The organism is Arcticibacter sp., from assembly GCF_053551015.1.
The window spans coordinates 173,014-230,415 of the sequence record NZ_JBMQOB010000015.1 but is presented as its reverse complement, the minus strand read 5'-3'; the positions used below and the strand labels follow the sequence as shown (position 1 = coordinate 230,415).

Annotated in this window: 50 protein-coding genes (2 of these 50 cut by a window edge); 26 read left to right on the top strand and 24 right to left on the bottom strand. The window is 47.5% G+C overall.

The features are described 5' to 3' along the window. A protein-coding gene (locus ACO1NU_RS09370) for a RagB/SusD family nutrient uptake outer membrane protein (RefSeq protein WP_448818213.1) crosses the window boundary here: on the bottom strand, window positions 1-1,483 show its 5' portion. Its footprint begins 92 nt before the window's first position; the window shows 1,483 of its 1,575 coding nt (coding positions 1-1,483); the start codon lies at window positions 1,481-1,483; its stop codon lies off the left edge, out of view. Window positions 1,484-1,493: 10 nt separating this feature from the next. Next, window positions 1,494-4,595, bottom strand: coding sequence for a SusC/RagA family TonB-linked outer membrane protein (locus ACO1NU_RS09365; protein ID WP_448818212.1), 3,102 nt, complete (start codon window positions 4,593-4,595; stop codon window positions 1,494-1,496). Window positions 4,596-4,873: 278 nt separating this feature from the next. Between ACO1NU_RS09365 and ACO1NU_RS09360 the strand changes: the two genes are divergently transcribed. Then, entirely contained in the window at window positions 4,874-7,765 is a 2,892-nt protein-coding gene (locus ACO1NU_RS09360; RefSeq protein WP_448818211.1) for a triple tyrosine motif-containing protein, read from the top strand. 47 nt (window positions 7,766-7,812) lie between these two features. After that, on the top strand, window positions 7,813-9,339 hold the full coding sequence (locus tag ACO1NU_RS09355) for a glycosyltransferase family 39 protein (RefSeq protein WP_448818210.1): 1,527 nt from the start codon (window positions 7,813-7,815) through the stop codon (window positions 9,337-9,339). On the opposite strand, the gene ACO1NU_RS09350 is transcribed toward ACO1NU_RS09355, so the two are convergent. Further along, window positions 9,336-10,661, bottom strand: a complete 1,326-nt coding sequence (locus tag ACO1NU_RS09350; protein ID WP_448818209.1) for a D-alanyl-D-alanine carboxypeptidase/D-alanyl-D-alanine-endopeptidase — start codon at window positions 10,659-10,661, stop codon at window positions 9,336-9,338. The genes ACO1NU_RS09355 and ACO1NU_RS09350 overlap by 4 nt on opposite strands. 102 nt (window positions 10,662-10,763) lie before the next feature. On the opposite strand from ACO1NU_RS09350, the gene ACO1NU_RS09345 reads away from it, so the two are divergent. The 6 genes from ACO1NU_RS09345 (at window position 10,764) to ACO1NU_RS09320 (ending at window position 18,431) form a co-directional block, all read left to right on the top strand. Next, window positions 10,764-11,948 carry a M14 family zinc carboxypeptidase gene (locus tag ACO1NU_RS09345; protein WP_448818208.1) on the top strand — a complete coding sequence of 395 codons (1,185 nt, stop codon included), beginning with the start codon at window positions 10,764-10,766 and terminating at the stop codon, window positions 11,946-11,948. Next, entirely contained in the window at window positions 11,945-12,220 is a 276-nt protein-coding gene (locus ACO1NU_RS09340; protein ID WP_448818207.1) for a hypothetical protein, read from the top strand. Before ACO1NU_RS09345 ends, ACO1NU_RS09340 begins: the two co-directional genes overlap by 4 nt. Window positions 12,221-12,256: 36 nt before the next feature. Continuing rightward, the gene (locus ACO1NU_RS09335) at window positions 12,257-14,218 is read left to right on the top strand and encodes a TonB-dependent receptor plug domain-containing protein (RefSeq protein WP_448818206.1); all 1,962 of its coding nucleotides are present in this window, start codon (window positions 12,257-12,259) and stop codon (window positions 14,216-14,218) included. A 239-nt stretch (window positions 14,219-14,457) separates the two neighbouring features. After that, window positions 14,458-15,939, top strand: a complete 1,482-nt coding sequence (locus tag ACO1NU_RS09330; RefSeq protein ID WP_448818205.1) for an acyl-CoA dehydrogenase family protein — start codon at window positions 14,458-14,460, stop codon at window positions 15,937-15,939. A gap of 252 nt (window positions 15,940-16,191) precedes the next feature. Then, window positions 16,192-17,238 (top strand): glycosyltransferase family 4 protein, encoded by a 1,047-nt coding sequence (locus ACO1NU_RS09325; RefSeq protein WP_448818204.1) that lies wholly within the window; start codon window positions 16,192-16,194, stop codon window positions 17,236-17,238. Beyond that, window positions 17,235-18,431, top strand: coding sequence for a glycosyltransferase (locus tag ACO1NU_RS09320; protein ID WP_448818203.1), 1,197 nt, complete (start codon window positions 17,235-17,237; stop codon window positions 18,429-18,431). The genes ACO1NU_RS09325 and ACO1NU_RS09320 overlap by 4 nt, the downstream gene beginning before the upstream one ends. A gap of 4 nt (window positions 18,432-18,435) precedes the next feature. On the opposite strand, the gene ACO1NU_RS09315 is transcribed toward ACO1NU_RS09320, so the two are convergent. Genes ACO1NU_RS09315 through ACO1NU_RS09305 form a run of 3 tightly spaced genes read right to left on the bottom strand, consistent with a single transcriptional unit; the run spans window position 18,436 to window position 19,794 of the window. Then, on the bottom strand, window positions 18,436-18,696 hold the full coding sequence (locus ACO1NU_RS09315) for a SemiSWEET family sugar transporter (protein ID WP_448818202.1): 261 nt from the start codon (window positions 18,694-18,696) through the stop codon (window positions 18,436-18,438). 19 nt (window positions 18,697-18,715) lie between these two features. After that, window positions 18,716-18,934, bottom strand: a complete 219-nt coding sequence (locus tag ACO1NU_RS09310) for a hypothetical protein (RefSeq protein ID WP_448818201.1) — start codon at window positions 18,932-18,934, stop codon at window positions 18,716-18,718. Window positions 18,935-18,945: 11 nt separating this feature from the next. Beyond that, the gene (locus ACO1NU_RS09305) at window positions 18,946-19,794 is read right to left on the bottom strand and encodes an MBL fold metallo-hydrolase (protein ID WP_448818200.1); all 849 of its coding nucleotides are present in this window, start codon (window positions 19,792-19,794) and stop codon (window positions 18,946-18,948) included. Window positions 19,795-19,959: 165 nt separating this feature from the next. Between ACO1NU_RS09305 and ACO1NU_RS09300 the strand changes: the two genes are divergently transcribed. The 5 genes from ACO1NU_RS09300 (at window position 19,960) to ACO1NU_RS09280 (ending at window position 23,722) form a co-directional block, all read left to right on the top strand. After that, window positions 19,960-20,448: a DUF4142 domain-containing protein gene (locus ACO1NU_RS09300; protein WP_448818199.1), complete on the top strand. Its 489-nt coding sequence runs from the start codon at window positions 19,960-19,962 to the stop codon at window positions 20,446-20,448. A gap of 152 nt (window positions 20,449-20,600) precedes the next feature. Further along, entirely contained in the window at window positions 20,601-21,200 is a 600-nt protein-coding gene (locus ACO1NU_RS09295) for a superoxide dismutase family protein (protein ID WP_448818198.1), read from the top strand. A gap of 67 nt (window positions 21,201-21,267) precedes the next feature. Next, window positions 21,268-21,732, top strand: a complete 465-nt coding sequence (locus tag ACO1NU_RS09290; RefSeq protein ID WP_448818197.1) for a DoxX family protein — start codon at window positions 21,268-21,270, stop codon at window positions 21,730-21,732. A gap of 70 nt (window positions 21,733-21,802) precedes the next feature. Continuing rightward, window positions 21,803-22,126, top strand: a complete 324-nt coding sequence (locus ACO1NU_RS09285; protein WP_448818196.1) for a hypothetical protein — start codon at window positions 21,803-21,805, stop codon at window positions 22,124-22,126. Between the two features lie 99 nt (window positions 22,127-22,225). Then, window positions 22,226-23,722 carry a M14 family zinc carboxypeptidase gene (locus ACO1NU_RS09280; RefSeq protein ID WP_448818195.1) on the top strand — a complete coding sequence of 499 codons (1,497 nt, stop codon included), beginning with the start codon at window positions 22,226-22,228 and terminating at the stop codon, window positions 23,720-23,722. Here the strand turns inward: ACO1NU_RS09280 and ACO1NU_RS09275 are convergent. Beyond that, window positions 23,719-26,208 carry a hypothetical protein gene (locus tag ACO1NU_RS09275; RefSeq protein WP_448818194.1) on the bottom strand — a complete coding sequence of 830 codons (2,490 nt, stop codon included), beginning with the start codon at window positions 26,206-26,208 and terminating at the stop codon, window positions 23,719-23,721. The genes ACO1NU_RS09280 and ACO1NU_RS09275 overlap by 4 nt on opposite strands. A gap of 218 nt (window positions 26,209-26,426) precedes the next feature. On the opposite strand from ACO1NU_RS09275, the gene ACO1NU_RS09270 reads away from it, so the two are divergent. From ACO1NU_RS09270 to ACO1NU_RS09240, 7 genes are all read left to right on the top strand, one after another. Continuing rightward, window positions 26,427-26,693 carry a hypothetical protein gene (locus ACO1NU_RS09270; protein ID WP_448818193.1) on the top strand — a complete coding sequence of 89 codons (267 nt, stop codon included), beginning with the start codon at window positions 26,427-26,429 and terminating at the stop codon, window positions 26,691-26,693. 157 nt (window positions 26,694-26,850) lie between these two features. Then, complete coding sequence (locus ACO1NU_RS09265; RefSeq protein ID WP_448818192.1) at window positions 26,851-27,465, top strand: alpha/beta hydrolase; 615 nt, start codon at window positions 26,851-26,853, stop codon at window positions 27,463-27,465. Continuing rightward, window positions 27,459-27,650 (top strand): alpha/beta fold hydrolase, encoded by a 192-nt coding sequence (locus ACO1NU_RS09260; protein WP_448818191.1) that lies wholly within the window; start codon window positions 27,459-27,461, stop codon window positions 27,648-27,650. The genes ACO1NU_RS09265 and ACO1NU_RS09260 overlap by 7 nt, the downstream gene beginning before the upstream one ends. Continuing rightward, the gene (locus ACO1NU_RS09255) at window positions 27,643-28,296 is read left to right on the top strand and encodes a hypothetical protein (protein ID WP_448818190.1); all 654 of its coding nucleotides are present in this window, start codon (window positions 27,643-27,645) and stop codon (window positions 28,294-28,296) included. Before ACO1NU_RS09260 ends, ACO1NU_RS09255 begins: the two co-directional genes overlap by 8 nt. A gap of 73 nt (window positions 28,297-28,369) precedes the next feature. Further along, the gene (locus ACO1NU_RS09250; protein ID WP_448818189.1) at window positions 28,370-29,194 is read left to right on the top strand and encodes a DNA/RNA non-specific endonuclease; all 825 of its coding nucleotides are present in this window, start codon (window positions 28,370-28,372) and stop codon (window positions 29,192-29,194) included. 110 nt (window positions 29,195-29,304) lie between these two features. Next, the gene (locus ACO1NU_RS09245; RefSeq protein WP_448818188.1) at window positions 29,305-29,832 is read left to right on the top strand and encodes an acyltransferase; all 528 of its coding nucleotides are present in this window, start codon (window positions 29,305-29,307) and stop codon (window positions 29,830-29,832) included. Then, window positions 29,801-30,610, top strand: coding sequence for a glycosyltransferase family 2 protein (locus ACO1NU_RS09240; protein ID WP_448818187.1), 810 nt, complete (start codon window positions 29,801-29,803; stop codon window positions 30,608-30,610). The genes ACO1NU_RS09245 and ACO1NU_RS09240 overlap by 32 nt, the downstream gene beginning before the upstream one ends. Window positions 30,611-30,620: 10 nt before the next feature. Here ACO1NU_RS09240 and ACO1NU_RS09235 read toward each other — a convergent pair whose 3' ends face one another. Further along, window positions 30,621-31,124 carry a DUF421 domain-containing protein gene (locus tag ACO1NU_RS09235; protein WP_448818186.1) on the bottom strand — a complete coding sequence of 168 codons (504 nt, stop codon included), beginning with the start codon at window positions 31,122-31,124 and terminating at the stop codon, window positions 30,621-30,623. A gap of 104 nt (window positions 31,125-31,228) precedes the next feature. Here ACO1NU_RS09235 and ACO1NU_RS09230 point away from each other — a divergent pair, with 104 nt between their 5' ends. Then, window positions 31,229-31,840, top strand: coding sequence for a uracil-DNA glycosylase family protein (locus ACO1NU_RS09230; protein WP_448818185.1), 612 nt, complete (start codon window positions 31,229-31,231; stop codon window positions 31,838-31,840). A 128-nt stretch (window positions 31,841-31,968) separates the two neighbouring features. Here the strand turns inward: ACO1NU_RS09230 and ACO1NU_RS09225 are convergent, their stop codons facing one another. The 5 genes from ACO1NU_RS09225 to ACO1NU_RS09205 form a co-directional block, all read right to left on the bottom strand. Next, window positions 31,969-34,587, bottom strand: coding sequence for an outer membrane beta-barrel protein (locus ACO1NU_RS09225; protein ID WP_448818184.1), 2,619 nt, complete (start codon window positions 34,585-34,587; stop codon window positions 31,969-31,971). 75 nt (window positions 34,588-34,662) lie between these two features. Continuing rightward, a complete protein-coding gene (locus ACO1NU_RS09220; protein ID WP_448818311.1) occupies window positions 34,663-36,276 on the bottom strand; it encodes a pectate lyase family protein in 1,614 nt (537 codons plus the stop codon). 183 nt (window positions 36,277-36,459) lie between these two features. Then, window positions 36,460-37,230, bottom strand: a complete 771-nt coding sequence (locus tag ACO1NU_RS09215; protein ID WP_448818183.1) for a LytR/AlgR family response regulator transcription factor — start codon at window positions 37,228-37,230, stop codon at window positions 36,460-36,462. Between the two features lie 6 nt (window positions 37,231-37,236). Further along, window positions 37,237-38,274, bottom strand: coding sequence for a sensor histidine kinase (locus ACO1NU_RS09210; protein ID WP_448818182.1), 1,038 nt, complete (start codon window positions 38,272-38,274; stop codon window positions 37,237-37,239). Then, a complete protein-coding gene (locus ACO1NU_RS09205) occupies window positions 38,274-39,503 on the bottom strand; it encodes a hypothetical protein (RefSeq protein ID WP_448818181.1) in 1,230 nt (409 codons plus the stop codon). The genes ACO1NU_RS09210 and ACO1NU_RS09205 overlap by 1 nt, the downstream gene beginning before the upstream one ends. 245 nt (window positions 39,504-39,748) lie before the next feature. On the opposite strand from ACO1NU_RS09205, the gene ACO1NU_RS09200 reads away from it, so the two are divergent. Beyond that, window positions 39,749-40,273 (top strand): C40 family peptidase, encoded by a 525-nt coding sequence (locus ACO1NU_RS09200; protein ID WP_448818180.1) that lies wholly within the window; start codon window positions 39,749-39,751, stop codon window positions 40,271-40,273. Between the two features lie 219 nt (window positions 40,274-40,492). Next, entirely contained in the window at window positions 40,493-41,653 is a 1,161-nt protein-coding gene (locus tag ACO1NU_RS09195; RefSeq protein WP_448818179.1) for an MFS transporter, read from the top strand. A gap of 15 nt (window positions 41,654-41,668) precedes the next feature. Here the strand turns inward: ACO1NU_RS09195 and ACO1NU_RS09190 are convergent, their stop codons facing one another. From ACO1NU_RS09190 to ACO1NU_RS09150, 9 genes are all read right to left on the bottom strand, one after another. Next, entirely contained in the window at window positions 41,669-42,520 is an 852-nt protein-coding gene (locus ACO1NU_RS09190) for a FimB/Mfa2 family fimbrial subunit (RefSeq protein WP_448818178.1), read from the bottom strand. Between the two features lie 25 nt (window positions 42,521-42,545). Next, window positions 42,546-42,749, bottom strand: coding sequence for a hypothetical protein (locus tag ACO1NU_RS09185; protein WP_448818177.1), 204 nt, complete (start codon window positions 42,747-42,749; stop codon window positions 42,546-42,548). A 264-nt stretch (window positions 42,750-43,013) separates the two neighbouring features. Further along, window positions 43,014-43,454 carry an Hsp20/alpha crystallin family protein gene (locus ACO1NU_RS09180; protein WP_448818176.1) on the bottom strand — a complete coding sequence of 147 codons (441 nt, stop codon included), beginning with the start codon at window positions 43,452-43,454 and terminating at the stop codon, window positions 43,014-43,016. A gap of 194 nt (window positions 43,455-43,648) precedes the next feature. Then, window positions 43,649-45,031: a hypothetical protein gene (locus ACO1NU_RS09175; RefSeq protein WP_448818175.1), complete on the bottom strand. Its 1,383-nt coding sequence runs from the start codon at window positions 45,029-45,031 to the stop codon at window positions 43,649-43,651. A gap of 35 nt (window positions 45,032-45,066) precedes the next feature. Then, entirely contained in the window at window positions 45,067-46,044 is a 978-nt protein-coding gene (locus tag ACO1NU_RS09170; protein ID WP_448818174.1) for a hypothetical protein, read from the bottom strand. Between the two features lie 10 nt (window positions 46,045-46,054). Then, complete coding sequence (locus ACO1NU_RS09165; RefSeq protein WP_448818173.1) at window positions 46,055-47,398, bottom strand: RagB/SusD family nutrient uptake outer membrane protein; 1,344 nt, start codon at window positions 47,396-47,398, stop codon at window positions 46,055-46,057. Window positions 47,399-47,409: 11 nt separating this feature from the next. After that, window positions 47,410-50,520 carry a SusC/RagA family TonB-linked outer membrane protein gene (locus tag ACO1NU_RS09160; protein ID WP_448818172.1) on the bottom strand — a complete coding sequence of 1,037 codons (3,111 nt, stop codon included), beginning with the start codon at window positions 50,518-50,520 and terminating at the stop codon, window positions 47,410-47,412. 440 nt (window positions 50,521-50,960) lie between these two features. After that, on the bottom strand, window positions 50,961-52,205 hold the full coding sequence (fabF, locus tag ACO1NU_RS09155; RefSeq protein ID WP_448818171.1) for a beta-ketoacyl-ACP synthase II: 1,245 nt from the start codon (window positions 52,203-52,205) through the stop codon (window positions 50,961-50,963). A gap of 108 nt (window positions 52,206-52,313) precedes the next feature. Then, window positions 52,314-53,423: an acyltransferase family protein gene (locus ACO1NU_RS09150; RefSeq protein ID WP_448818170.1), complete on the bottom strand. Its 1,110-nt coding sequence runs from the start codon at window positions 53,421-53,423 to the stop codon at window positions 52,314-52,316. Between the two features lie 202 nt (window positions 53,424-53,625). On the opposite strand from ACO1NU_RS09150, the gene ACO1NU_RS09145 reads away from it, so the two are divergent. The 3 genes from ACO1NU_RS09145 to ACO1NU_RS09135 all read left to right on the top strand — a co-directional run bounded on the left by ACO1NU_RS09145 (window position 53,626) and on the right by ACO1NU_RS09135 (window position 56,467). Beyond that, window positions 53,626-55,248 carry an NADP-dependent glyceraldehyde-3-phosphate dehydrogenase gene (locus ACO1NU_RS09145; protein ID WP_448818169.1) on the top strand — a complete coding sequence of 541 codons (1,623 nt, stop codon included), beginning with the start codon at window positions 53,626-53,628 and terminating at the stop codon, window positions 55,246-55,248. Between the two features lie 158 nt (window positions 55,249-55,406). Next, window positions 55,407-55,907 carry a PAS domain S-box protein gene (locus ACO1NU_RS09140; protein ID WP_448818168.1) on the top strand — a complete coding sequence of 167 codons (501 nt, stop codon included), beginning with the start codon at window positions 55,407-55,409 and terminating at the stop codon, window positions 55,905-55,907. Window positions 55,908-55,921: 14 nt separating this feature from the next. After that, complete coding sequence (locus ACO1NU_RS09135) at window positions 55,922-56,467, top strand: sensor histidine kinase (RefSeq protein WP_448818167.1); 546 nt, start codon at window positions 55,922-55,924, stop codon at window positions 56,465-56,467. Between the two features lie 69 nt (window positions 56,468-56,536). On the opposite strand, the gene ACO1NU_RS09130 is transcribed toward ACO1NU_RS09135, so the two are convergent. Continuing rightward, complete coding sequence (locus ACO1NU_RS09130) at window positions 56,537-56,902, bottom strand: response regulator (protein ID WP_448818166.1); 366 nt, start codon at window positions 56,900-56,902, stop codon at window positions 56,537-56,539. 72 nt (window positions 56,903-56,974) lie between these two features. Further along, window positions 56,975-57,402, bottom strand: partial view of an ATP-binding protein gene (locus ACO1NU_RS09125; RefSeq protein ID WP_448818165.1) — the 3' end only. 1,330 nt of this gene lie beyond the right edge of the window; only the last 428 of its 1,758 coding nucleotides appear in the window; its start codon lies beyond the right edge, outside the window; it ends in the stop codon at window positions 56,975-56,977.

Sequence of the window (57,402 nt, the reverse complement as noted above, 5' to 3'; positions counted from 1 at the left end):
TGAAGTCAACCTGATCGCCCACATAGCCGGGCCCGCGTTTGTTCTGAATGCTGATGTTCTGGCTCGCTACATTCAGGCCCTGGCGTAAGAGGTCCCAGTAGCGGTGTCCCTCGAGGGCAAGCTCCACTCTTCGTTCCTGGTAGATGTTGGCAAGGGAAGCAGGTTTTTCGGGCAGGTCGACGCGGTTTCTGACGCGATTGAAGTAGGCTTGCGCCTGACTGCCTCCTGTTGCCAGTTCCAGCTCTGCAGCCATCAGCAGGACATCTGAAAAACGGATAGATCTGTAGTTATTACCCCAGTTGAGTTCATACTGCCCGTTTACTGGTCTGTATTCATTTGTGGTTGAGTACTTTTTGCTGAATAAACCAGTATGCTGATATCCGGTGGAGACTGTTCCTGTCAGGTTATCGGCCTGGGAGAGGATGGTCACCGCTTTTCGTGGATCATTGGGTTCGAAGGCATTGCTGAGTTCCTGGGTAACGGGAGCAAAGCTCCATCCGGAGTTGTAGTTGGGATCTCCGTTGATACGGGGGCCCTGCATCAAGGGCTGCATATTGCCTTCGCCTCCCTGAATATAATTCCAGTCAAACCAGGGGTTGTCGCTGGAGTAGGAGATCTCCCATACGGATTCCTTGCTGAACTCATTCGCCTTGGTAAAGTTGTCGGCATAGTTATCAAGCAGGGTATGGCCGCTGTTATTGATCAGGTCTCTGAGCTGCTCGAGTGCGTAGGTGGCATTCACTGCGGTGGTGCCTGCCTGGAGATCGGCTTTGTAGACTCCTTTGTAGAACAGGTACACTCTGGCGAGCAGCGCCTGCGCAGACCAGCGTGTCGCATGAGCTTTGCTGGTACGGAGGTCGGCTTTTTCCAGTGCAGGGAAGGCTTCCACGAGGTCGAGAGCGATTTGTCCGAACGTTTGTGCGGGCTCTGCCTGCGGGCTGCAGTATTCGCCCGGTGACTGAGGTGTCAGTATCAGCGGAATGTTGCCGAACCATTTCGCCAGGTCGAAGTAGAAGTGCGCTCTAAGGAACTTACATTCGGCAGTGATGCGGTTCCGTGTTTCTTCACTCATGGGGATGTCGGGCAGCTTCTGCAGAAGCAGGTTAGCGCGATAGATGCCGGTATAGTGGTTCGCCCAGTATACCCTGATGAGGGAATTGGTAGTCAGGATATTCTGCTGATCGACCTGGATCATATCCGGAGAGTCGGAGCGGCTGGCTCCGCCGGCATAGCTATCGTCTGAAGCAATGTCTGCCAGCATCGGATCGGGACTGAATCCCCCTCCTCCGGCATTGGTATGCCACTGAAGTGCGTCATATACACTGTTCAGTGCTTCCTGGGCATCTTTTTCGGTCTTGTAAAAATTCTGTTCCACGCGGTTATCGAGAGGTGCCAGATCCAGGAACTTTTTGCAGGATGAACTGCTGCCAAGCAAGAGCCCTGCTGTCAGTATGATGGTGAGTTGTCTAGTTGTTGCTTTCATCGTTTCTCATTTAAAAGGTAGCACTTAAACCGAAGCGGAAGGTCCGCGCCTGTGGGTAGATACCGCGGTCGATACCAATATCGAGGCTGCTCCGTGCACCTATTTCCGGATCGAAGCCGGTGTAATCGGTCAGTGTGATAAGGTTATCAGCAGAAGTGTAGATGCGCAACCGCTGAAGTCTGATTTTCTTGGTCAGCGCAGCTCCAAAGGTATAGCCGAGTTGCAGGGTTTTCAGGCGTACATAGTCTCCATCTTCGAGGTAGAGGTCTGAAATGCGGGTATAGTTTCCGTTGGCATCGTTCCACGTAAAACGTGGGCGCTCATTGGTGCTGCCTTCGCCCGTCCAGCGTTCCAAATACAAGGTTTGCATGTTGGAGGCCGAAAAGTCGTGCCGGCGGGTTCCGTTGAAGATCTGGTTTCCGAATGCGCCTGTGAAAAAGCCATTCAGGTCAAATCCCTTTACCGCCACACCGAAAGTGAAGCCTGCGGTGACTTTAGGAGTAGGGTTGCCGATCATAGTACGGTCTGCCTGATCGATCACGCCATCGCCGTTCATGTCTTTGAAGCGGACGTCGCCGGGCTGAGCATCTGGTTGGATGCGTTTCCCGTTCATGCTATAGGCATCTATTTCGGCAGGGTTCTGGAAGATGCCGTTGGTTTCATATCCGTAGAAATAGGAGAACGGCCTTCCGATAGTGCTGCGTTGCACCTGCCCGTAGGTGGAGATACCGGCGCCACCGAGAATACGTTCGGCATTATTGATTTCGGTTACCTCATTCTTGTTGAAACTTCCATTGATGCCGGCAGTGACCTTCACTTGTCCGAGGTTTTGCCGGTAGTTCAGTGCCAGTTCTATCCCGGAGTTTCTTACCGATCCGCCATTCGCTGTTCCTGCTGCTACGCCGACGCTGAGCGGGATGGGAACCTGCAGCAGCCAGCCTTTAGTCGTTTTGATATAGTAGTCAGCGGAGAAGGATAGTTTGTTTCTCATGAAGGACAGGTCAAGACCGATATCGGTCTGCTCTGAGGATTCCCACTTGATGTCGGGATTGGCAATATAGGAGGGCGAAGCGCCATTGATATACCCGTTGCCTGTACCGTTGTAATAGGTATATCCACGACCTACACCGATTACCGCAGCCCAGGGATAGTCGCCGATCCGGTCATTTCCATTCTGCCCCCATGAGGCACGTAGCTTTCCGAAGCTCAGGAAGTTGCTTTCGCTGAGGAAGCTCTCTTCGCTGAAGATCCATCCGGCTGAGACTGCAGGGAAATAGCCGTAGGGATTGTTTTTACCAAATTTGGAAGAACCGTCTCTGCGCAGGGACGCAGACAGGAGGTACTTATTATTGTAGCTGTAGTTGATACGTGAAAACAGGGAGAACAGTGCGCTTTCGGCTGCTCCACCAGTAGCTTTCGCTGTCCCGGCATCTACTGCCAGGTTCAGATAAGCCATGTTCGGGTCGCTTACGACCAGTCCGGTATTCGAGCCAAACAGGGTTTCGCTGTTTTCTTTCCGGCTGGTGGTTCCAAGGGTGAGGCCCAGAGAGTGCTTGTCCCACTCCTGTTTGTAGTTCAGCACGTTCTCAGCCTGCCAGGTATAGTAGCGGTCTACATTCTTGTTGACACTCGAATTGGCATTCTGCTGCGCAGAATTGAGGTAGAAGATTGGGGTATAGTTGTTGCCATTCACATAACCCAGGTCAATGCTGAAGGCAGAGCGGAAGGTAAGGCCCTCGATGATCTTCAGTTCAGCATAAGTGTTGCCCACTACCTTGTCTACCCGGGTGAGACCATTTAGAACGGCGAGCCGGGCAAGCGGGTTCACCACTTCCTGTGCGACGTATGGCGAAATGCCGTAGAAGTTACCCTCAGGATCACGGACGGCATTGACGTTGTAGCCGCCGGTGATAGCCGGGTCTGTTTCCACTACCGGAGTGATGGGGTCGAGATTGATCGCATTGTTAAGCAGACCGCCGAACTCCTGATTAGGGTCTATCGCCGAGCGGCGAATATGTGAGTAGGCGACGTTTGCGCCAACCTTCAAAAAGTCTTTTACCTGATTGTCTGAATTCGCACGGAAGGTATAGCGTTTGAATTTTGATTTATCTCCTCCAACAAGCCCTTCCTGATCGAAAAGGGAGAAATTCGCGGCGAAGCTGTTTTTAGCTGTTCCGCCGGTTACTGCCACCTGATGATTGTTAATAGGGGCATCGGTTTGAAACAGTGCTTTCTGCCAGTCAGTGCCGGTCCCTGAAGGGTATTTGCTGACGTCGGCGAATGGAATAGAGAGGCCGGCATTAGCAGCTCCTTCGTTCATCATGACTGCATACTGGCGGGCATCCAGCAGTCGCATTTGTCGCCATGCATTCTGCAGCCCCGTATAGCCGTCATACGAAATGTGCATCTGACCACCTTTGGCGCCGCCGCCTTTGGTGGTGATGAGTACCACCCCGTTTCCACCGCGGGCACCGTAGATCGCTGCAGAAGCGGCATCTTTCAGTACGTCCATTGATTCAATATCGGCAGGGTTGAGATAGTCAATGCCCCCCACCTGAAATCCGTCGACGATATAGATGGGAGAGGCGTCACCGTTAGTCCCAATTCCGCGGATGCGGACGGTAGGGGCATCACCTGGCTGACCGGAGATATTGGTTACCTGCACACCGGCTACCCGGCCCTGGAGAGCCTGCTCAATCCGTTGCACGGGTGTTTGGGTGATCTCCTCCGGTTTGACAGAAGAGATAGCGGCTGAGATCTCCCGCCGCAACTGGGTGCCATAACCGATTACAACGACTTCGCTCAGGTTGGTAGCAGTCTCTGTCATGATAATAGTAAGGGGACTTGCATCATTAACCGTCTCGCGATGAGTTAACAGACCAATCTGCGTAAAGACCAATACAGATCCGGCCCGGGGAACGCGAATGCTGAACCTGCCATCCGGTCCCGTTGAAGTAGCTAAAGAAGTCCCCTGAATGGTAACGGTTACAGCAGGGAGTGGGGAGTTGTCATCTTTCAAAATGACTTTACCTGTTATTTGCAAGCCCTGAGCACTGAGATTGGCTGCATAGAATAACAAGATGCATAGAAAAGAGGTAATTCTTTTTTTCATAGCACTTAGATTTTGGTTAGTTAGTTTCAGGATGGGATCCTGTGTTGCAACAAATATAGATAGCTTTCGGTAGCAATGGCAGAGAGGATATCCTAAATCAACTATACAGTTCGCTGGAACCCCTCATAATACCCCTACATCACCACTACACAGGCCAATTATTATATACGGTCTGGTGCAATAGCAGTGTATAAATGAGGATCTGAGGGCCTACAACCAGTTCTTTTTAATGTCTCGTTTGATTGATTGAAAGAAATACTATTGGTAGATTTACTTTGATGAAGCTTCTTTATCTAACCATTATAATCTGCTTTATTTACCTCGACTCGGTAGCTCAAAATCCGATAGGACTGCCACAAGTTGTTAATTATAACAATCTGGAATATAAAGCAGGGATCCAAAACTGGGCCGTGGATCAGGACCGTGAGGGAAGGGTGTACTTTGCCAACAATGAAGGCTTGCTTTCCTTTGATGGCAAACACTGGAGGCTATACGCATTACCTAATAAAACGGTTGTTCATGCTGTGAAAGCGGCGGAAGGTACTCGCATTTACGTTGGGGCCCAGGATGAGATCGGCTTTTTTGAGCCAGATAGCCGTGGGATGCTGGTCTTCAGATCGCTGAAAGCCCTAATTCCTGTTTCAAACCGTCAATTCGCGGATGTATGGAATATCTGTCGGGCTGATAAGGCCACATTTTTCAGAACAACAGACAAAATCTTTTATCTGAAAGACGATGCCATCAAGGTGTATCGGACGGGTACAGAGTGGACATTTCTCGGAGAGACGGGGGACGCGGTATATGCTCAGGAGCGGAATAAGGGGCTAATGGTTTTCAGGGATGGAACCTGGCTGATTGCTTCGGACGACAAGGTCTTCAAAGAAGGGATTGTGACCGCCGTGCTCGATTATGCTCCGGGAGTAAAGCTGATTGCCACGCTTAAACAAGGCTTGTTCCTGCTATCGGACGGCAAACTCAGCAAGAAGCAGACAGCCCTCGACGGTACTTTTGAGACAAGCTATATCTATTGTGCCACCGCAATTAACAAAGATTGGTTCGCTTTAGGTACCACCTCTTCAGGCTGTTATATTATGGATCGCAGTGGGCACGTAGTGCAGCAGTTTTCAGGGACCGAGGGCCTACAGACGAACTATGTGCGCAACCTCTTTGTCGATAAAGGGAAAAACCTGTGGATTGCGCTCGACGACGGACTTAGCCTGGTGGCTATTAACAGTGCCGTGAAGCAGATCTTCCCTGATGCGAAGAAGCAAATCAGCAGCTATTCTGTGCGGATCTTCGATAAGCATCTGTATGTGGGGGCATCCAACGGCTTGTTTTATCTCCCCTTGAACATGGAAATCAAGGATCTCAGCTATTCGAAGGGGCAGTTCCGTGAAGTTAGTGTGCTAAAGGGACAGGTTTGGGGATTGGCTGAGATTAACAGGCAGCTTTTACTTGCGCATGAGGACGGTGTGTTTACCGTGCACGAAAATCTGCTGAACAGGGTGCCGGCGACTCAGGGGACCTGGCTTTTTGAAGCTCTTTCTGCCGTAGAGCCTTCTCCTTATACCATTGCGGGTACTTACGAAGGCCTGCAGTTGTTGCGCTACGAGCAAGGTGCGTTTAACGGAGCCCACACGATCGGGCCGCTGGAGAGGACCTCCTTACGGTTCATGGCTTACGATGGAGGTACCAATGTTGTCTGGGCTTCACACCCGTACCGTGGGGTATTCAGAATTCAGCTTTCCGCAGACTACCGCCGCATCCTGAACAAGAACATCCTGACGAAAGATGACGGGCTTCCGTCGACGCTGGGTAATTACATCTATCACATCAAAAACAGGATTGTTGCTGCCACGCAGGACGGCATCTATGAATACAACGAGGGAAAGAAGCGGTTCGAGCGGTCTGCATTCTTCTATCCCTATCTGAAGAATACTCGCGTACACTATCTTAAGGAAGACCAGTCGGGCAATGTTTGGTTTGTGAACGAAAAGAAGCTTGGGGTAATTGATTTCAATACCGGGTCGAAAGCCAATGCGGTTGTGTATATACCGGAACTTACCTCCCGCATTGTTTCGGGGTTCGAGCATATCTATCCTTACGACCAACAGAATGTGTTTGTAGGTTCCAATAAGGGTATTTATCATATCAACTTTCAGAAGTACAGGGAGATGCGAAATGAACTTCATGTGCTGCTTGCGCAGGTAAAGGTTTTCGGGGAGAAAGACAGCCTTGTCTTTGGCGGATATGGGCGGCAGCTTGCCGGCGAGTCCATGAAGCTGCCGTATGACCGGAACTCTATTCAGTTTGAGTTTGCTTCAACCCTGTTTGAGCAGCAGAATAATATAGAGTTTAGTTATCAGTTGAGTGGTTTTGACAGCCAATGGTCTGCCTGGGGTACCAAAGCAGAAAAGGAGTACACCAACCTTCCTTCAGGCTCTTATGTATTTCGGGTTAAGGCGCGAAATAATTTAGGAAACCAGTCGGCAGCCCTTGAATACCGGCTGACGATCAGTCCCGCCTGGTATGAAACCTGGTGGTTCTACCTGCTTTGTTTCATGGTTGCTGCAGGTGCGGTTTTCCTGGTCATCAGACGGCAGAAGGGGAAGCACCTGAAAGAACAGGAGCGGCTAAAATACCTGCATCAACTCGAGATGGAGCATAATGAGCGGGAGATCATCAAGCTGCACAATGAAAAGCTGACTGCGGATGTGGATTACAAGAACAAGGAGCTGGCATCAATCACGATGCACCTTGTGCAGCGAGGGAAGTTGCTGGCCAGGATTAGGGAGGAGCTCCTGCAGGAGACCAAAGACAGCAACAACAGCACCGAGCTGCGGCGTGTGATCCGGCTGCTGACGGAAGCGGAGAATAATGATGCCGACTGGGGCCAGTTTGCCCGGCATTTCGATCAGATCCATTCCAATTTTCTGAGCCGCCTGAAAGAGCGCTTCCCTGATCTGAGTTCAAATGATCTGAAGCTTTGTGCATATCTGAAGATGAACATGACATCAAAAGAGATTGCCCAGTTGATGAGCATTACGATCAAGGCGGTAGAGGTAAGCCGCTACAGGCTGAGGAAGAAGCTTCAGATCCCTTCGGATGTACCGCTGTTTGATTATTTGCTTAAAGCCATCGATTCCAGGGAACAGATGCAGGGTCCTTGATGACGTTTAGCTCTGTGAACATTTTAAGCCTGATTTGTTTAGGATAGATGCACTACAGATCTGCGACGACATCAGAAAAACAGGCGATCCCGATTATTGTGGCCTTTATGCTGCTGAAGCTGCTTGTACACCTTCCTTTCAATGGGCGTTATGGCTATCATGCAGATGAGCTTCTCTACATGGCCATGGCAGATCAGCCCGCCTGGGGATATAAAGAAGGTCCCCCTCTGATCTCCTTCATTACCTGGGCCGTATTGCAGGTTTCAGAAAATTCACTTTGGTTGCTTCGTTTGCTGCCGACGCTCAGCGGTGCTGCACTGATAGGTCTGACCGGATGGATCACGGTATTACTTGGAGGGGGACCGCGGGCGGTTCTCATAACGTGTACAGCGATCCTTATGGATCCGTCTTTTCTGGCGACGGGCTATATGATGCAGCCGGTCATATTCGATCAACTGAGTTGGGCCCTTTCCTGCCTGTTCCTGATCCGCTTCATCAAAAGCGCTGAGCAGAGCAATCTGCTATACCTGGGCATCACAGCGGGGTTGGGTATGATGAACAAGTTTTCTATTGCCGTGTACCTGTTCAGTTTGCTGGCTGCAGTAATGATGCAGAACCGGAGAGCATTATCCTGGAAGGACCTGTTGTTTGTTTTTCTTCCGGCATTGGTAATCGTGTTTCCGCATGTTCTGTGGCAGTTTCATCATGGTTTTCCGTTTGTAGATCAGATGGGTGAGCTGGAGAAATATTATTGGTCCAAGACAGACTATCCTACACTGTTTAAGCAGCTGGTGCTTGCTCATGGAATGTCGAGCCTCGTTTGGATAACGGGTCTGGTATGCCTTTTGGCTGGTTCAGCGCGCTTGCGGGCGTACCGCTTTGTTGGTTTGAGCTTCATACTTCTGCAACTCGTGTTTCTATACCTTCAAGCGAAGACCTATTATTCCTTTGGCGCTTTTCCTGCACTCTATGCTGCCGGTGCAATCTTGATTTCCGATCAGCTGGAGGTATGGAAAAAGAACTTTGTTAAGGTTGCCTTTTTCGTTACGATTATCATTTCAGGCTTAATGGCTTTACCTGCTGTAGTTCCCGTGCTGCCACTCCATCATACCGTTGCCTGGCTTGACGCCATGAAACGGTATACGGCTATCACCGGTCCTCTTCAATGGGATGATGGTAAGGTACACAGGCTTCCACAATATTTTGCGCAAATGCTGGGTTGGGAAGAGCTGGCGGCTCGGACTGTTGGAGTGCTCCGTTCAGTTCCCGAATCGGAAAGGACAAGAGCCCTGATCCTGACAGATAATTATCAACAGGCAGGAGCAATAGCATTCTACGCGAAAAAAGAAGTCCCCGGGATGGCTTCTATCCGGCCGAGTTTTTTCTCGCAGAGCAGCGCTCAGCACTCTGCTGCGGAATACACCATCCGGGTGACTTCGGGAAGGGATCAGAGTAGTGGGGTACCGGCAGGCCTGGTAAGCAGTCATCGCGTAGAATATCCAAACGCAGAAGTGAACGGCTCCGTAATTTACCTGATCAGACGTCCCGATGTACTGGCCTACCGCTCTCTTTAATAGCGGTTGTGGATCTCGGTCATGACCCTGACCATTTCTGCCCTGATCTCCGCTGTTGGGCGAGTATAGTTGTTGTTCATATACGAGTATATGAGGCGTTTGCCTTTCCGGGTAATGAGATAGCCGCTTTGGTTATGCACATTGGATAAGGAGCCGGTCTTAGCCCATACAAAAGCTTTTCCGTTGTCGGTTTTATATGCAGTGCGCAGGGTACCTGTAAGACCTCCGGCAGGCATCATATTGAACAGACGCTGTTCGTCGCCTGCCTTCTCCCTGAGCTTGCGAAGCAGGGCGATCATGGTTGCAGGAGTGAAGAGATTTTGCCGCGATAAGCCGGAGCCGTCGGCCCACTGTGGCTCATCAGGCAGGTCCTTCATGAATTTCTCCTTGCTATAGCGGATGGCTTGTTGTGTGCTGAGCGGTCCGGGCAGGGTAGAGGAGCAGACCAGAAGAAGCTGCTCGGCTACGAAGTTGTCGCTCGGAAGCATCAGTCGCCTGTAGACTGAGTCGGAGCTGGCCGAGTAAAGGGTTCGCGCACTATCCGGCATAGTCATCTTCAGCATTCCCAAAGGTCGCTTCAGCGTATCTGCCAGTAGGGCAAGTGTGAGTTCATCGCTTGTCTTCCAGGGAATTTCCTGCTTGAATCCTTTAGGAGCCTTTCCTGCGGGATATCTGAATACGTTACTGCTCAGGTCTCTGCTGACGGTATATTCATCCGGATGGAAAGAGGGATCCTGCTTCAGATAGATCTTCAAATAGGAGGGAGAAATGTGGAGTTCACCCTGGTCATCTGCGGAGATGATTGCGACATTATCCTGGAGGGGAAGTGCTGATATTTCAGCCTGGTAATAGGAGTCGTAGTCGCCATAGGGCCATCCCCTTCCATAGAAGTTCCCTGAGTAGTTTCCGGCAGCATAAAACAATTTCTTCCTGCTGTTCTTCAGGAGTTCATAGGCTTTAAGTGACTTCAGGGTGGTATGAAGAAAGGCGGGATCGCCGGTACCCCAGAATATCAGTGAGTCCTTTCTTTCGATATAGCGGAGGCCGGGGATAGAATCGCCCAGCATATTCAGGCAAGTGTAGAGGGTTAGAATCTTAGTATTGGAAGCAGGGGTGAAATACTTGTGAGCGTCTTGTTCGAAGATCATCTTGTTTTTGCCGAGGTCATAAAGAGCAAAGCCGGTAAAGTGATCGGCATTGACTGCTGAGCCGGTGATGATTTTTTTAATCTGACGCTTCTTGATTTTCTGACCGAAGCTCGCGGTGGCGGATAAAAGACAAAGTAGCAGCAGGAGGCAGGGGGAGGATGCTCGGAGGATCATGATGTGTGTGATGAGGAGATAAAATAATGTGTCTGAAATTTAAGAACTCTTTCGCATAAATTAAGCGTGCAGGAACAAACAAAATTTGCATTTTTGAAAAATATGCATGTAAAAAGATACGATTTCGACAGATATAAGGATCAATCATTTGAGAATCGCTTTGTACGCCATGCGGATGTGCGAAAACTCGTGCAGCAATCGGAAGAAAAAGGTATTTCTGTGTCAGTTCTGGGTGCCTCTGCTGAGAAAAGAGAAATATTCCGGCTGAGCCTGGGGTCGGGGAAGATTGTGGTGCTGCTCTGGAGTCAGATGCACGGCGACGAATCTACCGCTACGATGGCGATATTCGATGTGCTGAGCTTCCTGACGAGCGATGATGAGGAGAATAGGTTCCGGTCGATGCTGCTGCAGGCATGTACGTTTTACTTTATACCGATGCTGAACCCAGACGGCGCGGAACGCTGGCAGCGGAGAAATGCACAAGGAATTGATATTAACCGTGATTCCCTGGCTCTGCAGAGTCCGGAAGCACGTATCCTGAAAACACAACGGGATTTACTGCAACCTGCCTTTGCTTTCAATCTGCATGATCAGGATAGCGTTTGGTCGGTAACCGGAAGCCTGAAACCTGCACTGATATCCTTGTTAGCTCCTCCGGCCAAGCGCTCGCTGGAATTTACACCATCTATGCGCAGGGCAGTGCAAATCATTGCCGGCCTGTATGAACAACTGGAATTGGAAATACCTGGGAATACGGGACGCTGGAAAGATGAATATGAACCACGCGCCGCTGGGGAAACCTTTCAGGAAGCAGGGGTGTCGACCATCTTAGTAGAGTCGGGTGGGTATAGCGACGAAGCAACAAAGCAATACGTGAGGAAGCTTAATTTTGATGTTTTGATCGATGCCTTTGGGCAGATTGCTTCAGGTGAGACCCTGGATGAAGGTGCCGCTATGGAGGTCTACAGGAACGTACCGCTGAATACCAAGGAGATCTTTCATATAATACTTCGCAATTGCCGCTTGAGTACTGCCGCGGGTTTGATTTCGGTCGATATCGCGCTGAATCATGAGGCTATAGACGAGCAGGAGCAACGGACGTATCTGATCTCCGATCTTGGAGATTTGTCGACCTTCTCTGCATATAAGGAAATAGATGCTGAAGGTGCGGAGCTCTGCGGCGGATCGACAGAGCTGAATGTCAGAGCTAATTTCAGGTTGAGTAGAGAGGAAAAAATTATAATTTTTGAAGAAGGAACGCTTAAAGAGTATAACTTTGAGGGATGAAGCTACTGGCTCTCTTTATAGCTTTTATACTTCTTGCCGGAAGTCTCGACTTCTGTCAGGAAAGCCAGGACTGTAGCGCCGCCGCAAAGCAGGAGGTATGCAGCCCGCTTTGTCATTGCTCAGGCTGCGTTTTTTCTATCGTGCTGCCTGCGTCGGTTCAGGCTCCCGAAGCCCGTATCATTGCCCTTTCTGAATTTATCGATTTTCATCATTCACCCGTATTGCAGATGAGTTATTCCATCTGGCAGCCACCGCGGCTTGCAGCAGTTTAAGGATAATTTATTTTTTGTAAACGCTTAACAATACGAATGAAACGATATTTTATACATGCGTGTGTTTGGGCTTTCTGTGGCTCAGCATTTTCGCAAACAGAAGCTGTACAAGATACTCTGGGGAAAAAAGGAGATCTTGATGAGGTGGTCATTTCCACCACGCGAAGCAGCCGCACAATCTCGAATACACCTACACGATTAGAAGTAATATCCGGCGAGGAGCTGGATGAAAAAGGAAATATGAAGCCCGGAGATATCCGGCTGATCTTGAGTGAAAGTACGGGAATCCAGACACAACAAACATCTGCGACAAGTGCAAATTCGTCCATCAGGATACAGGGCCTGGATGGAAGGTATACACAAATTCTGAAAGATGGTTTTCCGCTATACTCAGGTGCGGCGAGCGGCCTGGGTTTACTGCAGATCCCGCCTTTAGATTTAAAGCAGGTGGAGGTGGTAAAAGGATCGGCATCTACCCTATATGGAGGAGGTGCGATTGCGGGACTGGTCAATCTGATCAGCAAGACACCCAGGAATGAGCGGGAGTTCAACCTTCTTCTGAATGGAACATCCGCGGGAGGGCTGGATGCCAGTGGTTTTTTCAGTGAGCGGTTCGGGAAGGCAGGCATAACTATTTTTGCTGCTCGGAACGCAAATAGCCCTTATGCCCCCGGAAAAAGTATTTTTACGGCCATACCGGAGTTCGAGCGCTTTACCTTCAATCCGAAGTTGTTCCTGTATTTCAAGGAGGGGGCGATGCTCAGCTTTGGGCTAAACAGCAGCTTTGAAGATCGCCTGGGAGGAGATATGCAGTACGTGGACGGCGAGCGTGGCAACACAGACCGTTATTTCGAACGAAACAAGACCGAACGTATGTCTACGCAGCTCTCTTTCAGCTACCCGGTGAGTGAAAAAGCGGAGTTCAACGTAAAGAACAGCTTGAGCTACTTCAACCGCCGCATTGGAATTCCCACCTATTCCTTCAAAGGCAAGCAGTATGGCAGCTTTACAGAAGCCAATTATGTGCATACAGGCGAGAAGCTGGAGTGGATCGGAGGTCTGAACTTGTGGACCGATGAATTCAAAGAGGACATGCAGCTGGGATTTCCGGCGCGAGACTATACGCAGACAACCGCGGGTGCATTTGTTCAGCTGAACTTTAAAGCAGCAGAATGGATTGAACTGGAGAGTGGTTTTCGAAGTGATTATGTTGTTGATTACGGTATAGCATTGCTGCCTCGCATCTCCGCGCTGTTCAAGCTGAATCATCAGCTGACCTCCAGGCTGGGTATGGGTATGGGTTATAAGGCTCCTACCATCTTCACGGAAGAAAGTGAACGTATTCAATACCGGGGAGTGTTGCCCGTATCGTCAGATGCAAACCGTCTGGAGAAAAGCTATGGGGCAAACTGGGATGTGAACTATAATACAACGGCATTTGATGATGAGGTGACAATCAGTATCAACCAGATGTTTTTCTATACCTATCTCAATCATCCGCTGACGCTTGAACCTATGGGGGATGGGAACTACCGGTTTGAGAATATTGGTGGTCATATCGACAGCAGGGGAATGGAGACCAACCTGAAGATCACCTATGCGGATCTGAAGTTATTTCTGGGATATAGCCTTACGGACGCAAAGATCCATTCGGGAGACCTGAAAATACAAAATCCGTTGACCGCGAAGCATCGCCTGAACAATGTGTTGATGTATGAGTTGGATGAGAAGTGGAAGTTGGGACTGGAAGGATATTATTTCAGCAAACAGAAACTAGGCGATGGCCTAACCGGAAAGCAATACTGGATGTTCGGTCTTATGGCAGAAAAATTGTGGGAGCGATTTTCTCTCTATATCAACTTTGAAAACTTCACGGACAGGCGACAAACCCGTTTTGACAGTATCTACACTGGACCGTCAACACAGCCTGTTTTCAGGGATATTTACGCACCTCTGGATGGATTTGTGGTGAATGGCGGAATTAAATTCAGGCTTTGATAATATTTAAAAAAAATAATTACAACTACTTATTTTCTAGTTTGTTGTTAATCAGTATATTAAAATGTTACTTGATTTTTGCGGGAATAATTCATATGAGGAAAATTCTTAATTTCGTGCTGAAATAATCGTTTTGGACTTTACCCATGTGAAGAAATCGATCAGGGGTCTGATCGCAATGCGTATCTCGTTGGATCCGTATCGGACAGAGAAACCTGAATAGTATTTAAAATTTAACTATGATATTGACAAATATCCCTTTTCCCGAATTTATTAAAGACTTCGAGGAAACACTCGATCACCTCTTTCATGAGAAAGAAGATATTAACCAGCTGAGCCTGGAAAGAGGTTTGCCCCCTGAAATCATCAATGGTATTATGGCGAAGCGGCCACTATCTGTGGCTATCCCAGAGCAATACGGTGGGCGGGGTTCAAAGGTGAAAGAGTGCCTGGGACTACTTGCAGCTGCGTCGTATGAGTCGCTGCCTCTTTCTCTTACATTTGGGATCAACATTGCTTTATTTCTTGAGCCCATTTCAAAATATGCGAATGAAGAGGTGAAGCAGGGAATCTTCAACCGTTTCCTGGAAAATCAGAATATGGGTGGGTTGATGATCACGGAGCCGGGATATGGCAGTGATGCACTGAACATGAAGACTGCTTATACGCAGACCGAGAACGGTTATAAAATCAAAGGAAGTAAACATTGGCAAGGGCTGACCGGACTTGCGGACTATTGGCTGATTGCGTCCCGCAAAGAGACCAATGGGGAGCTTGGCCGTGATATCGATTTCTTTATCTGCGAAGGTGAGAAAATTGTGGTGGAAGAGATCTTCGACAACGCGGGTTTGTACATGATTCCTTACGGACTGAACAAGCTGGATCTTGAAGTGCCTGCTAACTATAAACTGCAGCCGGAATCTACCGGGATTAAAATGATGCTGGATATTCTGCACAGAAGCAGAATGCAGTTTCCTGGAATGGGGATGGGCTTTATTAAGCGCATGCTGGACGAAGCAATAGGACATTGTAAAAACAGGATTGTTGGAGCAGGAAATCTGCTGTCTATTGATCAGGTTCAGTTTCAGCTTGCACGTATTCAGTCGGCCTTTACTATTTGCTCTGGAATGTGTTCAAGAAGCAGTGACATCAGCAGCATCGATAACAATCTGGCAGCAGAAGGGCTTGAGGCAAACAGTATGAAAGCTGTTGTGACTGACCTGATGCAGGAATCGGCGCAGTTGCTGGTTCAGGTGTCGGGAGCGAATGGCTACCGGATCAGCCACATTGGGGGTCGCGGAATTATGGACAGCAGGCCGTTCCAGATCTTTGAAGGTTCGAACGAAATGCTGTATACCCAGATTGCTGAGATGATGACGCGGGCGATGAGAAAAGGGAAACAGTCTAATGTATATGCGTATCTTAAGGAACTGAAGCTTACAGCGCAGGCTTGTGAATATTACAAGAAGGATCTGAGCTTTGAGTTAAGTGCGACACTTACTCAGCGTAAGATGGTGGATCTGGGTAAGGTATTTGCGCGTGTGATCTGCACAGAATATGTTCTGCAACTGCAACAAAAAGGGTTCAGGAAAGACCTTATTGAAAACAGTATCCGAATGATCCAGCAGGAGATATCAGGACTCATCTGCGCTTACCACTTTGACAACACCGTTCAGGTAGTAGATGATTATGCTGAAAACAGCTCATGGCTGAATCTTTAATATTCCTTTTAGATCTATCTAAAAGGAATATTAAAGAATTGATAAACGCCAAAAGGCCCCTACAAGGGGCCTTTTGGCGTTTATGCACCGGGCGCGGTCATACCTACCTGCAGTTTTTCGCGGATTTTCTCTAAGTGTGATACAAAGCAATAGGCCAGGTTCATTAACGTGTGCCATCCCCGTACTTTTATGTGCAAATACATGGATATGTGCATGTCTATGTAGCTGTATCGTAATAAACAAGCTTTGAATATGTCGTTAAAGATCCTGCTCCTGTCGAATAACTTTTATCCGGACATCGGAGGTATTGAAATAAACTCAGAAATCCTGGCGACTGAGTTTGTAAAGGCCGGGCATCAGGTTCGGATCATCACCTGGACAGCGGATGGTCAGGAAAACAGGTTTCCTTTCCGTGTCGTCAGAAAACCGGGAAAGATGGATCTCATCAGGGAGCATAGCTGGGCAGACGTGGTCTTTGAAAACAATCCTTGTCTGCGGTTGACATGGCCCAATGTCTTCTTCGGGAAACCCAGCGTCATCGCGCTGAATACCTGGGTTTCGCGTGTCGATGGGCGGACGGGCTGGCAGGATGTGCTGAAAACGCTATGGTTCAGGCGCGCAAAAGATATTATAGCCGTGAGTGATGCCTTGAGGAAGAAGAACTGGGAGAAAGCGATTGTGATATCCAATCCTTACAGGGCCGACCTTTTTAAGGAAAATAAGCAAATCAAGAGGGATATAGACCTCGTGTTTCTGGGGCGGCTAGTCTCTGATAAAGGAGCGGATCTGGCAATAGAAGCACTTCATCAGCTCGCGAAGGGAGGAGCCAAAGCGGGGGAACCGGGAATAGGGTACCGGCTGACTATCATCGGAGATGGCCCGGAAGCACCAGCTTTGAAGGCGCTTGCAGCGAAGTATGGATTGGAGCGGAAGATTAATTTCAAAGGAGCTTTGCGCGGAAAAGAACTTGTTGATTGCCTGAATCAGCACAAGCTGATACTGGTTCCGTCGCGATGGGAGGAGCCATTTGGGAATGTTGCTCTGGAGGGAATGGCCTGTGGATGTATTCCAGTAGTATCAGATGGGGGAGGCCTGCCTGACGCAATCGGACGTGCTGGAATGATCTTTAAACGGGGCGATGCCGAGGATCTCGTCAGGTGTATCCGTGAGGTATTTCAGTCATCAGAGCTGGAAGGGAGGCTCAGGACGGAGGCCCGGGAACATCTTTTGGAACATCATCCTAAGAAGGTGGCAAGTCGTTACTTAAAGGTTATCAGAGGAGCCGTATCACAAATATGAAAATCGTTTTTTTTGCTCACCCAGAGTTTTTGGGACATCAAAGCATGCCACGGTATGCTGGCTGGTTAGCTAAGGGAATGAGGGAAAGGGGGCATGAGGTCGATGTATGGTCGCCCAAGGCCTTCTTTTCTCGCCTCGGTGTTAAGAACCTATCATTGAAAAAGTGGCTTGGGTATCTGGATCAATACCTTGTATTTCCTCTTCAGGTGAACAGGAGACTGAAGAGGTTTACACCGGATACTTTGTTTGTGTTCACCGATCACGCGCTCGGTCCCTGGGTGCCACTTGTTCAGAACAGGCCGCACGTCGTGCATTGTCATGATTTTCTGGCACAAAGAAGTGCCCTTGGAGAAATACCCGAGAACGTGACGGGCAGAACGGGTAAGCTCTATCAGTCGTACATCCGGAAAGGCTATTCCTCCGGAAGTAATTTCATCTCGATATCTTTCCAGACGCAGCGCGATTTGCATCGGATGCTAAAGCGGAAGCCGCTTGTTTCAGAAGTTGTATATAATGGTCTTACCAGGCATTTCTCGCCAGCAGCGGATCTGTCGGGTTTAAGAAAAGAACTTAGTCATGATGTCGGAATAGATCTTCGTGCCGGGTTTATCCTGCATGTTGGAGGGAATCTTTGGTATAAGAATAGGTTCGGCGTGATTGCAGCGTATGAAGAGTGGCGCAGGAAAGGGACTCAACAGTTGCCTTTGATCCTGATCGGGGAGGAGCCCAATAGCCTTATATTGGAGCAGATCGAGCGTTCTGCTTACCGGAGCGACATTCACCCTCTGGTGGGAATGCCCGACAGTTTTGCCAATAAGGCTTATAGTGCGGCATCCTTATTCTTTTTTCCCTCGCTCGCCGAAGGTTTCGGTTGGCCGATTGCGGAAGCAATGGCTTCAGGTTGTCCGGTCATTACAACCAATGAAGCGCCGATGAATGAAGTGGGCGGGAAAGCTGCATTCTATCTCAGGAAGATGCAGATCGGAGAAGAACCCGCCTGGCTGGAGGAATCTTCCTCAATGATCAGCCATGTACTCAGCTTGACACAAGTTCAGACGAATGAGGTAGTGAAGGGCGGACTGGAAAATAAATTAAGGTTTGATTCCGGAATGGCTCTTGACCGGATAGAAAGGATTTACAAGAATATTCTGCACGAGCGCGAAATCGCACTTGTGTTGGCGATGAATTGTTAACGATTTATCGGGAGAACTTAAACTTCATCACCAGCATGGTGATTGTTACCAACGAGGAAAAGACGTTGGTAACAATAATTGGAAGATCATCTTTGAGAAAACCGTAGTAGGTCCAGATACTAGTACCCGTCAGCAGGATAATGAACATAAGAGGCGATACATCTTCAGCCTTCCGTTCTTTTATCGTCTTAACCAGCTGGGGGATCACCGACGTGCTGGTGCATATGCCTGCGACTATGCCAATCACGGTTTCGTTTATATTCATTTAGCCGTTATTTGTCGGTTTATACTCTGCCATAAGTATCCAGCTCCCTTTGGGAGTCAAACTCCAGTTTGTCCTGAAGGGTAATCTTACAGTTCTTTAGGTTCGGGTTATTTGTCTTGATGATTTTAACGATCGCCTCCGTTGGAGGTAGTCCTTGTTCAAATGTCATGGTGGCGTTGCCTGAGAAACTCCTTCCGTCAGGATAGTTGGCCGTCCACGATACTAAGCAATATTTCATTTTCTATCTTGTTAAGGGTTGTTGTTTTTGCCCAGGTATTTTCCGTAATCTGGAATAGCGAGCGTACTGAAATCCTGGGACAGTTGTTTTAATCCGCTTTTCAATTCGGCACCTTCCATGAACTGGCCATGACCTGATATAACCAGTTCAGGCTGCAGTAGCTCGAGCCGTCTTACCGTATCCCATGCGGCCTGCCAGTCTGTGGTAAGGTATCGTGGGGGACCGTTTATTTCCTCCTTCTGCAGGAGTACTTTGTAAAGAGAGTCTTGTCTGACGGTGACAAATGCGTCTGCCGACAAAAGTGTACGATCGCTTTCTCTGAAGAAGACCACCTGACCAGGAGAATGCCCCGGAGCGGGAATCCAAGTCCAATCAGGGAGCCCCGGTACGGTCCCGTTCTCGGGTAGCGGAAGCAGCCTTTCCTGAATGTTGACAGGTTCATTGGGGTATATAGAGGAGATCTTTGCCAGCAAGCCACCTTCAACCGATGGGTCGGGATCAGGGTAGCTCTGCTGTCCTGTCAGGAAGGGGAACTCCAGCGGATGTGCATATACGGGAACGTCCCAATGTTCCAACAAATGCACAATGCTTCCTACATGATCGAAATGCCCATGGGTGAGCAGAATGGCTGTTGGCTTGGTTCCTTTGCCGAATCTTTTTTCTGCGGCATCTATAAGCTTCTTTCCGCTATGTGGCATGCCTGCGTCTACCAGTACCCATTCGCTGCTCTGAGGATCTCCGATCATGATCACATTAACGATTTGGTTGGTATAATAGTAGACGTCTTTGCGAACCTCCTTCCCATGTCCGCTTTCAACGGACGTCATGGGGATAAACTTGTTGTCCTCGCTTTGATTCATAGGTCTTGACTTAGATGTTGACCCTGATAACAATTTTAGGTAGTAACTGTTGGGCAAAACCTCAGATCTTATCCAATCACGTATTTCAATCCTGAGAAAACCGTATTTCTCGAACCAACATCCGAGTGAAAATGGTGTTGATTCTATATCTATCAAAATGAAAAAATGAAAAAGTTAGCCATTTTATGTGCAATTGCATTTAGCAGCGTATGTCTGCTACCGTCTTGTAGTGATGATGAGGATGATGATGTGATGATGACCAACCAGGAGTTTGTGACAAAGGCATCAAGCAGTAACAGCTTTGAAGTGATGTCTGGAGGCTTGGCAACGCAGAAAGGGATGAATCCATTAGTAACCGCTTTTGGGGCCCACATGGTGGCCGATCACACTACTGCCAGCCAGGAACTAGCCACTCTCTCCCAGAAAAAGGGTTGGACGATAAGTCCGAATCTGTTGAAACCCCATCAGGACAACTACAACATGTTAACGCCACTCACAGGTGCTGCGTTTGACAAAAAGTTTGCAGAACTGATGGTTTTGTCGCACGAGGAAGCCGTATCGCTTTTCCGTTCTGCATCTGCCTCTAATGGTGTTCCTGACGCTGATTTGCGTTCATGGGCGCCGGTAAGCTCCCTAAACTTGAACAACATTTAAAAGAAGCAAAAGATCTTAATGCCGCCGTTAAGTAGTTTTTAAATCATGATGAGTGAAAGGACCTGAATAAGGTCCTTTTTTTTATACCCAATTAGAAGCTTTAGCACACAAATAAGCTTTCCAGGTGTTTACAACTATTAAAACCAGTTGTTATGTTAAAAAAAGCATTAAGTTTCGCCGGAGCACTGAGTTTGTTTCTGGCCGTTGCCTGTACCAATTCAAAAAATAGTACTACTTCAGCAGACTCTACCAGTACCGTGGAAGGCGCGGGAGCTGCTGATACTGCAGGTGCTGTTCAGGCCCATGCCGACATCTCAGCTACAAAAGCTGATACATCGGGAAGTGGTATGGCTCATTTTACAGCCCTAAAAGATGGTAAAGTGGAGATGAAACTCACGCTTGAGTTTCCTGCTAAAGCTAACCAATCTGTAGCTGTACACTTTCACGAGCATGGAGATTGCAGTGACAGCGGGAAGGGTGCGCATGGCCACTGGAACCTTACCGGTGAGAAGCATGGTAAATGGGACTCCAAAGAGCATCATTCAGGCGATATAGGTAATATCGATCTGGATGGATCTGGTAAAGGTGAGGTGACCATCCAGTCTGACAGGTGGACTATAGGTGGTGACGATAAGACAAATATCCTTAACAGATCGATTATCGTTCACTCTGGTGTTGATGATTATACTACACAGCCTACAGGAAACTCAGGAAGCCGTATTGGATGTGGTGTGATCATGCAGCTTAAGTAGAGTTTAATAATTGGTTGTATGAATGTTGCAGTTATTGCTTAAATTCATATAACCAATTATTACTCAAATGAAAGCATTAACTAAGATACAGGACTGGGGTGATCGTCATCATCCCAGATGGTTAGACTTTTTCCGAATTATGTTGGGCCTCGTGTTGATCTGGAAGGGGGTGCAATTTGCCGGGAATCTCCGTGCGTTTGATGCGCTTATCGAGAACGCAGGATTTGGGATGATTCTATCCGTGAGTATGCTCGCTCATATCATTGTTGTTCTTCACATCATTGGCGGCTTACTAATTGTACTGGGATCAAGCACCCGCTTTTGTTGTCTCCTCAATTTGCCGGTGTTGATTGTGGCCGTGTTCTACAACATCAATCAACATCAGGATATCTTCAGGCCATACGCAGAAATATGGCTCTCCACTTTTGTATTGGTTGGACTAATTGTCTTCCTCATAGAGGGAGATGGTGTTATTTCAATAGAAAGGGACGGAGCTATAGAGACGTCTACTCCAGTGCATGAAGGTAATTAGGTGCATGGTATTCTCCGGTAATTGTTGAAACAAATAGATCAGTCGGAGGTTCTCTGATAAAACCACAGCCATGTTTGATAAAGTATTAGAGCTCGTAAAGCAACATATCGCCAATAATCCTGAGATAGCAGATTTGGTTCCTCCGGGACAACAGGAAGATGTAAATAAAGAAGTCGCTTCAGGTGTAAACGACGGTTTGAAAAACAGCCTCTCATCCGGAGGACTAGGAGGGATGCTATCGTCTCTGACAGGTGGTTCTGGGGGTGGAGATATTTCTTCGACGATTAGCAAAGCCGTGGCAGAGCGTTTACAAGGGAAGTTCGGACTTTCTCCTGAGGTTATTCAGAAAATAGCTACCGCTGTACCGGGCATCATACAGAAACTGAGGGGATAGAACCCTGTCTTCATCACAAAAGTGTGCAAGATGATCATCTTGCACATTTATTGATCATTTTTCCGGAGGTTGCCTAAATTGCAGTACGAAACCATTACAATGATGCGTATCAAGCTGTTGGCAACTCCTGCGATAATCATATTACTGTTCTCCCTGGGCTTCAGCCTCCGGAGGCACCCTGCACACCCTCCCATTGAGAATACTTCCATATGGCAGAACTATGAGCAGTACAAGGAACCCGCCATTCAGCATCGCATGGTCAAACATGCCGATATGCAGCCCCTTATCACCAAACACGTTTCATCAGGGCTTTTACGTTCTTCTGTCATCGGATCCTCTGTTCAGGGGAGAGATATCCACCATCTGATTGCAGGGAAAGGGAAAATCAAAGTTCTTCTCTGGTCACAGATGCATGGCGACGAGTCGACTGCAACAATGGCGATATTTGATATCTTCAATTTTCTTGCAGCAAAGGACGATAATGATCGCTTTAGGCAGCTGCTGAAAGAAAAGCTGGAACTTCACTTTATTCCAATGGTCAACCCCGATGGTGCAGAAGTATGGAAGCGCAGAAATGCCATGGATATCGATATCAACCGGGACGCCCGATCACTTACTACTCCAGAAGCCCGGCTACTGATGAAGGTTGCTGACGATATTAAACCCCGGTTCGGATTCAATTTACATGATCAGAATATTCTGTATTCCGTCGGCTCGTCTGCGAAGCCGGCAACAATCTCATTTTTAGCGCCGGCATATAACCATACCCGGGAAATGAACGAAGTGCGTCAGGATGCCGCACGTTTAATCGTGTTGATGAACCACACTTTACAAAAGTTTATTCCAGATCAGGTAGCGAAATATAGTGACGCTCATGAGCCCAGGGGATTTGGCGACACCTTTCAGAAGAAGGGTATATCAACTGTACTGATTGAATCAGGCGGTTATCGGGGGGACACGCAGAAGCAATATATCCGCAAGCTCAACTTTTACGCCCTCCTGAGCGCACTATACGCGATTGCCAGCAATGCCTATGAAAATGAGAAGGTGGAAGAATACTTTGCGATCCCCGACAATGGCAGATCTTTGTTTAACCTGGTGATAAGGAACGCCGAGATTAGCAATGAAAATCTGCGGTATCGTACCAGTCTTGGGATAAATTATTCTACTTCGGTCAATATTTCTGAAAGAAGATTAAACTATCGCGGTGTTATAGAAGAGCTTGGCGACATGCAGAATAATTATGGTTATGATGAGGTCGAGGCCAGTTCACTGGTATCCCTCCCGGGGAAGATCATCACCATGACAAAAGCGGAATGGGAGAAGCTGAGTCTCGAAAGCGAAGCTCAGCTCCTGAAACAAGGATATCTGTACATACGGTTTTCAGACCAACGTTCACCAACCGGGCCCCTTCAAAACCGTTTACTGAACCTGATCAACGGCGCCTCCACGGGCGCGCGGCCTCCTGGCTTATACCAGTATCCTAACTTTATCCTTGCACCTCCCGAGGGAAGACCAAAGTATGCGGTCGTAAATGGATTCCTTGTGGATCTCAGTAAGGAGATCAGGCCTCTTCCAAATACTTATGGGTACTAGTCATAGCTAACCCGGAGGCTTTCCAGCATCAGACGGTTACCACCCGTACTGCCTGTATGCTGAACCCCAAATCCCCCGGAGGTATCAGGGTTTATTTCTGCCGACAAGCTGACCTCGTGTAACAGCCCGCTATCCTTTTGTCCTTGCTGTTGCTCGCTGCTTGTAGTTACTCTTGCGTTCAGGATCCTACCTTTAACAGACAGTGTTATTTGACATCCAGGGAGGAATGCCGAGGTATATTGATGAGGCCCAAGCGGAGTTCCGATACCGTTTTCATACTTATACAGACTGACCAATACTCCATTCCCAAAGGCAGGAGTACGTTCAATCCTGAGACCATATCCACTCAGGCTCTTCGTATCATACTTCGTATAGACGTCGAGATATTGACCTGTGGGACTACCAAATCCCTGTCCGGCCGCCTTCTGCGGACTCAGTTCGAGTTCAATGTTCATGTTTCTATATTGCCGCGTTTGTGTATAGAGCAGTCTTGCACCGCGTCCGAGAGTAAACAGGCCCTGCCTGCCTGCAGTTTCTACTTCACCATCTCCATACGCCCACCCGTCTCCCGGAGCGGGTTGCCACTCATAATCTGGATTTAAATCCTTGGGTCGATAGGTGTCAATCGTCCAGAAACCATCCCTGATGATCTCATTTCGTCCGGCTGGAATATTCTTGAAATCAGTAGAAAGGTTTTCGCTTCCGATATCAGTTGCCTTAATTTTGCGGCTTCTGGCGAACACCCCGTTTCCAGTGTCACTTGTTTCGTGACGGGGTTCCAATCTTGCAATCAGGTAATAGCCAATATCTCCGCTATTTAGTTTATAATCCTTGTAAGGTTGGTTCATGCGACTCACCGCAACCTTGAGCGTGTCACTTCCATCTTTCCGCGTGGCTCTATACCAGGTGATTAGCGAGCAGTCGCGCTTGTGCTGCAGATCCAACTTATAGTCCGCTGAGACTTTTCCGCTGGAGGGCTCGCTTAAACGTAAGGCCCTGCTGATGCGCAGTGCCGGAGCAGAAATACCGCTCACGTCGAAGTATAGCACTGCTTCGATTCCTGAGACTGTTTCGCCCTTGATAGAGCCGCGCCTCATCTCCTCCGAAGTATTCGTACCCTTTACAAGGAGTGCTCCGTCGTCGGTAGAGACAAAGGAGAGGAGCTCAGGGTCACTTACCGTCCATTTTATCGGCGTCTCCTGTCGTGTTCGGGTAGGATAGATCGTATATAAAACCTTAACTTCAGCACCTGTGGCGCCATCCAGAAGGGTTTTAGAAGCATTGAGTTGCAAGCGGAAAGGCAGATGCCCGTACCGTTTTAAAAGTACCTTCTGTCGGGCCGGGTCCCAGTCATCATCTCCCCGCAACAGATTGTATATATTATACTGATCTCCGATCTTGAACGCTTTCAAGGTCTCCTCGTTTAACTCCACGGACAGTTCCGGATGACCTGCGCTGATCATAGCCGGCTTCCCGTTCAGGGTATTATGGTAAACGTAGTGTCTGGCCTGATCAGAAAGGATGTCTGTCCATTCAAGTTGCCGCGCGTTTCCATCGAAGTGGCAATCCACCACAGCAAATATGGCGTTGTTTTTTGCAAAGAAGATGCTTGAATTTGCTTTGGGATCTCTCAGAACAGTCTCAAAACTGCAGCCCAGATAAGCCTGGAGGATTCTTGAGCCTCCCCAGGAAGGATGATTTGCATAGAACCTGAAACGGCATCGCTCAAAAATGCTCATTCCGCCCGAGCCTATCGCATCGTCGGTGCATTGAAAAAAGCAGTTTTTGAAGTATGCCCGCTCTGGCTCTCGACCGGCAGCGAATACGTTCAGAAAACTGATGAACCTACAGTTCTCAAAGACCCACTTGTCCATTCTTCCGCCATGTGCGGTGGTCAGAACCTGTGCCTGAGTGATCGTCTCCTGACGCTTGCGGTGATTCTTAGTCGGGTCAGGAGGATAAATAAGATCCAAGTTGCAATAGTTGCCAAAGGTAATGTTATACGCCCTGAACCCGTCTCCTACGCCAATCGTATTCCAGTTTCCTATTGCTCCCGCCATCTGCCCCCGGTCGCCCGCAATAATGGTATGCTCCGGGTTATCAGCCAAACCAATCAGCGTGATATTGCCTTGGGGAAGGCGCAATCCTATCAATTCATTTTCCTTGTTTTCGTCCGATGGCTTATTCGTCCAGTAAACATCCGGTTCCAGGTAGATTATCGTCGGGTCATTACTTGTTCCGTCCTTCGCGAAGGCAGCCGCATCCTGCAGGGTAAGGAAAGCATAGTTGCCCAAGTTCTTCTGCTTCAGGCGGGCATTGATGTACAAGGACCTTTCATTCAGTTTAATATCACGTCCCCGGTATTGGATCGAGGTGATGACCTTGGTCTGTGCCTTGCTGCTCTCTTGAGAGCTTGCAAACAAGCTTATGCAGCAGAAACACAGCAATGTCAATAAAAACAAAATAGTAGGCTTATTAAATCTCATGGATAAGGTTTATGACGACTAAGGTAGCGAATTCAGGATTAGGGGGAATGGATTTGATAAGCTATACCGGCCCGAGAAGTCATCATCTTGGAACGACCTCTGGTAAAAGCCTGGGATGGCCTTATATTACCCTTTAAAAATATGGAAAAAGCTTGGGTCACAAGATATTTTTTGGCTGACAAATAAAACATTGTCGTCTATTAAACAGTTCATTACATATGGAAAAGGATGTATTAAAAACAAAGGAGTTTGGAATATCCATCGAATTATCCTGCGATCCTGATCCTGATTCGAGGATCCAGGGTTATGATGTTGCGCCGCTGCTTGGGCAGACTTACCAGATCAGACGTGCAGGCAAGCAGGTTGGCAAGCTTCTTCTGTCAGGGCAGGAGAAATGGGAGTGGATAGAGGGAGACTTGTCCCAGGATTGTGCCGATGCAATCGGTAAGGCAATCAATGCACACAATAGACGATATTCGGAGTGATTGTCTGATGGTTAGCGGCTTGGGAGGTTTAACATATAGAAGGTTTCTCCAGGTTGTGTAAAAAATAAGATATGAAACAGGAGGAAACAGCTCTTCGCCGGTCAAACCCGCTTAAGTGTCGTACCTTTACAGGGATTGGCGTTGAAAAATCTATCAAATGAGTGAAGTCCTATTGAGGAACAATGTCCAAATAACAGGTGCTGGTGAACAAACTATTATGTTTGCACATGGCTTTGGCTGTGACCAGAACGTCTGGAGGTATTTGATAAAAGAATTCGAGAGTAGTTATCGTCTTGTCGTATTTGACTTTGTTGGCTCGGGACAATCAGACCTGACAGCTTATAATTCCATCAGGTACGGTAGTCTGGATGGTTACGCTCTGGATGTGATTGAAATTCTCGAAGAGCTTAACTTTCGCGATGTTATTTTCATCGGTCACTCAGTAGCTGCCATGATAGGTGTAAAAGCCGCTATCAAGCACCCGGAATACTTTCGTAGTCTTGTCTTTGTCGGTCCTTCCCCGTGTTATATAAATGATGCTCCGTATTTTGGAGGGATGGAGAGAGAACAGCTTCAGTCGCTCTTCGAGGTCATGGACAATAATTATCTGGGTTGGTCCAGCACAATAGCTCCTTTAATCATGGGAAATCCCGAGCGCCCTGAACTTGCAGAGGAACTCACGGGTAATTTCTGCGCCACTGATCCGGATATCGCGCGTGAATTTGCCCGCGTTACATTTTATCTGACAACCGTTCTGACCTCAAAATGCTGAAGGTGCCAAGCCTGTCATTACAGTGTTCATCCGATATTCTTGCGCCGCTTGAAGTCGGTCAGTACATTCACGAAAATACAGCCGACAATACCCTTGCCGTACTCAAGGCAACAGGGCATTGCCCGCATCTAAGTCATCCTGAGGAAATCATTCCTATTATCCGGGCATACATTGAATATGATTAGTTTTGCCGAGGGGGACGAGACTTTTCCTGAGTTTGCTCCCGACTTTATATCTCTTTATCAGCATGCTGCTTGCGGTCTGCTTTCTTTCGATGGGAGAGGAAAGATCCGCTCCATGAATCAAACCCTGCAGAACTGGATCGGACTGGAGCATTCAGGTAGCACAGATCTGTCCTTTTCTGACCTGCTCGAAAAAGGGAGTCAACTTTACTTTCAGCTCTTCGTACATCCCTTGCTACGTATGCATAAGGAAGTGCGGGAGATCAGCCTGCGAATGAACTCATCAAGCGGAAGCTTTCAGTGTTTGTTTAGTGCAACAGCAGTGGGCGATGACCTGGAGAGCAGTGATTTGCTCGTCCATGCTGCAATATTCAAACTTGTTGATCGCAAGAAGTTTGAAGATGAACTGCGTTTGAGAAAGGAAAAGGCAGAGTTGGAAACAGAGGAGAAGATTCAAACGCTGAAAAAAGTAGCTTCTGATCAGTCTCACCTCGTGCGCGCGCCCCTGGCAAATATACTCGGTCTGATTGCCCTGCTTGAACAGACCAATACAGATGGTACCTCAACAGAATTGCTGGCCATGCTGAAAGAATCTGCCAGGCAGTTAGATAGCGTGATCAAGAATATAGTCACCACAGCCAACGGCTGATCTGAGTTCCTTCTGTGGCCATTGAGCATTTTAAAGAGCAGTCTGGAATGTGCTATCTTCGCCATCTGAAATCATGAAAAGAATTACCCTGCTTATTACTTCCTATTGTCTGTCCCTGACCTGCTTCGCACAGATAGGGGACTTGGCCAAAATCGGTCTGTTTACGCACGGCGGATTGCCAGTTAGAACAACCCTCGATACGGAGAATCAGACCAAGGTGCTCATTAACAGTACCTATATCTCTTGCTATGACGAGAAGCTGAAGAATCCGCTTTGGGTGGCATACAGGTTGGGTAATATTAAGGGTGAATTCAAATACACCAATTGGGAACGACCCTTTCGCTTCCTTGCAGACTACCGCACTGACAGCAAAGTTGATCATGATGCATTTAAAGGGTCGGGGTTTGACCGTGGGCATATGGCTCCCAATGCCACGATCTTGTCGCAGTACGGACAAGCAGCCCAGCTTGAAACCTATCTGATGACCAATATATCTCCACAAAGTCCGGCGCTTAATCAGGGGCTATGGGCGGAGCTGGAGAAACTCGAAAGAGAGAGCCTGTCGCAGGATGATACGCCGAACAAGGAGGTTCATGATCTTTTCGTTATTACAGGTCCGGTCTTCAATGATAAGCCCCGCAAACTATCATCCGGCGTTGCCGTGCCTACCGGCTTTTACCGGATCCTGGCTTTTCGCAAGGGCTATACAGGCACGCTAAAAGCCGTCGCATTCTTATTTCCTCAGAATCCACAATCAAAAAAACTGAGTGATTATCTCACTACTGTGGATCAGATCGAGTCTCTGACTCAACTTGATTTCTTTCCAGAGCTCTCCAAATCGGTTCAACTTAATCTGGAAAGCAAGAAGCGCGATCTGCGGCTAGGCGAACTTAAATAGCCTGGAAGGTCGGTCCACTATGACAAAATGTGCTCATAATGTGAAGTAAATGTGATTCTCCTCGGGCGCGTTTTTTCCTAATATTGATCAGTTTTTAACTGATACAACATATGGAACTCTTTGATCGCTTTTTGTTGAAGGCCGACAAGCTGGTGAATAATGCCCGGATCCGTCGCACCAAGTCACTTCTACGGCACTGTGGAACAAATGTCAGGCTTGAGCCGAGCACCTTCATCATCGTGCCTGGGAACATGACAATTGGAGAGAATACATCGATTTCCTCCTATACCACTATTTATGCCACCTACGGCGTAAGTATCGGCAAGAACTGCCTTATCTCCAGCAACTGTGGTATATCATCATACAACCACATCAGCAATTCGGAAAATCGCATCCGCGATGTGGAAGAAGATAGAAAATATTCTAAGGCAGTGATCATCGGAGACAATGTCTGGATCGGGATGAACGCCTGTATTCTGCCCGGTGTTAAGATCGGTAGTAATGCGATCATCGGGTCGGGGAGCGTTGTCACGAAAGATGTGCCTGACAACGAAATCTGGGCGGGTAACCCCGCTCGCTTTTTGAAGAAGCTAAACCTTATCGAAAATGAAAATAGCCGTAATTATACCCACCTGTAATAGAAATGACCTGTTGGCTAAATGCCTCGACAGGATTGATAGTCAAAGGAAAATAAGCTCATGCGGACCGCTTGAGGTAATTATTTCTGACGACAGTAAAAGCCATGCGGCGAAAGAACTGATCGAAACCCGGTATAGTTGGGTTCGCTGGGTTGCTGGTCCTCAAAAAGGCCCTGCAGCTAACCGCAATAATGCAGTGAGCATCTCCACGGGAGACTGGCTGGTTTTCACGGATGATGACTGCCTTCCCCAGCAGGACTGGCTGCTCTCTTATGTAAACGCGATCCGTAACCATCCTGAGATTAGCATATTTGAAGGTAGGACTATTGCTGAGCGCGAGAAGCAGAGATTTGACGAAGAATCTCCTCTTAATGAGACCGGAAACAATCTATGGTCATGTAATTTCGCCATAAAGTCATCGCTGTTTAAAAGCCTGGGAGGTTTTGATGAAACATTTCCCTTCCCTGCCATGGAAGATGTTGACTTTCATGTCCGGGCCAGAAACGCGGCTTCAATTCAATTTGTTGAAGATGCGCTCATCGTTCACCCCTGGAGAATAGTTAAGCCGTTTAAAAAGCTGGGCATGCACCTGAAATCGCATAAACATTTTGCAGGAAAATATCAGTTAACACAATCACCTGATTTTAGAAAGCAACGAATCAAGATCTTTTTAGGCAGTATTCTTTCCGACCTGAGAGAGCTTTTGAGTTTTTCATTCAGGGGCTCACTCGTTTATGTTGACCGCTGTTTATTTAATTTCTTTATGATATTCATCTAAGGCCGTTTCATTATCGGTCATTTTGTTTCCTGCTGATCACCGTAATCTGACCGTCTGCTTCAATATAGGCAGCTTTCACTTCATCGATGCTCTCGACACCTCTTTTGTGGAGGTTTTCCATGAGCTCTTCCATCGTCAGATATTCACGCCGCATGTTGCGCCTTAACAGTTTTCCCTCCCTGACTACCCGAAGGGGAGGGGCTGAAACCAGTTTCTCAAAAAACGGAAAGTAAAAGCTTAGCATATTGATCATGTAGTTCCAGAACATCAGCGTCATAATGATGATCAACGCATCCGTAACCGAGCTGTATTCACCCAATGCGTGCGTCGCTGCCTCTGCAATCAGCAGAATGAACACCAGGTCCATTGTGGCCAGTTCACCCCCGGCTCGCCTTGGGAGAATTCGCATCAGAAAGAGTATTCCCAGGTATAGGATCGATCCTCTGATCAGCAATTCATATAAGGATAACTCCAGCTGAAAAAGCCCGGAGATTGTAGTTTCGACTTGTTCCATTGTTGTTCCTGCTTTGAACAGACTATAACCCTGTTTGCCCGGAAGTGTTTAAAACCAGCGGCTCAAAGAAATTTCTTAAATTTGATTTACCAAAGAAAAGAGGGATGGATCTGCTGCTGAACGATATACGGACTTGTACATTTTGCGAAGAACACTTAGAGGCTGGCGCCAGACCAGTAGTACAGATCGGACCCTCTTCCAGGGTTCTCATTATCGGCCAGGCTCCGGGAAGACGCGTGCACGAAACAGGAATCCCCTGGAATGATGCAAGCGGTAAAACACTCAGAAAATGGTTGAACATCGGCCCTGAAGAATTCTACGATCCGCAGTTATTTTCGATCATGGGGATGGGCTTTTGCTACCCCGGAAAAGGAAAATCCGGCGACCTTCCCCCAATGCGGCCCTGCGCAGGCTTGTGGCACGGCAGGATTCTCGAAACTTTCCGGCACCAACCCCTTGTACTGCTCATCGGACAGTACGCCCAGCGATACTATCTGCGCAATAGCTGTAAAGGCAGTTTGACCGATACCGTAAGGGCTTTCCGTGAATACGCACCCAGCTTCTTCCCTCTGCCTCATCCGTCACCACGCAATCAGAATTGGTTAAAGGTCAATCCCTGGTTCATGGAGGATGTTATTCCCGACTTAAGGGCACGGCTTGAGCTACTCGGCATCGGGCCGAAAGGAACCGGCGACACTCTGACTGACGATCGTTAATAGGACTGACTCTGATCAAACTGCCCTCATATCGTTTATTCTGTCCCAGCTGTTGTCGTACAGTTTGCATGTGCCGCCCCCGGGCATCCCGCCTGTATAGGAGCTCTTCAGCTTTCTGATCAGCGATCCTAACTGCCAAAATGTTCCAGTCGATATTGAAATGTCAGCATGAAATAGCGTGTAAGCCGGTTGGTTTGTGAGTCCATAATGACGTTGTCAAACACATCTCTTGAGATAGCCGTGTTCTGATTGAGCAAATCGTACCCATGCAGTCGGATGTTTCCACGATTCTTTTTCAGAAAGCGGTAGTCCACAAACAGGTTCAACAGCGTCGGATTGGTATTGGTTGCATTGAAACCAGTGTTCACAGTCTTCGAGAAGTCGTAGCCCAGCGTAAGGGCTTTTTGGAAATAGGTACGTCCGGAAAGGCCTATACGGTAGCTTTTAGTATATCGGTCAGACAATGAGCCGGCATTGTATTGCGTCTGGTTATATGAAAAGGAGGTGTTCAGCTCGGCATTTGTTCGGTCTTTGATATCCAGCCTGAACTTGAGTCCCTGCCTGATGTTCAGGTTCTTGCCCGCGATCCGGTTATTATTGGTGAACGCAATATTGTTGCTGAAGTTAGATCCTCCGGAGTAAGTGATGGTGTACTGCCTTTCTGAAAAAGGTACCGAGAACGAATAATTTGCCCGTGCTGTATAGAAGCCGTCTGTGTTGATATAAGATGATATCTGTTTGATGCTGTCTGGAATGATGACTTTGGTCGTCACGATCTTGTCGTTGGTTTGATTCATGTCGATTCTCGCTTCCATGACATACCCGTTTTTCCAGTCGTTTTGCTTGTACTCCATTCCCAGATTGTTGGTAAACTCCGGCTTCAGGTCAGGGTTTCCGGTTACCACGTTCTGAACGTTGGAATTGTCGGTAATAGGCTGCAGCTGACTGAAACCCGGCTGATTGCTTCTCCCAAAGTACCGAAAAGTAAAGGATTGCTCTTTCGAGAACTTATATACCATCCTGGCGCTTGGAACCCAGTTAAGTGTCTCTTTCCGCGTTTGCAGATCCCGGCTGATATCGCGGCCCTTTAAAACCGAAGGCATCACCGCGATGCCCACAAAGTAGTTTAGTTTAGGGGCGATGTAACGATAGTTCAACCCAGCCCGGTTCGTGATGAACTGATAGGTGTAGTTGTTGCTGAGGTTGGCATTCAACGTTTCTGCGCCGCTCTGCGGATCCAGGTCACGTGTATCCCGCAAGGTGCTCGTCGAGCTCCTGTTCCATTGGTAGTTTAATTCGAGCATCGATCTCTCGCTGAGTGGTTCAATATAGGCCAGCCTGAAGCGTGTACTGGTATTGCGATTATCGTTTTCCCGAAGTTGATATTGCTGTTCAACGGATTTGTTATCCAATGAATCGGTATTGGTGTAGTCATTGCGGATGTCGGCATGATTATCGCCGACAGAGGTATTCACCACCACGCTTCCGCTCAGGTTCCGCCCTCTTCCCCGGAACTTATAATTATAGTACAGCTCGTTCTCTGAGCGGAAAGAGGATGAGGAGTTTACAGATAAGCGTTCACGTGCAGAAGAGGCTGCCAGTAGCTGCGTCAATGTGGATCCCGTACTCTGATTATCTTCCAAGCCATAGGATATCCTTGGCTTCAGCTTAAAATAGTTCGTGCTGTCGGGCCTGAACTCAAGGTTCCACGACAGGTCATGGTCTGAACTCCGGTTGTTATTGTCGCTATGCTCATTTTCATAGCGTGTATAGCTTTCGAAGGCGCTTTCCGTGGTGGTCCGCTCCAGCGAGTGGCTGTCGTCCTTCCTGAACCTGTAGCTTCCGTAGCTTTCTAGCTTTTTACCCCAGTTGTCCCGGTAATGAATTCGTGCGGAAGTCCGGTCCGTTGTTCCTTTCGAACGGTTGGAAACATTGTTGACCGTGGCGTCAACGGATATCTGCTGGTCCCCGTTAAACCGGTTTGCCCTCACTCGGCTTGTGTGCCGATCCGTAGATCCCAATCCTCCTTCAGCACGCGCAAAATAGCCTACCTTTTTGTCCTCCCGGGTATTGATGTTCAGGATCTTCTGCGGCTCGCCGCTCTTGATGCCGGTGATGTTTGCTTCTTCGCCGTAATCGTCTACCAACTGAATGTTCCTGACAATATCAGCGGGCAGGTTCTGCAGTGCGGCAGCGGCCTCATCGCCAAAGAAGTCCTTACCGTTGAGCCTGATTTTTGTAACCGGCTCTCCCTGAGCTGTCACCTTACCTTCGTTATCTACTTCCATTCCGGGCAGGCGCTTGACCATTTCATCCACAGCATCTCCTTCTCTTACCGGGTAGGCCCTTGCATCGTATTGTACAGTATCTTCTTTAACGACCACTGGAGTAATGATGTTGATCACCACCTCGTTCAATTGATTGTGTGCGTCCCTGAGCCGGACAGGAGCGAGAATAACCGCACTTTTTTTTGGATCTACGATGATTCCTTTGTTGAAGGGTTCAAAGCTGATCGAAGTGACAATTAGCTGGAAGTTTGGTGATTTGACTGCAGGAAAGCGGAACTCTCCATCCAGGTTGGTAGCTGTTGATAAGGTGTCCCACTTTGAAAGCAGCCTTACCGATGAGCCCGGTAAAGTGATCCCTGCCGAGTCTTGCACAACACCTCGTATACTGCGGCTGCTTTGCGAAAGAACGTCCGACCGGTTTAATAGAACGATAATAAGGAATAGGAGCGCTTTCTTCATGAATTGGTTAGTTCAAAAAGCAAATAACCAGACGCTTTCGCGGCTGGTTATTCTATTATAATTAAAACTAAAACTTTAGGCTTTTACCGGCTTAACTTTAGCAAGCTCTACCAGGCTGTTCAGATAGGCCTCAATGTTAGTGTAACCGTCGCTACGGTATTTTGCAGCGTCACTGGCATCTTTTGGATTCAGGCCGTTCTGCTTTTCCCATGCATCAGGGATACCGTCTTTGTCTGAATCCACGTAAGGCTTACCCTTGTATTCCGGGTATCCGCCTACCTGACTGATGTCGGTGATGATACCTCCTTTATACGAGTCTTTTGGTAGCCTGCGATGTTTGAAATCTGTTTCCGGCAGTTTTACATTCTTCAGGTAGTTGATCTTTCCGGTTCTGACCTGCTCTACAACCCGTACATCTACCGGATCTCTCTTTGGTAAGGTAGCACCGGCATTATCCAGCACATAGCTGTATGCTTCCTGCGTCGGGATGATGGTGATCGGCGCCATCGGGAAAGGCTTATCCACCTTCATTGCAGCAAAGTAAGGCTGTGACTGAGCGTAAGGCATCAGTTCACCTTTCTTGTCTTCCAGCTGTATACCGCCGTCCCAGTTGTTGTCCGTTACCTTCTTATTCCCCTCAATGATGTTACCTGTTACGTGTGCTCTTCCGAAAACTACGTACGGCAGCTTGCTGCGGCCCGACTCAGGTTTCAGTATCCGGTAGCTAATCGGTTGATCCAGCGGGGTAAGCGGTCCCGGTTTGTAGTAGTTGTTGATGATGTTATATAAGGCAGTATAATCTCCACCGTCTGTTGACCGGTGTACCCAGTTGAACACGACGTTATTGGCGAAATTGAAGATACCGTTCCAGCCAATAGATGGGTTACGTGCAGCGTTGTCTGCCCAGAGGTTCCGCATAAATGTACAGTTCTCTCCACCCAGCGTGCTGCCGAAGGCATGGTTCCAGGTGTCTAATGCTTCCGAGAAGATCGAGTTCTGAATGGTGATATTAACCGTTCCCAGCTTCACTTCCTGCTTTCCGGTGCTGTCATTATACATATGGCGGTACATCGACATATTTTCATCCAGTCCCCAGCTGGCCGACACGTGATCGATCATGATGTTACCAATCGGATTACCACCGATTGCATCATCTCTGCGGCCTACATAGGTCTCACCACGGCGGAAACGCATGAAACGGATCACCACATCATGGGTGTTGATCCACACGGATTCTCCTGCCACACAAACGCCGTCTCCCGGAGCAGACTGGCCAGCAATAGTAATATAAGGAGCACGGATGATCAGGGGAGTCTTCAGACGGATAATGCCTGATACGTTGAATACAATAGTACGTGCACCGCCTGTTTCGCAGGCCTCACGAAGGGTGCCCGGTCCGTTGTCAGCGAGGCTGGTCACCACGATGACTTTGCCGCCACGTCCACCGAAGGAGTAGGCACCACCGCCCTCTGCACCTGGAAATGCGGGGATCTCTGCTTGTGGAAGATCGGTAGGTCTGCCAGCCCATGGCACGAATGGTTTGCCTTCTTTAGCTTCCTTCTCCATGATGGGAAGTGCCTTTTGCCAGGCCGCATCCGACTGTTTGCGCGCAGCTTCCATCATCTCGTTGGTAGCTTTCTGTACGTCTTCAGGTATTTGCGGATACTGCGCAAATCCGCTTGAATTCATGCTGAAAACGGCTGCAATGGTCAATGCCAATGCCGTCGTCAATCTCGTGTGTTGTTTGATCCTTTTCATTCAATAACAAGGTAATTTCCATAAAAAGACGATTCAGAAACCACAATACAAACAGATTGCCGACATACACGGATATTTTCATACCCGAACTGGAAAATAGGCGGATGAAAAAGATTACTGGTCCAGCCAGATTTTAAACAAGGGAGTACGCTGACTGCTTACGATCACCTCATCTTCGAGTGGTGGGTCCAGGATGAGCTTCATTCTTCCTTTGAAATAAGGGTGAATCTCCCGCGCGGCATCGATATGTATGATCAACTTTCGGTTTACATGGAAAAATATGCTTGGGTCCAGAAAGTTGATCAGTTCGTCGAGCGCATAATCAATGGGGTAACTGCTCCCTTCTTTGTTTACAAGGAGTGTGAGCTTGTTATGCGAATGAAAGTAGGCAATGTCTTCAGTTTTTACTGCTTTGATCCGGTTACCGATCTTGACCATAAACCTAGACTTGTAAGAGGTCTCCCTGCTCTTGATCAAACCCATCAGGTCAGTTACCTGCGTGCTGATTTCTATGCCCGTCGACTTTGCCTGCCTTATATCTTTCATCTTCTCGAGGCTCTTTTCCAGCTTTGCCTGTTGCACAGGCTTCAGCAGGTAGTCAATGCTGTTCAGTTCAAAAGCTTTCAAGGCGTACTCATCGTATGCCGTGCAGAAGATAACGGGGCATTTTACCGGCACCTGCTCGAAGATCTCGAAGCAGAGGCCGTCGGAAAGATGTATGTCGAGCATGATCAGGTCGGGCAGCTTATTCGCTTTCAACCACACCACGGTGTCTTCAACAGATCCCATGATATCCAGTATCCGAATTCCGGGGTCATATTGTTTTAACAGGTTGCTGAGCCTTTCTGCAGCAGGGTTCTCGTCTTCTATGATTAAAACGTCCATGGTATCTTACTCTTCTATTTCCAGCAGCGGTAAACTTACTACAAAAAATGATTCGTCCTGATGGATTTTTATGTTCCGTTCAGACAGGTAGGCATACCGCTTCCGGATGTTATCAAGCCCCGTCCTGCTCTGTCTAAGCTTGCTGTCAGCACGGGGAGAAAAGGTATTACGCACGGTCAGCCATTTGTTGTCTTCAATAAAGGCCTCAATATGCAAAGGCGCAGCCGCAGAAAGCTTGTTGTGCTTCAGCGCATTTTCAATCAGCATTTGAACACTGAGCGGTGGTATGAAAAAAGACCCGGCGATGTCTGACGGTATGCTGATATCGACCCGGAGCTGTTCTTCAAATCGCTTTTTTAGCAGATATACGTAGGCATCTACGAACGAAAGTTCTTCGCTTACTGGTACAAGCTCTTCTTTTTTGAACTCGAGTACATACCGGTACACGTCAGCAAATTTATCCAGAAAATCCTGTGCCGTAAGCGGATCCTTCTCGATAAGCGACGAGAGTACATTCAGGTTGTTAAATAGAAAGTGCGGATCGAGCTGCATCCTCAGCGAGTTCACCTGAGTGCGCAGGTTCTCCTCATGCAGCTTGTTCGACTCCACATGTGCCTTTTTCCATTGCTGCATGAAATACACGCTGAAGTTGACTAGCAATACCGGGATCAGGAAGAGGAGTCCGTACACATTCAGAACAATAAGCTGAGAAAGGGTAGGAGCGGTAAGAGTAGTCTGTACTTTAAAAAGGTAATAGGACCCGTTAATGCAAAGCAGGGAATATAAGATGCTGATCAGTAGCTGCAGAAAGAAACGTTTAGAAGGATGTGAAAGCCATGATACCCGCAGGTTCAGAAAGTCAAAGATCCACTTGTTTCCATACCAGAGCAGCACTACCACGGTGAAGATCCAGAGGAATACGGCCATATAGATCAGCTGAACTTCCGATTGATACAGGTTATAGCCACTCCACACAAGCAGTAACAACACGGCCGCCATCAGGACCCTTATTATGTTATTTCGTTGTTTCGCTGCTTTCTTCATTATCGAAATTGTATTTTATCAATCTTCTCCCAGGGAAGATATTCATACCGGGAGTTTTTCAGCCAGACGATGAGCCCCCAGTTTAATCCGGAAACATCGTTTTCATTGCTGAGGGTTAAAGATCGCTGATCTTTTAGAATAACGATCGATTGTTTCTCGTTCTGCGGAATGATCGCCGCAATATTACGGAAAGGAATTTTATAGTGTATGCGGTTGCTTGTGCCCTCCAGCATCTCAAAATTCCATTCTTCATCCATGTCAAAGGTGCAGTTGCCTTTCAGTATCCTGTTGTCTGAACCGAATGCCTGAGCATAGATCCTGCGTGGCGTTTCAAACGAGCTATAGCTGATGGGCTCTTCCTGTCTGTTGTGGAAAACAACAGATTGGAATGCCTGCCATTCGACCGTCACCTGTCCCCCCGACGGATCCGCGATAATGATTCCACGGTTCAGTGTGCTAACATCCCGGCTATCCCGTAAAAAGACTTGCTTGCCCGAATGAAGTGTGATATTTGCCCCCTTATCTCTTTTGGAGATCTTCTTTATTTGCGCAAACTTCATTCCTATGGTTCGCTCTCCGTTCTTTCCATAGAGGGCAGCAGACGTTGAGAACTTCGTTTTGTCCCAGCGGATCAAGCCGCTTACCGGGCCATTTCTTGTCTGTACGGTGCCATACAGGGGCTCTGTTTTCCAGGAAAGAACGCCTTCTCCGGTTTCCCTGAAATTGATCCTGCTGATGTTGCTCCATGGGATCTTTTCCGTTTTGAATCCATAGACGGTGATGCTTTTGCCCAGATCTGCATTACCCGGGTTTGCAGTAACCCGTAGTTTGGAGCCGCTCTTGTAGAAGATCTGGGCGTCCCGGTTTCCGGTTACATGGATCGAAACGATATCGCCGAAACGGCATAATGCCTCAGACCGGCGCTCGGGAAGCTTATCTTTCCAGAGATTCATGAATTCCCAGTCGATACCTTCCTTTTCTTCTTTGTTTCCGGGCAGTTTCTCCAGCTGATATTTTTTCAGATATTTCAACGCAAGGGGATCTTTCTTGGAAACCTGCAGAACGTCTGTCCACAGGATCTGTCCCCCGCTCCACCTGATCACGCCCGTAACTGTCGTCTTATTCTTCAAAACCACGTCGGCATAGATGAAGCTCTGATCCTGCGCACGGGCAGGAAGAATGCAAACCAGCCAGGTGACGAAAAGAAACAGCTTCAGGTGAATGTTCATGGGCGACTAATTGGTGGCTGAATGTATCACTTTGTTTTTTTTCTGTCAACCGATGGCGATTGAAAAGAGATATTGAGAGTCTCAACCGGGATATAATCATGCTGGGAAATCAGAGGGGAGTTGTTTTGTTTCTTGATGAGCAAAGCGCTTCTTTGAAATAGCTTGCGCTGCGGGAGATATCATTGATAAGAGTAATGGTGAATTAGATATCCCTCATTTACTATCTTTGCGGCTTGCTATTATCTATGAAGTTTATTTTGATCAGGGGCTTGCTGATAAGCGGGTTCTTTTTATTGCCTCCATCAAGTTTCGCAAACAACTGCATATCTGCTTCTGTACACGCCACCGCCGGCAGACCGGACCCAGGTCTTTTGCAGGATAAGATCATTGATTTTGCCCGTTCCTTGACAGGAATCAGATATAAGTACGCATCGTCAAGTCCAAAAACAGGCTTCGACTGTTCGGGCTTCATCAACTATGTCTTCAGACAGTTCAGTATTTCCGTCCCGCGGAGTTCTGCGGCGTTTGACGGGACAGGGCAGTCCGTGCAGCTAGAAAAGGTGAGGCGGGGCGACTTGATCCTTTTTACCGGCACCAACCCCAAAGTCAGGAAGATCGGCCATATCGGCATGGTAGTATCGCAACCCGGAGAACCCCTTCGGTTTATACATTCGACATCGGGGAAAGCCTACGGAGTAACTGAAACGGAAATGAACGATAAGTATCGCAGGCGTTATATGAAGGCGGTTCGGGTTATCCCTTCTTCTTAGTGCGCTTTCATCATCTGCAAACTCATGGCTTTTATTTAGCCGCGAATTGGAGAAAGGAGGAATGTACGCCCCTTAACAAGCTTTTATTATCGTATAAGACATCGTTAGCAAGATCGGGTCTATGTTTAAAGATGATATTCCCTCAACATTCCCGGGCCATTCTTTGAAGATCTGAGAAGTATCTTTGCCGCTCGAAAACGAATGCGCGGAATAGATACGATGAAAAGAAAATTACTTCCTTTGGCTCTTGGTGGCCTCGGCATCGGTACGACAGAGTTCGTTATGATGGGTTTGCTGCCGGACGTTGCGAAGGAGTTCGGTATTTCCATACCGCAAGCGGGACATATGATTTCAGCCTATGCTTTAGGTGTGATGATTGGGGCACCGTTACTTGTGGCGGGAACCAGCAGAATGGCTCCGCGAAACATCCTTGTGGGCTTGATGTTACTCTTCACACTGTTCAACACCTTATCAGCATTCGCTCCCAATGATACCATACTTCTTCTGTCACGTCTAATGTCGGGCTTGCCTCATGGAGCGTTCTTTGGTGTGGGCTCTGTTGTAGCCAGCCGCCTGGCCGAGAAGGGGAAGCAAGCTCAAGCCATTTCGATGATGTTCAGCGGACTCACCATTGCCAATCTGCTAACCGTACCCTTGGGTACTTATATCGGCCACGCGTTTTCATGGAGGTACACCTTCGGTGGGATAGGCTTAATCGGATTGCTCACCATGCTGGCTTTGTACTTCGTGTTACCTTCTTTGCCAGCATCCAAAACAAGCAATATCCGATCAGAACTGAAGGTGTTTTCGCATCTTGATCCCTGGCTGATCTTTCTGATTACAGCAATAGGTACAGGTGGTTTATTCTGCTGGATCAGTTATATTGCTCCGCTTATGACAGAGGTGTCGGGATTTCAAGCATCCTCAGTTCCCTATATCTTGATGGTGGCGGGGTTGGGGATGTTCGTGGGGAACCTGATAGGGGGCAGGCTTGCCGACAGATTGAAACCGTTGACGGCCTGCATCGTTCTGCTGATTTCTATGTCGCTTACCCTGCTGCTGATATTTTTCTTCTCCGGGAGCCAGATCATGGCCCTGGTGCTGACGTTTATTGCCGGAAGCTGTTCATTGGCTATCGCTTCTCCTATTCAGATGCTGATGATCCAGTCGTCAAAAGGTGCCGAGATGCTGGGAGCTTCCATCACTCAGGCAGCTTTTAATATGGGAAATGCATTAGGCGCTTTTCTTGGTGGCTTACCAATCGCTGCGGGATTCGGTTATACCTCTCCCGAAGCGGTTGGTGTGTGCATGGCGCTTAGTGGCGCTCTGCTGGCCTGGATTCTTATTATGCGGCGGAGGGCGGTAGCGCTGCGAGGTTGATAACTTAACCACCCCTTAAAGGGCGACAGGACCGTCAAATAGCAGCACGTTCAGAGTTGTTAACTTGTTCCTTTCGACCTTGATATCGCTGATCGGTTTCTTAGCCACTACCAGGCCTTCTTTATCATATGCAATCAGGGTTGCGTTTACCCTTGTGATGTCAGAAGAATTTGTAAATACAAAGTTCTCGTAACTGCATTCAACGCTTGTTTTCGTCACTGGGAGGTAGATATCCTTTCTCTGATCCAGCTTGTCGCTCTTAGGATAGAATACAGTGAAGCCGTTGATCGCGATGCTGATCCTTACTACGTTCTGTGGCCACTCGTCCTGGATGTTAACTTTGAGCTTTCCGCCCGGCCTTTTAAGAACGATGTCCACAGGGGCGTCCGCGCTCTTCACCTCAAATTGCTGTGACGAATAGAAGAGGTCTGTAACCTCGCGTTCTAACGAATGGGATAAATAAGGTTCATTTTGGTTGTCTCCGGAGTATATTGCTGAGGAGGTTCCGGTGCTCTTCTCTTTCCGCCCTAGAAACACAACGGTGTATGTACCGGGTTTAAGCTGCGCTGCGGGGATGGTGAAGCCTGTAACAGACGAGTCGGCATTGAAGTTCTGCTGCGCCAGCCTCTGACCAGTGGAGCTGTAGAGGTAGTATTCCAGTATCGGAAAATACGTGGAAAGTTTTGCCGGAGATGAAGGTCCTCCGGCAGAACTGCCTCCCAGAGGTGATTGGTCAATAAAATTTGGATCAGCTAGCGTGACGTTGTACTTCACCTCACGAGGGTCAGGGCTCAGGTTAGTGTCATCCCGTTTGCAGGATGAAAGGATAAGGCAGAGGCTGATGGCGGACAGTAGAATTTTTTTCATAGAAGATAGGTGTTAAAGATTTTTGCTACTTGTGAAATAATGATTGGAGACAGCAACATGTGGCCACGAAGGCTGTCCAGATGGCCTGAGCGATACTCAGGTTTGCGGGTATGCGCTGCTGCTCCAGATGCTTTTCTTTGATGAACTCCAAGCTTCTCTGAGGGAGCAGATTTACATCGTTTACGGATTCAAACAGGAGATCTGCGTTTTTAAGTTCGAGTGGCATCATGGGGTCCTCAATTGATTAGCGCTGAGTTTCTGATATAAAAGTAATTACCCTATAGATATCTATACTACACAATTGTTATCACAGTATTATACGCGACACGCTGTGTAGTATGGGAATTTTGCGCAGTAGGGGAAAACAAAGGAAGCGTGTCTTGGCACCTCTTTGCTTATTTTCGTGAACGGGATTGGCAAAAAAAAGACAGGTAATAATAAACGGAAAAGGCCGGTTATTGCAACCGGCCTTTTTCATTTTGGGAAAAGATAGCTACTTGATGTCGATTTGTCTGCGTACTGTTTTTGCTTCCTCTTTCTTCGCAATATTGATCTTCAGTACTCCGCTCTGATATTCTGCTTCGATGGCGTTTTCGTTTGCACTTTCTGGAAGCGTGAAAGATCTCACAAAAGATTTATAGCTGTATTCACGTTTGCTATAATTCTTCTGGTTGTCTTTATGCTCGGCACTTTGTTCTACCGAAATGCTCAGAACGTTCCGGTCAAGATTGATATTGAAATCTTCTTTTTGCAGTCCCGGTGCTGCCAGTTCGATGTGGAAGTGGTCTTCTGTTTCGCTTATGTTGGCAGCGGGTACTCGCATAACAGTGCGGTCAGAGAAAAAGCTGTCATTGAAGATGGAATCGAAAACATCATTAAAGCCTGGCATTAACGGATTTGTTTTCTTGTCTGAATTAAACTTAACTAGTGTCATCTTGATTTCCTCCTTAATTTAGTTTAATGATTCAACTCTAAATAACGTTCTTCTAATTTTATAAAGGCTTATACAAGCGTTATGCCAGACGCAAATGAGTGATTCTGAACTGATAAAATATCAGCTTTTCTGGAAAAAACAACATATAGAATGCCAAATTTTCATTGCGGGCTGTGTTAGATTTAATTGATCGGCTATTTACGAAGTGCATAACGCTTGTTTTGTCTGCTCAATTCAATATGCAAGGACCTCCCTTCTTCATCTGTTCGGTTCAGAACGATGGTGCTTCCAGATAGGGTATAGTGGAAGATATAGTCGGGCTTTGGCTTCTGCGCGGACGGAGAGATCTTCCCTTTAAAATCTTTGCCGGTTTTATGTTTGTTGTATAATTTTAGGACTCTTGCAGATGTATCGGCTTCGTAGTGAAAATAACGTCTGCCTCCTGATATTCCAGTTAGTTCCCAGGTTCTGTCGATGTCTTTCGGGGCGGGTACACCATTAGACAGATCGAGCTTTACCGGTTTGTTGACCTTGAAGGTGATGGTAGAGAACTTTTCGAAGGTTGCATCCTGCCATCTTAAGGTATCCAGCGGAGAATAGGGGATGGTCCGACCGTCAACGCTGAAGAGACTTACGTCATAATATCCGGCGGCTCCGCGAAGACCCGGAGTGACCGGCTCCTTTATCAAGGGGTTGTGAAGGCGGTTCTGGACGTGTAAACCAGCTAGTACGACCAGGAACAAGAACATAATGCCCGATTTTAAGATATACCTGCTGACCCGCGCAGGCAGGGTACTGAATGATGGATAGAAGCGGATAGGGATGACGTTTTCTCCTTTTACCAACAGCCGGTAATAGTCGGGTAGGTAAGGAATCATTAGGAACACGCAGAGTATGACAAAGTAGGAGCTGTATACGTGGACGCCGCCATCATAAGCGAAGTTGATGTAGACAATGTTCGCTGAAGCAGCAGCCGTAAGCAAGGCGCCGGGGAAAGTGGTCTTTCTGAAGAAGAGCAAAAAACCTGCTATCACTTCAACGAGTCCCAGCACAATTTCATACCAGGGAACTACGCCCACAGATAGCCAATATAGCTTCTGTGCGGTAATGTCGCCGAAATTGGTGTGCAAGGTTCCCAGAGGGGCCTGGGGCATCTGAATCAGGAAGACTTTAACAAAGCCGAATTCGATCATCCCGATGGCTACGCGATAGCGTACAAGCACCCGCAGCCAATAATAAAGTACAGCATATTCAGTTCTTTTCCTGTCTATCAAACTCCATATTGCCGCACCCAGGAAGGCAATGAGCAGGAGCACTCCGTAATCAGCGTAACTGGCAAGGCCCCATCTGCCGCTTTCTGTAGGTATGTTGAAGAATGAGGGACTGAATCGGCCGAGATTAGTGAGGTCGCGGTACCCGGGATGGAGCCAGTTGATAGAGAAGAGCATTTGGTAATATTTTCCGCTCAGCGGAATGCTCATCAGGGTGAAGAATACAAAGGCAATGCGAAAGAGAACAAGCTCGCAAGTTTTCCAGTCTCTTTTGGGTATTTCGTTGTTAGTTGTTTCTGTTCTCATTTTGATGATATGAAGGACAATACAGTAGAGAATGGTTAAAGCTCAACTGGCTTACGTCTTCCCTGGATCAGAAGGTATTTTTTATCTATTTTCTTTAGTACAGCATAGATGGAATCCCGGTGCGACGTCCGGCCGGAAAGTATAATGGTAGAGGTGTCGGGCCTGTTGTACAGCAAGGTCATTTGGATACTTCGGTGATCGCCTTGATCCTGAAGATATAATCGATTCAAAACAGAGTCAATTTTGATTACGTAGTATGTTCTTCCACATGTTTTTGAACCGGGTTGCAGGATGCTAATGGTCTTCCAAGTTTCAAATACAACATTTTGCCATCTGTGAGGGCTCAATTTGGAATAAGGAATAGTGGTGCCGTTCCATTTGAATTCGGCGACGTCATAAAGGCCTGCCGCATTGGGGAGCCCGGTCGCAAGTCTGGGAGATTGCTGTTTCCAGATATAGGCGGTAATGCCTGAGGCCAGTATCAGCACGATAAACAGGGCTTTTAGAGCTGGCCGCACTCTTCTCTCCCAGGTGGGGTTCAGCTTGAGATTCGTATTGTTTGCAACGGCTGGCTTTTCGAGCATCAAACGGTACATCCCCGGAAGATTGTGGGCAAGTAGAATAAGGGAGATGATCATCAGATAGAGACTAATGTATTGGTCGCCTGTGTTATAGGCGAAGTCGGCCAGAACAATGTTCAGGATGATTCCTGCAGCCATCAGGGCTCCAACGGCCGCTGTTCGTCTGAACAGGAGGAGTACTGCTGCAAGGAGTTCTACCAGTCCGACTGTTAGTTTATAGTTCGCCTTAGCTATCCCTAGGGTAAGCTGAAATATTTTCGCCGGGGTAAAATCTCCGTAGTTGGTGTTCATTTCGCTTAATGCCGGAAACGGAAACTTCAGGTCGAAGATCATGACAAAAGCGAATATGGCGAGTACGGCCGCGAGCTGGTATCTCAGGATCACTCTTAGCCACTGGTAAGCGAAAGTGATTCCACCTTGTTCATTTCTCATGTATATAGCTTTAGTTGTATCCGGGATTTTGGTCCAGAGCTGGATCGACTTTTATTTGATTGATTGGGATTGGAAGTACGTAACGGTTTCTCTTTGCAAATCCAAATAGGGCTGCAGCTCTGTCTGTGCGTACAAGATCGAACCAGCGATGAGGTTCGAAGGCAAACTCAATTCGTCGTTCGTTCTCTATGGCCAGGAGAGCTGTCTCAAGCGTACTAGGAAGAACCGGCGTAAGTCCCGCCCGATCTCTGACGGCGTTAAGGTCATCTATAGCACCCTTGATATTGTTCTGATGAGCTCTGGCTTCGGCTCTGATCAGACGCATTTCAGCGATCCGAAAAATATAGGCGGGGTCTGTAGCCGGGCTTCTGTAATACATATTGCCGTACCATCTGCCATCCGACGTAGATGTCACCATGGCGCTTCTGTTTCCACCGACCTGAGGGTTGTTCACCAAGGCTAGGAACGCCACATTCGGAGCCCACTGGCGGGTGCCGCCATTCTGGGGAGGCTGCCAGTTTCCGCGATGAGAACTGGTATTGGTTGGGCTGTAAGCCAGTTCAAAGATTGATTCTGTCGTGTTCATGGCATTGTTTCCATAGAACGATGAGTAAGGTTTGATCAGATTGTAACTTTGATCTCCGACAAGCCTGGCAGCGTATGATTCTGCAAGGGCCCAGTTTTTCTGATACAGATAGTAACGTGCGAGAAGTGCCCACGTAGTTTTCTTCGTAGCCCTTAATCTGTTGGTGGTTTGTGGTAGCAGTGTTTCTGCCTGCGTCAGATCTGCAAGTACCTGCGCGTAAACTTCCTCTGTAGTATTTCTCTTTTTGCCGCGATTGTCATTAGCTGATAATGTCGGTTCCAGATAGACTGGTACTCCGCCCCAGATTCTGTTTAGGTCAAAGTAGCAGAGAGCTCTGACGAAGTAGGCTTCTCCCAAAAGCTGGTTCTTTTTGTCCTGAGTGAAAGTTGGTTCGAGAGGAAGCTGACTCACTTTTTTAATAACATGATTGCTTCGGTTTATTGTGTTATAGATAGCCGTCCACAAGGCAGCGATAGACCCATTATCTGCTCTTACGTCATGGTTGACAAACTGACCTGCGATGGCCTGAGAGCCTGTCCACTCGATATTGTCGCCGGAAAGATAGCCGATTGCCTGGAACGTTGTGCCGTAGTAGTCGTTTGCAGCAAGAGACCGGTAAATCCCCCGTACGGCGGTTTCTGCAGATGCACCGTTTGTGATCGTCTCCTCGTCTGATACAGATAGCTCAGGTTCAACATCGAGAAAGTCTTTGCAGGAAAGCGACAGGAGTGTGAGGAATAGAAGAGCTAGATTTTGTAGTGATTTCATTTTTTTGGTGATTACAGCGTTAAGTTGATACCGAACTGATAGGTGCTGGGTTGAGGAGGTGTTCCGAAGTCCAGACCCTGAACATTTTGGTCGCTGGCTACGTTGGATTCTGGATCAAGTCCGGAGTATTTGGTAAAAAGCAGCAGGTTAGACCCGGATACAAAAATTCGGAGGTTGTTCATTTTCAGTCTGGAGAGGGCCTTTTCAGGTAGCGTGTATCCGAGTGATAGCATTTTTAGCCGGATAAAAGATCCGTCTTCCAGCAGGCGGCTGTTTTGCTCAAGCCGGTAGTTGTTGCCAACGGTAGTGAAGCGGGGCACATCGGTAATGTCACCGGGCTGCTGCCATCTTCTGGCAGAGTTGGCAAAAAGTACCCGGTCTGCCCGCGTGCCTCCGGCCATGTCGAAGAATTCGTTGAGGTTATAGACCTCATTTCCGTATTGGAAAGTGAATAGAACACTCGCGTCCCATCCCTTATAGGATATGGAATTGTTCAATCCTCCGAAGAAATCAGGCATGGCGTTTCCGATCAGCTGCCTGTCTGCCACAGTAATCTGCCCGTCTTTATTGACATCTTCAAAGACAGCATTCCCATTTGCGGGATCAACGTAGAGCTGTTTGTATAGCCAGAACGAGTAGAGAGGATGACCCTGTTCCATTCTCAGCCAGTCGCGGTTGTATACGTTGATCGGAGTGACTAACTTCTCTATTTTATTTTTATTTCCGGATATGTTGAAGTTTGTTCTCCATTGAAAATTATCGCTTTTGATGTTCAGGGTGTTGATGCTGAATTCGTATCCCCGGTTACTCACCTCCCCTTCATTACTGTAATAGGAGCTGAAACCTGTAGTAGATGCAAGTGGCAATTGAACCAACAGATCTGACGTGTACTTGTGATAGACATTTGCCTCTAGTGATATCCGGTTGTTGGAAAGTCCCAACTCCACTCCGCCGTTTACTTGTCGGGTTTTCTCCCATTTCAAATTGGGATTGGCCAACTGTGCCGGTGCTATGCCTGGTTTATCTCCACTTGTCTCGTTATCGGGATAACTTTGTCCGCCGTTCCACAGTCCGCGAGCAGCAAAGTCATTAATCCCGTTCTGATTCCCGGTTAGACCATAGCTGCCTTTTAGTTTCAGGTCACTAACAGCATTCACGTTTTTAAGAAAGTTTTCTTCTTTCAGCCTCCACGCAGCACCTACCGAAGGGAAGTATCCAAATCGGTTCTCTGATCCGAAGCGCGATGATCCGTCGGCCCTTATACTTCCTTCGATATAATATTTGCCGTTATAATTGTAGTCAACTCTGGAGAAGAAGGACGTCAGCTTGTTTTTTGTCCAGTTTTCGGAACCCACGCGGATTGCGGCTGATGCGATATTTTTAAAGTTGTCGTTTGGAAAGTTGGTTCCCTGCGCGGAGGTCAGGCTGGTTACATCCCCCTGCAACGAATTTCCGATCAGGATTCCGAACGTATGTGCGTTATTGATGGTCTTTCTGTAGCTGAGAGTCTGCTCGTTGAGCCATGTGTTGTTATTGGTCACGGCAGATGTCGCCAGTCCATTTGTTGGTGCGGCACCGAGCAGTGTTAAAGAATTCCAGTATTCAGATTCTTTATAATCATTGTAGTCAATACCGAAACTGCTTCTGAACTTCAGACCCGGCAGGATGTCAGCATCCAGGTAAACGTTGCCGATGTATCTGACATTAGCGGTATTGACGTCATAGTTATTGAGGAGCACGTCGAGATTGTCCCAAGGTCCCCATTTGGCAGGCGTGCCGTCTGCATTCACTTTGGGCAGGTAGGTGGCTACGAGAAGGCCGGTCTGGAACATTCCGCCCTGTGGTCCGTCGCCTGCCCGCGCCTGGTTACGGAAGGATCGGGAGATGCTGTTATTGACTCCTGCGCGGATGGATTTGTTTACCTTTTGTTCGAGGTTCAGCTTAAGGCTGGCTCTTTCAAAATAAACAGGTCGCATGGTGGCCTCCTGACGGGTATAGCCACCTCCGATATAATACCTTGTTCCCTCAGATCCGCCTTGTAACGAAAGATCATAGTTCTGGAGAGGAGCTGTTTGGAAGATATCACTTAAACGGTCGTAGGTTTGCTGCTCTTCCGGAACGCCCCTGCCTCCTTCTGAAATAGGACGAAAAGGACGGTTGGCATAGGTTTGTTTTAAGGCAGGATTGTCTATTCCGCTGTTGATCCATGACTCATTATGTAGTTGGGCATTTAGCTGTCCTGATGCAATATCCCAGGTGTTTTGGGTTTTGGCAACTCCCCAGTAAGAGTTAAAAGAAACTTTCGGTTTGGTGTTGTAACTGCCTTTCTTTGTCGTGATGATGACAACCCCATTTGCGCCACGAGCCCCGTATATGGCTGTAGCACTGGCATCCTTCAATACCTCGATACTTTCGATGTCAGAAGGATTCAGATCGGCTATTGGCGACGTAGCCTTGCCTCCGGTGCTTACTGTCTGGAGACTGTTGTTATTCATGAACACACCGTCAACGACATACAGCGGGTTATTACTTGCGTTAATAGATGTAGTGCCCCGTACACGGATGAATATACCTTCGCCCGGAATACCGGTGTTGGAATTGATTTGAAGTCCGGGTGCTTTTCCCTGAAGCTGAGCATCGAAGCTTCCAGCAGGAATCTGTTTAACGTCTTCCGCATTGACCTTGGTTACCGACCCTATCAGATCTTTCCGGTTTTGTGTTCCGTAACCCACGACCACAACGTCGTTTAGGGTTACTCTCGATTCTTTTAGCCTGATAATTACCGGACTGTGTTCGACCAGCTGCGTTTTGCTTTCAAATCCTATATAGGAAAGTTCCAGACTATAAGGAAGTTTTTGTCCTGTCAGAAATTCAAACCGACCATTTTGGTCGGTTTGTACCCGGTGGGTGGTACCCTTGATATGGACGGTGACGCCTGGGAGGGTAGTATTCGTCAAGTCGTCTATAACCTGACCTTTTAGTGTAGTGTTAACAGAAGAGGGACTTTGAGACTTTGCATAAAGGGGCAGTAGGAGAATCAGGACTCCTATGAGGTGAGTGATTGTACTTCGAGAAAAGGTTTGAAAGGGCATAGCAAGCCCAGCCTTGTCAAAATTCTGCATGATTTTGAAGGGTTTGTGATTGAACGGATTAATTAGAGAGTACCTAAGAGAAGTCGTATGACTGATCGGATATCTTGCATGTGCCCCTATGACAGCAGCAGAATAACCGATTGGAAAAGATGTGTCCTTCAGGACAAGGATGTAAATGTATGTGCATACCCGATGTGTAAAAGACTAACGATGAAGCAAATTTAGAAGGAATTTTGATATAATAAAATAAATCTATAGAATTAGTAGAGTTTAAAGGTGCAAGCACTGCTCTTTGGTTGGAAGAATAGGATCTGGAGCAGGTTAGAGTTGTATGAAGTGTGTTGTATATGGAAGAGGGAAACGCAAGATTAACTGGGAAAGTAGGTCTTGAATTGCGTTTTGGAGATGAGTTTAGATCGTATATGAATCTTACAGGTCAGGAGTGCTTTACCCGACCTGTAAGATCGGTTTTATACAGCTTTGAAGACAACAATTCCATTATGTCCGCCGAAGCCAAAAGTATTACTCATGGCAATCTTTACAGGAGCATCGATGGTTTCACCCAAGACAACGCTTAATGAATCTGGAATAGCAGGATCGAGCTGTGTGGTGTTGATCGTAGGGGCGATCACCTGGTCACGCATGCCGAGCAGACAAATCACCGCTTCAACTGCTCCGGCAGCACCCAGCAGGTGTCCGGTCATGGATTTGGTCGCGCTCATTTTGAATTTCAGCTTCTCTCCCTGGGTAAGTTTTAACAGAGCTTTGATCTCTGAAAGGTCGCCAACAGGGGTAGAAGTAGCATGAAGGTTGATATAGTCTACGTCTTTGATGGTAAGGGAAGCTTCGGCAAGTGCTTTTTCCATTGCTTTTGCTGCTCCGATACCTTCGGGATGTGTAGCAGTCATGTGATAAGCGTCGGCGGTCATGGAAGCTCCAACGATCTCACCATAGATGTGAGCTCCGCGTTTAACTGCGTGTTCGTATTCCTCCAGTACCAGGGCTCCGGCACCTTCGCCCATTACAAAGCCATCGCGTTCTACATCAAAGGGGCGGGAGGCCGTTTGCGGATCGTCATTCCTTGCCGACATGGCTTTCATCGAGCTGAATCCACCGAAAGACGCAGGAGTGATAGGAGCTTCAGATCCACCTGTAACAATTACTTTTGCCTGCCCCAGTCTGATATAGTTATATGCGTCCATGATTGCTGTGTTCGATGTTGCACATGCAGAGACCGTGGTGTAGTTGATTCCCATATATCCATTTCGGATCGAGATCATACCGGAGGCCATGTTTGCGATCAGCTTCGGTACAAAGAAGGGGCTGAACCGGGGTTTGCCGTCGCCGGTTGCATATTCTGTTACCTGTTCTTCAAAGGTTTCCATACCTCCCTGACCGGATCCCCAGATAACTCCGGCATCAAAAGGATCCATGTCCTTTAATTCGATTCCCGAATCCTTTATCGCTTCGTCTGAAGCAATCAGCGCATATTGCGTAAATAAATCAGTTCTTTTTATATCACCTCTGTCCAGATAGGCAGATGCGGTAAAATCCTTTACTTCACATGCAAAGCGTGTGCGGAATTCAGAAGCATCAAAATGAGTGATGGGAGCCGCTGCGCTCTTGCCGGCAACAATGGCTTGCCAAAACGCTGAGGTGCTTGTACCAAGGGGACTAATGACCCCCATTCCTGTAACTACTACTCTGTTGAGCATAAAATTCTAAGATTGATAAACTTTTGCAAAAGTAGATAAAATATACCACATGATCTTGCGGTTCGTAGCGTCGATCGATACCCCATACCTGCTGCAGCTTATAAGCGGTTATTTGAGGGCCGGCGTCGGCTTCCGGAGCTTGTTCTCCGGTTTGGATGTACGTCTCTTCAGGTTCAGAACAGGCTTTTCAATCAGATGATAGGAAATTGCCGCAACTAGAAAAACGAGTAGTAAATTTTGAGGGAAACGGTGAATCCAGGAGTGATAGATGCTTGTCAGGAAAAGTTGTTGCCAAATATACAGGGAATATGATAAAATGCCGATATACATCAACGGCTTGGTATTCAGCATGTCGGCAATCTTCGAGGGGATATAGATACTCCAGAAAATAAGGATCATAACAGCTATGTTGTTGAGCGTCATGCCAATGGTCAGGCTATATGCTCCTTTCAGGGAAAAAGAGAGTATTGGAGAAAGGATGAACAGAAATACGGCCACTGAAGCGATCAATTTAGTACGTTCCAGGTGGACCAGGATACGTTCTTTGAATCGTCTCGAGTTTTCGATTATGGCTCCTAGACAACCCAGTAAAATAGCATCGCCACCAGTGTGGAGCATTATCCCGATTTGACCTCTACTCCCTGGCATAAACAAATAGGTTATTATCCTGAGTAGGGGCATGGTGACCAACATCGCAATCAGTACCTTTTTGAGTGTCGTCTTTTTTGTCTTTATGAACATAAGCGGCCAGAACATATAGAATTGTTCCTCGATGGAGAGCGACCAGAAATGGCCGAAAAACCAGAAGCCGTTATCGGGACTGGAGAAGGAGGAAAACAGATGCTTGTAATTCCACAGGTATAGTCCTGCGTATTTTACGAGTGAGTAGTCACTGAAGATATCATGAATAAAGAAGTATTTCAGCAGCAGGACGACAAAGATATAGAGGTAGAATACAGGAAATATCCGGTAGATTCTTCGCATATAAAAATCTTTAATGTTGACAGCACCTGTTTTAACCCTTTCTTTAATGAGAAGTCTGGTGATCAGGTAGCCACTGATGACAAAGAAGATGGAAACTCCCAGGCTTGAATTCGAGATTAGCCGGAATAAGCTGTTGTCGGTCAGATAGGTGGGCATGGTCTCTCGCGCATGTCCCAGTAAAACCATCAAAATTGATAATGCTCTGATTCCGTCAAGGCTTTTTATTCTGTTCATTGATAGGGTTTTGATATAAATCAACGAAAAAAAGCATCTGAAAATAAATCAAAAAGGAGATAGAGAAAATTCGTAAAGCCGATGAATCAGTACTCTACAAATTTACCCGTAGGTAGGTATCATGATAATTGAATTAGTGGACAGTTGCTCATAGCAATGATAATGGGGGTTTGTATATTTGATTCAACTAATTAGATTCAAAATGAGTGAAACCTTAGATCTCGAGGCCATCTTCGTGGAAGAGGGGCATATTCCTCCGGAGTTTCTTATTGATGAGGTCCATCAACGGGAGTACCTGAGTGATGGAGAAATGAAGCAATGGAATGGTGATGTGCATTCGGTTTATTCTCCCGTATGCATCAAAACCCCTGAGGGGTTGAAGCGAAAGCTAATAGGTACTTACCCGATATGTACACCAGCGGAAGCGCAGGCTTCGTTGGACGCTGCCGTAACGGCATATAATAATGGCCGTGGTGAGTGGCCGACCATGAGTGTTCAGGACCGGATCAAACATGTTGAAGAGTTTACCCACAAAATGCTGGCTAAGAAAGATCTTGTCGTGAAGCTGATCATGTGGGAGATCGGGAAGTCCTATACGGATTCTGTCAAGGAGTTCGACCGGACTGTTGAGTATATCTACGCGACCATTGATGCCTTGAAGGATATAGACCGGCAGTCATCGAGGTTTGAGATAGAACAGGGGATCGTGGCGCAGGTTCGGCGTTCTCCGCTAGGTGTGGTTTTATGCATGGGACCATTCAATTATCCGTTGAATGAAACTTTCACGACGCTGATTCCAGCTCTCATTATGGGGAATACATTGTTGTTTAAACCGCCTAAACACGGTACCCTTTTACATTATCCATTGTTGGAAGCATTCCGCGATAGCTTCCCTAGGGGAGTTGTTAATACGATTTATGGTCGGGGTAATTCCATTGTCCCCGATCTGATGAAGTCGGGCAAGATCAATGTGCTGACACTTATCGGGTCAAGCAAGGTCGCCAACGAGCTGAAAAAGCTGCATCCGAAGGTGAACAGGCTGAGGGCAATTCTGGGACTCGATGCTAAGAATGCTGCTATCATTACTGCTGCTGCAGATCTGAAACTCGCTGTTAGCGAAACGGTCTTGGGTTCGCTGTCATTTAATGGGCAACGTTGTACCGCCTTGAAGATCATTTACGTGCACGAGTCGCTGGCTGAGCAGTTCCTGGAAATGCTTTCGGCCGAAGTTTCAAAGCTAAAATTCGGGATGCCCTGGGAGAATGGCGTTGCACTGACACCGCTTCCTGAACCGGGAAAGCCGGCCTACTTGAAAGAATGTATAGACGATGCTGTCGCACATGGGGCACGAGTGGTGAACCCACACGGAGGGGAAATTTTCGAATCTTTCGTTTATCCGGCCATCGTCTATCCTGTAAATCAGGAAATGAAGCTTTATCGGGAAGAGCAGTTTGGACCGGTGATCCCTGTTGTTCCATTTTCGGATGTGGAGGAACCTATCCAATATCTGATCGACTCAACGCACGGACAGCAGGTAAGTCTCTTTAGCAATGATCCGAAGGAGCTTTCAGGTCTGATTGATCCGCTCGTTAATCAGGTGAGTCGGGTAAATATCAACTGTCAGTGCCAGAGAGGACCAGACGTTTTTCCGTTCACAGGACGGAAGGATAGCGCGGAAGGGACCCTCTCAGTTGTTGATGCGCTGCGATCTTTCTCTATTCGTTCTTTGGTGGCGACGAAACTTAACGAGAATAATAAATATCTCATCAACGACATCGTGAGTGATGAGACCTCGAATTTTTTAAGCACCAAATACATTTTTTAGTATCACAAGTATTTAAAGCGGCGGGCAGGTCTGTACATCAGACGTGCCCGCCGCTTTTTGCGTCACTGACTCAGCACAATGCATCCCTTAAAACTAAATGCTGAGACACTGGTTAATACACTTTGGTCCTTAATTTCAGTAATCAACTGTGTGCGACTATGCATGTTCCGGATACTTTACAATCTCTTGCTGAGCTGTCATGTCAGCTTTATTTTTCATATAGTTTGGGAGAGAAGCGCTTCGTTTACTTGAACCCTGCTTTCAACGAATTTTTTGACCTCGATGCTGAACCTACTGTGCCACTGTTGCTGGCGATGGTCCATCCCGAAGACCAGGAATACGTCGTATCTCAGTGCATCGCTTGCATGACAGGTAACGTGGTTAAGGATGTGGAATGCCGGGTAGTCCGGGGGGAATCGGAACGGTATATCAGGATCTTTCCCTACCTGATCAGAGAAGGGCAGGAGCAGTTTCTTATGGGCTATGCTGAAGATATTACCAGCTATAAAAGTCAGCTGAATGTGATCAGTAAGCATAATGCTAAAAAGAACTCTATACTTGGCATACTCTCACATGACCTGGCGGCGCCGCTTGGATTTATACAAATTTATCCTCACTTCTGGATCAGGAGGTCGCCCATTCTGAAAATAGCCGGCTAAGAGAGTACTCCCTGATGGTTAACAAGCTAAGCAAGAGATGTATCAAACTGATCAGGGACTTCATGGACCACGAATTCCTGGAGAGTGCGGGTGTAAAGCTGGTGAAAAAACGGGTTAATCTGATCGAAATAATAAAGATTCAAACAGAAGATTACTTGCATCACCAATCCGCGCTAAACAAGCAGATTCATTTTAGCTTCAGCCAGGCCAATATCTATGTAGATGTTGATGAAGACAAATTTCTCCAGGTAATTAATAATCTGGTATCAAACTCGCTGAAGTTTACAAGAGATGGGGGTAAGATCTCTATTGGTATGGAAGAGCAGGAACAAAGTGTCATTGTATCGGTTTCAGATGACGGTATCGGAATTCCTGAAAAATATCACGCGACCTTATTCGATAGATTTAGCGAAGCCCGGAGGAGTGGATTACGGGGTGAGCCCTCTACAGGACTTGGTATGTCCATAATCAAAACCATCGTAGATTGGCACGAGGGCGATATTTGGTTTGACAGTGAAGAAGACCGCGGTACCACCTTTTATATCAGGTTGCCCAAATAAGCTGGATGTATCCAGGTTAGGTGATGTTATTTGAAATATAAAAAGAAGGATCTCTGATGATCAGCTGTTTTAAGCATGTGCCTGCAGATGATTTTCTACTACCTGCAAAAGTTCATCTATATCGAAAGGCTTCTTCATGACTTCATCAGCACAGATCTCCTTGATTAACTGTGGTTTCAAATGTGTGGACAAGGCCACAACCGGAACCTGCTCAAGAACTCTGTCTTCCTTAATGGCCTGACACAAAGCTGTTCCCTCACTCGATACGTTGATTACATCAAGGAGAATCAAGTCTGGTTTCTCTTTTGCGATTTGTTCAATAACAATGCTGTTCGTTTGAAAACTAGCTACCAGATATCCTGCTTCGATCAGTATGTAGGAAAGGACTTCCAAAATGTCTTCGTCCTTTTCAATTATTACGACCTTTTTTGCCATTGACAAATATAGTTAAAAGGACAATTCGAAATTAATGAAAACAAATACTTTCCCGCAGTTGTATCGTCATGCTCAATGAGCTTCGATGGGAAGCGAGAAGCAGAACTTACTTCCCTCACCGATGGCACTCTCCACCCAGATCTTTCCACCCTCGGCCTCTATGAAATCTTTGGAAATAGCGAGGCCAAGACCTGACCCTGACTTGTTATTTCCATCTGTGGGAACTTGAAAGTACCTGTCAAATAATCGTTTCTGATACCTCTCGTCGATTCCTTTTCCAAAATCGCGAACAGAGAATTCCACCTCCTTGCCTTTTTGCAGGATCTGAATAAGAACCTTTGACATGGGAGCGCTATACCGCAGGGCGTTTGACAAGAAGTTCACCAACACCCAGGCAGTTTTCTCGGTATCTACGTACACTGCTGGTAAATCGCTCCTGCTGATGAGTTCAAGCTCGATCGCCTTCTGTTCGGCCTGAAATGCTACCGCGTCTATGGCAT

What these genes read in the sequence shown, in the direction of transcription:
- ACO1NU_RS09230 (WP_448818185.1), top strand. Translation starts at nt 31,229, where the DNA reads ATGGATCTGCTGCTGAACGATATACGGACTTGTACATTTTGCGAAGAA.
- ACO1NU_RS09130 (WP_448818166.1), bottom strand. Translation starts at nt 56,902, where the DNA reads ATGGCAAAAAAGGTCGTAATAATTGAAAAGGACGAAGACATTTTGGAA.
- ACO1NU_RS09250 (WP_448818189.1), top strand. Translation starts at nt 28,370, where the DNA reads ATGAAAAGAATTACCCTGCTTATTACTTCCTATTGTCTGTCCCTGACC.
- ACO1NU_RS09335 (WP_448818206.1), top strand. Translation starts at nt 12,257, where the DNA reads ATGAAACGATATTTTATACATGCGTGTGTTTGGGCTTTCTGTGGCTCA.
- ACO1NU_RS09135 (WP_448818167.1), top strand. Translation starts at nt 55,922, where the DNA reads ATGGTTAACAAGCTAAGCAAGAGATGTATCAAACTGATCAGGGACTTC.
- ACO1NU_RS09260 (WP_448818191.1), top strand. Translation starts at nt 27,459, where the DNA reads ATGCTGAAGGTGCCAAGCCTGTCATTACAGTGTTCATCCGATATTCTT.
- ACO1NU_RS09175 (WP_448818175.1), bottom strand. Translation starts at nt 45,031, where the DNA reads ATGAGAACAGAAACAACTAACAACGAAATACCCAAAAGAGACTGGAAA.
- ACO1NU_RS09205 (WP_448818181.1), bottom strand. Translation starts at nt 39,503, where the DNA reads ATGAACATTCACCTGAAGCTGTTTCTTTTCGTCACCTGGCTGGTTTGC.
- ACO1NU_RS09330 (WP_448818205.1), top strand. Translation starts at nt 14,458, where the DNA reads ATGATATTGACAAATATCCCTTTTCCCGAATTTATTAAAGACTTCGAG.
- ACO1NU_RS09160 (WP_448818172.1), bottom strand. Translation starts at nt 50,520, where the DNA reads ATGCAGAATTTTGACAAGGCTGGGCTTGCTATGCCCTTTCAAACCTTT.
- ACO1NU_RS09315 (WP_448818202.1), bottom strand. Translation starts at nt 18,696, where the DNA reads ATGAATATAAACGAAACCGTGATTGGCATAGTCGCAGGCATATGCACC.
- ACO1NU_RS09305 (WP_448818200.1), bottom strand. Translation starts at nt 19,794, where the DNA reads ATGAATCAAAGCGAGGACAACAAGTTTATCCCCATGACGTCCGTTGAA.
- ACO1NU_RS09195 (WP_448818179.1), top strand. Translation starts at nt 40,493, where the DNA reads ATGAAAAGAAAATTACTTCCTTTGGCTCTTGGTGGCCTCGGCATCGGT.
- ACO1NU_RS09240 (WP_448818187.1), top strand. Translation starts at nt 29,801, where the DNA reads ATGAAAATAGCCGTAATTATACCCACCTGTAATAGAAATGACCTGTTG.
- ACO1NU_RS09165 (WP_448818173.1), bottom strand. Translation starts at nt 47,398, where the DNA reads ATGAAATCACTACAAAATCTAGCTCTTCTATTCCTCACACTCCTGTCG.
- ACO1NU_RS09340 (WP_448818207.1), top strand. Translation starts at nt 11,945, where the DNA reads ATGAAGCTACTGGCTCTCTTTATAGCTTTTATACTTCTTGCCGGAAGT.
- ACO1NU_RS09190 (WP_448818178.1), bottom strand. Translation starts at nt 42,520, where the DNA reads ATGAAAAAAATTCTACTGTCCGCCATCAGCCTCTGCCTTATCCTTTCA.
- fabF (WP_448818171.1), bottom strand. Translation starts at nt 52,205, where the DNA reads ATGCTCAACAGAGTAGTAGTTACAGGAATGGGGGTCATTAGTCCCCTT.
- ACO1NU_RS09180 (WP_448818176.1), bottom strand. Translation starts at nt 43,454, where the DNA reads ATGACACTAGTTAAGTTTAATTCAGACAAGAAAACAAATCCGTTAATG.
- ACO1NU_RS09325 (WP_448818204.1), top strand. Translation starts at nt 16,192, where the DNA reads ATGTCGTTAAAGATCCTGCTCCTGTCGAATAACTTTTATCCGGACATC.
- ACO1NU_RS09215 (WP_448818183.1), bottom strand. Translation starts at nt 37,230, where the DNA reads ATGGACGTTTTAATCATAGAAGACGAGAACCCTGCTGCAGAAAGGCTC.
- ACO1NU_RS09270 (WP_448818193.1), top strand. Translation starts at nt 26,427, where the DNA reads ATGGAAAAGGATGTATTAAAAACAAAGGAGTTTGGAATATCCATCGAA.
- ACO1NU_RS09275 (WP_448818194.1), bottom strand. Translation starts at nt 26,208, where the DNA reads ATGAGATTTAATAAGCCTACTATTTTGTTTTTATTGACATTGCTGTGT.
- ACO1NU_RS09150 (WP_448818170.1), bottom strand. Translation starts at nt 53,423, where the DNA reads ATGAACAGAATAAAAAGCCTTGACGGAATCAGAGCATTATCAATTTTG.
- ACO1NU_RS09365 (WP_448818212.1), bottom strand. Translation starts at nt 4,595, where the DNA reads ATGAAAAAAAGAATTACCTCTTTTCTATGCATCTTGTTATTCTATGCA.
- ACO1NU_RS09320 (WP_448818203.1), top strand. Translation starts at nt 17,235, where the DNA reads ATGAAAATCGTTTTTTTTGCTCACCCAGAGTTTTTGGGACATCAAAGC.
- ACO1NU_RS09220 (WP_448818311.1), bottom strand. Translation starts at nt 36,276, where the DNA reads ATGAATTCAAGCGGATTTGCGCAGTATCCGCAAATACCTGAAGACGTA.
- ACO1NU_RS09350 (WP_448818209.1), bottom strand. Translation starts at nt 10,661, where the DNA reads ATGATCCTCCGAGCATCCTCCCCCTGCCTCCTGCTGCTACTTTGTCTT.
- ACO1NU_RS09210 (WP_448818182.1), bottom strand. Translation starts at nt 38,274, where the DNA reads ATGAAGAAAGCAGCGAAACAACGAAATAACATAATAAGGGTCCTGATG.
- ACO1NU_RS09265 (WP_448818192.1), top strand. Translation starts at nt 26,851, where the DNA reads ATGAGTGAAGTCCTATTGAGGAACAATGTCCAAATAACAGGTGCTGGT.
- ACO1NU_RS09290 (WP_448818197.1), top strand. Translation starts at nt 21,268, where the DNA reads ATGAAAGCATTAACTAAGATACAGGACTGGGGTGATCGTCATCATCCC.
- ACO1NU_RS09245 (WP_448818188.1), top strand. Translation starts at nt 29,305, where the DNA reads ATGGAACTCTTTGATCGCTTTTTGTTGAAGGCCGACAAGCTGGTGAAT.
- ACO1NU_RS09285 (WP_448818196.1), top strand. Translation starts at nt 21,803, where the DNA reads ATGTTTGATAAAGTATTAGAGCTCGTAAAGCAACATATCGCCAATAAT.
- ACO1NU_RS09300 (WP_448818199.1), top strand. Translation starts at nt 19,960, where the DNA reads ATGAAAAAGTTAGCCATTTTATGTGCAATTGCATTTAGCAGCGTATGT.
- ACO1NU_RS09355 (WP_448818210.1), top strand. Translation starts at nt 7,813, where the DNA reads ATGCACTACAGATCTGCGACGACATCAGAAAAACAGGCGATCCCGATT.
- ACO1NU_RS09295 (WP_448818198.1), top strand. Translation starts at nt 20,601, where the DNA reads ATGTTAAAAAAAGCATTAAGTTTCGCCGGAGCACTGAGTTTGTTTCTG.
- ACO1NU_RS09280 (WP_448818195.1), top strand. Translation starts at nt 22,226, where the DNA reads ATGATGCGTATCAAGCTGTTGGCAACTCCTGCGATAATCATATTACTG.
- ACO1NU_RS09310 (WP_448818201.1), bottom strand. Translation starts at nt 18,934, where the DNA reads ATGAAATATTGCTTAGTATCGTGGACGGCCAACTATCCTGACGGAAGG.
- ACO1NU_RS09145 (WP_448818169.1), top strand. Translation starts at nt 53,626, where the DNA reads ATGAGTGAAACCTTAGATCTCGAGGCCATCTTCGTGGAAGAGGGGCAT.
- ACO1NU_RS09170 (WP_448818174.1), bottom strand. Translation starts at nt 46,044, where the DNA reads ATGAGAAATGAACAAGGTGGAATCACTTTCGCTTACCAGTGGCTAAGA.
- ACO1NU_RS09140 (WP_448818168.1), top strand. Translation starts at nt 55,407, where the DNA reads ATGCATGTTCCGGATACTTTACAATCTCTTGCTGAGCTGTCATGTCAG.
- ACO1NU_RS09235 (WP_448818186.1), bottom strand. Translation starts at nt 31,124, where the DNA reads ATGGAACAAGTCGAAACTACAATCTCCGGGCTTTTTCAGCTGGAGTTA.
- ACO1NU_RS09345 (WP_448818208.1), top strand. Translation starts at nt 10,764, where the DNA reads ATGCATGTAAAAAGATACGATTTCGACAGATATAAGGATCAATCATTT.
- ACO1NU_RS09360 (WP_448818211.1), top strand. Translation starts at nt 4,874, where the DNA reads ATGAAGCTTCTTTATCTAACCATTATAATCTGCTTTATTTACCTCGAC.
- ACO1NU_RS09200 (WP_448818180.1), top strand. Translation starts at nt 39,749, where the DNA reads ATGAAGTTTATTTTGATCAGGGGCTTGCTGATAAGCGGGTTCTTTTTA.
- ACO1NU_RS09225 (WP_448818184.1), bottom strand. Translation starts at nt 34,587, where the DNA reads ATGAAGAAAGCGCTCCTATTCCTTATTATCGTTCTATTAAACCGGTCG.
- ACO1NU_RS09255 (WP_448818190.1), top strand. Translation starts at nt 27,643, where the DNA reads ATGATTAGTTTTGCCGAGGGGGACGAGACTTTTCCTGAGTTTGCTCCC.
- ACO1NU_RS09185 (WP_448818177.1), bottom strand. Translation starts at nt 42,749, where the DNA reads ATGATGCCACTCGAACTTAAAAACGCAGATCTCCTGTTTGAATCCGTA.